Source organism: Dickeya chrysanthemi NCPPB 402 (genome assembly GCF_000406105.1).
Classification (GTDB): domain Bacteria; phylum Pseudomonadota; class Gammaproteobacteria; order Enterobacterales; family Enterobacteriaceae; genus Dickeya; species Dickeya chrysanthemi.
Genome location: NZ_CM001974.1, coordinates 2,430,850 through 2,487,704, shown reverse-complemented (window position 1 = coordinate 2,487,704; position 56,855 = coordinate 2,430,850). Strand labels below are relative to the sequence as shown.

General features: G+C 51.9%; 57 protein-coding genes, 2 pseudogenes, 1 riboswitch and 1 other annotated feature (1 of these 61 running past the window's edge). Of the genes and pseudogenes, 28 read left to right on the top strand and 31 right to left on the bottom strand.

The annotated features are described in order from the left end of the window. The 10 genes from kdgR to ihfA all read left to right on the top strand — a co-directional run. Window positions 1–747, top strand: the 3' portion of a protein-coding gene (gene kdgR / locus DCH402_RS11165; RefSeq protein ID WP_012769666.1) for a DNA-binding transcriptional regulator KdgR. The gene continues 45 nt to the left of window position 1, outside the view; 747 of the gene's 792 nt are visible here — the last part of the coding sequence; its start codon lies off the left edge, out of view; the stop codon is at window positions 745–747. Window positions 748–914: 167 nt separating this feature from the next. After that, window positions 915–1,205 carry a YebO family protein gene (locus DCH402_RS11160; protein ID WP_040001152.1) on the top strand — a complete coding sequence of 97 codons (291 nt, stop codon included), beginning with the start codon at window positions 915–917 and terminating at the stop codon, window positions 1,203–1,205. Window positions 1,206–1,525: 320 nt separating this feature from the next. Then, window positions 1,526–3,454: a threonine--tRNA ligase gene (gene thrS, locus DCH402_RS11155; RefSeq protein WP_040001151.1), complete on the top strand. Its 1,929-nt coding sequence runs from the start codon at window positions 1,526–1,528 to the stop codon at window positions 3,452–3,454. A gap of 3 nt (window positions 3,455–3,457) precedes the next feature. After that, window positions 3,458–4,000: a translation initiation factor IF-3 gene (gene infC / locus DCH402_RS21325; RefSeq protein ID WP_012884623.1), complete on the top strand. Its 543-nt coding sequence runs from the start codon at window positions 3,458–3,460 to the stop codon at window positions 3,998–4,000. Window positions 4,001–4,096: 96 nt separating this feature from the next. Then, entirely contained in the window at window positions 4,097–4,294 is a 198-nt protein-coding gene (gene rpmI / locus DCH402_RS11145; protein ID WP_012769670.1) for a 50S ribosomal protein L35, read from the top strand. Between the two features lie 43 nt (window positions 4,295–4,337). Further along, window positions 4,338–4,694 (top strand): 50S ribosomal protein L20, encoded by a 357-nt coding sequence (gene rplT, locus DCH402_RS11140; RefSeq protein WP_012769671.1) that lies wholly within the window; start codon window positions 4,338–4,340, stop codon window positions 4,692–4,694. A 161-nt stretch (window positions 4,695–4,855) separates the two neighbouring features. Then, window positions 4,856–4,979: a sequence feature (Phe leader region), on the top strand. Beyond that, a complete protein-coding gene (gene pheM, locus DCH402_RS22345) occupies window positions 4,861–4,905 on the top strand; it encodes a pheST operon leader peptide PheM (protein WP_133845469.1) in 45 nt (14 codons plus the stop codon). Its footprint overlaps the feature before it by 45 nt. A 105-nt stretch (window positions 4,980–5,084) precedes the next feature. Continuing rightward, window positions 5,085–6,068, top strand: a complete 984-nt coding sequence (gene pheS / locus DCH402_RS11135) for a phenylalanine--tRNA ligase subunit alpha (RefSeq protein ID WP_040001150.1) — start codon at window positions 5,085–5,087, stop codon at window positions 6,066–6,068. Between the two features lie 15 nt (window positions 6,069–6,083). Continuing rightward, window positions 6,084–8,471 (top strand): phenylalanine--tRNA ligase subunit beta, encoded by a 2,388-nt coding sequence (gene pheT / locus DCH402_RS11130; protein ID WP_040001149.1) that lies wholly within the window; start codon window positions 6,084–6,086, stop codon window positions 8,469–8,471. 3 nt (window positions 8,472–8,474) lie between these two features. Then, window positions 8,475–8,774: an integration host factor subunit alpha gene (gene ihfA / locus DCH402_RS11125; protein WP_012769674.1), complete on the top strand. Its 300-nt coding sequence runs from the start codon at window positions 8,475–8,477 to the stop codon at window positions 8,772–8,774. Window positions 8,775–8,793: 19 nt separating this feature from the next. On the opposite strand, the gene DCH402_RS11120 is transcribed toward ihfA, so the two are convergent. From DCH402_RS11120 to nadE, 3 genes and pseudogenes are all read right to left on the bottom strand, one after another. Beyond that, complete coding sequence (locus DCH402_RS11120; protein WP_226052937.1) at window positions 8,794–9,228, bottom strand: nitrous oxide-stimulated promoter family protein; 435 nt, start codon at window positions 9,226–9,228, stop codon at window positions 8,794–8,796. Between the two features lie 48 nt (window positions 9,229–9,276). Continuing rightward, window positions 9,277–9,462, bottom strand: a pseudogene (locus tag DCH402_RS21320) (EamA family transporter); the annotation flags it as partial. A 152-nt stretch (window positions 9,463–9,614) separates the two neighbouring features. Next, on the bottom strand, window positions 9,615–10,439 hold the full coding sequence (gene nadE, locus DCH402_RS11115) for an ammonia-dependent NAD(+) synthetase (protein WP_040001148.1): 825 nt from the start codon (window positions 10,437–10,439) through the stop codon (window positions 9,615–9,617). A 224-nt stretch (window positions 10,440–10,663) separates the two neighbouring features. Here nadE and osmE point away from each other — a divergent pair, with 224 nt between their 5' ends. Further along, on the top strand, window positions 10,664–10,993 hold the full coding sequence (osmE, locus tag DCH402_RS11110) for an osmotically-inducible lipoprotein OsmE (protein WP_040001147.1): 330 nt from the start codon (window positions 10,664–10,666) through the stop codon (window positions 10,991–10,993). Between the two features lie 61 nt (window positions 10,994–11,054). On the opposite strand, the gene DCH402_RS11105 is transcribed toward osmE, so the two are convergent. From DCH402_RS11105 to kduI, 11 genes are all read right to left on the bottom strand, one after another. Further along, window positions 11,055–12,446 carry an L-cystine transporter gene (locus DCH402_RS11105; protein ID WP_040001146.1) on the bottom strand — a complete coding sequence of 464 codons (1,392 nt, stop codon included), beginning with the start codon at window positions 12,444–12,446 and terminating at the stop codon, window positions 11,055–11,057. Between the two features lie 142 nt (window positions 12,447–12,588). Next, complete coding sequence (locus DCH402_RS11100; protein ID WP_040001145.1) at window positions 12,589–13,167, bottom strand: metal-dependent hydrolase; 579 nt, start codon at window positions 13,165–13,167, stop codon at window positions 12,589–12,591. An 84-nt stretch (window positions 13,168–13,251) separates the two neighbouring features. Further along, window positions 13,252–14,178 carry a pectin acetylesterase PaeX gene (gene paeX, locus DCH402_RS11095; RefSeq protein WP_411431447.1) on the bottom strand — a complete coding sequence of 309 codons (927 nt, stop codon included), beginning with the start codon at window positions 14,176–14,178 and terminating at the stop codon, window positions 13,252–13,254. A gap of 334 nt (window positions 14,179–14,512) precedes the next feature. Further along, entirely contained in the window at window positions 14,513–15,229 is a 717-nt protein-coding gene (gene kdgM / locus DCH402_RS11090; RefSeq protein ID WP_040001143.1) for an oligogalacturonate-specific porin KdgM, read from the bottom strand. 249 nt (window positions 15,230–15,478) lie between these two features. After that, window positions 15,479–16,771, bottom strand: coding sequence for an ABC transporter substrate-binding protein (locus tag DCH402_RS11085; RefSeq protein WP_040001142.1), 1,293 nt, complete (start codon window positions 16,769–16,771; stop codon window positions 15,479–15,481). A 14-nt stretch (window positions 16,772–16,785) separates the two neighbouring features. Beyond that, window positions 16,786–17,913: an ABC transporter ATP-binding protein gene (locus DCH402_RS11080; protein WP_040001141.1), complete on the bottom strand. Its 1,128-nt coding sequence runs from the start codon at window positions 17,911–17,913 to the stop codon at window positions 16,786–16,788. 13 nt (window positions 17,914–17,926) lie between these two features. Beyond that, window positions 17,927–18,829, bottom strand: coding sequence for a carbohydrate ABC transporter permease (locus DCH402_RS11075; RefSeq protein ID WP_040001140.1), 903 nt, complete (start codon window positions 18,827–18,829; stop codon window positions 17,927–17,929). Continuing rightward, the gene (locus DCH402_RS11070) at window positions 18,822–19,712 is read right to left on the bottom strand and encodes a carbohydrate ABC transporter permease (protein ID WP_012769686.1); all 891 of its coding nucleotides are present in this window, start codon (window positions 19,710–19,712) and stop codon (window positions 18,822–18,824) included. The genes DCH402_RS11075 and DCH402_RS11070 overlap by 8 nt, the downstream gene beginning before the upstream one ends. A 44-nt stretch (window positions 19,713–19,756) precedes the next feature. Next, window positions 19,757–21,388, bottom strand: coding sequence for a pectate disaccharide-lyase PelW (gene pelW / locus DCH402_RS11065; RefSeq protein ID WP_040001139.1), 1,632 nt, complete (start codon window positions 21,386–21,388; stop codon window positions 19,757–19,759). Window positions 21,389–21,649: 261 nt separating this feature from the next. Further along, window positions 21,650–22,411: a 2-dehydro-3-deoxy-D-gluconate 5-dehydrogenase KduD gene (gene kduD / locus DCH402_RS11060; protein WP_012769688.1), complete on the bottom strand. Its 762-nt coding sequence runs from the start codon at window positions 22,409–22,411 to the stop codon at window positions 21,650–21,652. 168 nt (window positions 22,412–22,579) lie between these two features. Further along, a complete protein-coding gene (gene kduI / locus DCH402_RS11055) occupies window positions 22,580–23,416 on the bottom strand; it encodes a 5-dehydro-4-deoxy-D-glucuronate isomerase (protein ID WP_040001138.1) in 837 nt (278 codons plus the stop codon). 321 nt (window positions 23,417–23,737) lie between these two features. Here kduI and DCH402_RS11050 point away from each other — a divergent pair, with 321 nt between their 5' ends. Then, a complete protein-coding gene (locus tag DCH402_RS11050; RefSeq protein WP_013318064.1) occupies window positions 23,738–24,070 on the top strand; it encodes a cupin domain-containing protein in 333 nt (110 codons plus the stop codon). 220 nt (window positions 24,071–24,290) lie between these two features. Then, on the top strand, window positions 24,291–24,839 hold the full coding sequence (locus tag DCH402_RS11045) for a YniB family protein (RefSeq protein WP_040001137.1): 549 nt from the start codon (window positions 24,291–24,293) through the stop codon (window positions 24,837–24,839). Window positions 24,840–24,887: 48 nt separating this feature from the next. Here DCH402_RS11045 and DCH402_RS11040 read toward each other — a convergent pair whose 3' ends face one another. After that, the gene (locus DCH402_RS11040; protein WP_040001136.1) at window positions 24,888–25,745 is read right to left on the bottom strand and encodes a fructosamine kinase family protein; all 858 of its coding nucleotides are present in this window, start codon (window positions 25,743–25,745) and stop codon (window positions 24,888–24,890) included. A 1,309-nt stretch (window positions 25,746–27,054) separates the two neighbouring features. Between DCH402_RS11040 and DCH402_RS21315 the strand changes: the two genes are divergently transcribed. From DCH402_RS21315 to rlmA, 3 genes are all read left to right on the top strand, one after another. Further along, a complete protein-coding gene (locus DCH402_RS21315) occupies window positions 27,055–27,171 on the top strand; it encodes a DUF2627 domain-containing protein (RefSeq protein ID WP_071604699.1) in 117 nt (38 codons plus the stop codon). A gap of 39 nt (window positions 27,172–27,210) precedes the next feature. Next, on the top strand, window positions 27,211–27,420 hold the full coding sequence (cspE, locus tag DCH402_RS11035; protein WP_012769694.1) for a transcription antiterminator/RNA stability regulator CspE: 210 nt from the start codon (window positions 27,211–27,213) through the stop codon (window positions 27,418–27,420). A gap of 81 nt (window positions 27,421–27,501) precedes the next feature. Then, a complete protein-coding gene (gene rlmA / locus DCH402_RS11030; RefSeq protein WP_040003544.1) occupies window positions 27,502–28,314 on the top strand; it encodes a 23S rRNA (guanine(745)-N(1))-methyltransferase in 813 nt (270 codons plus the stop codon). A gap of 50 nt (window positions 28,315–28,364) precedes the next feature. Here rlmA and mntP read toward each other — a convergent pair whose 3' ends face one another. The 5 genes and pseudogenes from mntP to manX all read right to left on the bottom strand — a co-directional run bounded on the left by mntP (window position 28,365) and on the right by manX (window position 32,565). Then, entirely contained in the window at window positions 28,365–28,937 is a 573-nt protein-coding gene (gene mntP / locus DCH402_RS11025; RefSeq protein WP_040003543.1) for a manganese efflux pump MntP, read from the bottom strand. A gap of 6 nt (window positions 28,938–28,943) precedes the next feature. Then, a riboswitch (yybP-ykoY riboswitch) is annotated at window positions 28,944–29,127 on the bottom strand. A gap of 196 nt (window positions 29,128–29,323) precedes the next feature. Then, window positions 29,324–29,782, bottom strand: a complete 459-nt coding sequence (locus DCH402_RS11020) for a DUF986 family protein (protein WP_040003542.1) — start codon at window positions 29,780–29,782, stop codon at window positions 29,324–29,326. Window positions 29,783–29,892: 110 nt separating this feature from the next. Beyond that, a pseudogene (locus DCH402_RS11015) lies at window positions 29,893–30,727 on the bottom strand (PTS mannose transporter subunit IID). A 14-nt stretch (window positions 30,728–30,741) separates the two neighbouring features. Next, entirely contained in the window at window positions 30,742–31,539 is a 798-nt protein-coding gene (locus DCH402_RS11010) for a PTS mannose/fructose/sorbose transporter subunit IIC (protein WP_040001135.1), read from the bottom strand. Between the two features lie 69 nt (window positions 31,540–31,608). Then, window positions 31,609–32,565, bottom strand: coding sequence for a PTS mannose transporter subunit IIAB (gene manX / locus DCH402_RS11005; RefSeq protein WP_040001134.1), 957 nt, complete (start codon window positions 32,563–32,565; stop codon window positions 31,609–31,611). A 628-nt stretch (window positions 32,566–33,193) separates the two neighbouring features. On the opposite strand from manX, the gene DCH402_RS11000 reads away from it, so the two are divergent. Next, window positions 33,194–34,747, top strand: coding sequence for a TerC family protein (locus DCH402_RS11000; protein WP_040001133.1), 1,554 nt, complete (start codon window positions 33,194–33,196; stop codon window positions 34,745–34,747). 183 nt (window positions 34,748–34,930) lie between these two features. On the opposite strand, the gene DCH402_RS10995 is transcribed toward DCH402_RS11000, so the two are convergent. From DCH402_RS10995 to pabB, 3 genes are all read right to left on the bottom strand, one after another. After that, entirely contained in the window at window positions 34,931–36,292 is a 1,362-nt protein-coding gene (locus DCH402_RS10995; protein WP_040001132.1) for an L-serine ammonia-lyase, read from the bottom strand. 206 nt (window positions 36,293–36,498) lie between these two features. After that, a complete protein-coding gene (locus tag DCH402_RS10990; protein WP_050583298.1) occupies window positions 36,499–37,152 on the bottom strand; it encodes a CoA pyrophosphatase in 654 nt (217 codons plus the stop codon). A 15-nt stretch (window positions 37,153–37,167) separates the two neighbouring features. Next, the gene (gene pabB / locus DCH402_RS10985; protein WP_040001131.1) at window positions 37,168–38,538 is read right to left on the bottom strand and encodes an aminodeoxychorismate synthase component 1; all 1,371 of its coding nucleotides are present in this window, start codon (window positions 38,536–38,538) and stop codon (window positions 37,168–37,170) included. 153 nt (window positions 38,539–38,691) lie between these two features. Between pabB and DCH402_RS10980 the strand changes: the two genes are divergently transcribed. Beyond that, entirely contained in the window at window positions 38,692–38,880 is a 189-nt protein-coding gene (locus tag DCH402_RS10980; RefSeq protein ID WP_040001130.1) for a YoaH family protein, read from the top strand. A gap of 39 nt (window positions 38,881–38,919) precedes the next feature. Here the strand turns inward: DCH402_RS10980 and DCH402_RS10975 are convergent, their stop codons facing one another. After that, a complete protein-coding gene (locus DCH402_RS10975; RefSeq protein WP_040001129.1) occupies window positions 38,920–39,267 on the bottom strand; it encodes a RidA family protein in 348 nt (115 codons plus the stop codon). A gap of 202 nt (window positions 39,268–39,469) precedes the next feature. On the opposite strand from DCH402_RS10975, the gene DCH402_RS10970 reads away from it, so the two are divergent. The 5 genes from DCH402_RS10970 to rnd all read left to right on the top strand — a co-directional run bounded on the left by DCH402_RS10970 (window position 39,470) and on the right by rnd (window position 46,188). After that, window positions 39,470–41,389 (top strand): ATP-dependent DNA helicase, encoded by a 1,920-nt coding sequence (locus DCH402_RS10970; protein WP_040001128.1) that lies wholly within the window; start codon window positions 39,470–39,472, stop codon window positions 41,387–41,389. Between the two features lie 65 nt (window positions 41,390–41,454). Further along, the gene (tsaB, locus tag DCH402_RS10965) at window positions 41,455–42,156 is read left to right on the top strand and encodes a tRNA (adenosine(37)-N6)-threonylcarbamoyltransferase complex dimerization subunit type 1 TsaB (protein ID WP_040001127.1); all 702 of its coding nucleotides are present in this window, start codon (window positions 41,455–41,457) and stop codon (window positions 42,154–42,156) included. A gap of 201 nt (window positions 42,157–42,357) precedes the next feature. Beyond that, a complete protein-coding gene (locus tag DCH402_RS10960) occupies window positions 42,358–42,987 on the top strand; it encodes a Slp family lipoprotein (RefSeq protein WP_040001126.1) in 630 nt (209 codons plus the stop codon). A 217-nt stretch (window positions 42,988–43,204) separates the two neighbouring features. After that, complete coding sequence (gene fadD, locus DCH402_RS10955; protein ID WP_152486917.1) at window positions 43,205–44,875, top strand: long-chain-fatty-acid--CoA ligase FadD; 1,671 nt, start codon at window positions 43,205–43,207, stop codon at window positions 44,873–44,875. 191 nt (window positions 44,876–45,066) lie between these two features. Beyond that, on the top strand, window positions 45,067–46,188 hold the full coding sequence (gene rnd / locus DCH402_RS10950) for a ribonuclease D (protein WP_040001124.1): 1,122 nt from the start codon (window positions 45,067–45,069) through the stop codon (window positions 46,186–46,188). Window positions 46,189–46,262: 74 nt separating this feature from the next. Here rnd and minE read toward each other — a convergent pair whose 3' ends face one another. The 3 genes from minE to minC are packed head-to-tail and all read right to left on the bottom strand — an operon-like array spanning window position 46,263 to window position 48,091. After that, window positions 46,263–46,556: a cell division topological specificity factor MinE gene (gene minE / locus DCH402_RS10945; RefSeq protein ID WP_027711979.1), complete on the bottom strand. Its 294-nt coding sequence runs from the start codon at window positions 46,554–46,556 to the stop codon at window positions 46,263–46,265. A 3-nt stretch (window positions 46,557–46,559) separates the two neighbouring features. Beyond that, a complete protein-coding gene (gene minD, locus DCH402_RS10940) occupies window positions 46,560–47,372 on the bottom strand; it encodes a septum site-determining protein MinD (RefSeq protein WP_040001123.1) in 813 nt (270 codons plus the stop codon). A 20-nt stretch (window positions 47,373–47,392) separates the two neighbouring features. Beyond that, window positions 47,393–48,091: a septum site-determining protein MinC gene (gene minC / locus DCH402_RS10935; RefSeq protein ID WP_040003540.1), complete on the bottom strand. Its 699-nt coding sequence runs from the start codon at window positions 48,089–48,091 to the stop codon at window positions 47,393–47,395. A gap of 136 nt (window positions 48,092–48,227) precedes the next feature. On the opposite strand from minC, the gene DCH402_RS10930 reads away from it, so the two are divergent. From DCH402_RS10930 to DCH402_RS10920, 3 genes are all read left to right on the top strand, one after another. After that, entirely contained in the window at window positions 48,228–48,500 is a 273-nt protein-coding gene (locus DCH402_RS10930; RefSeq protein ID WP_040001122.1) for a YcgL domain-containing protein, read from the top strand. A 381-nt stretch (window positions 48,501–48,881) separates the two neighbouring features. Next, the gene (locus DCH402_RS10925; protein ID WP_012769716.1) at window positions 48,882–49,538 is read left to right on the top strand and encodes a fumarylacetoacetate hydrolase family protein; all 657 of its coding nucleotides are present in this window, start codon (window positions 48,882–48,884) and stop codon (window positions 49,536–49,538) included. A 99-nt stretch (window positions 49,539–49,637) separates the two neighbouring features. Next, window positions 49,638–50,084, top strand: a complete 447-nt coding sequence (locus tag DCH402_RS10920) for a YcgN family cysteine cluster protein (protein ID WP_027711981.1) — start codon at window positions 49,638–49,640, stop codon at window positions 50,082–50,084. 68 nt (window positions 50,085–50,152) lie between these two features. Here DCH402_RS10920 and DCH402_RS10915 read toward each other — a convergent pair whose 3' ends face one another. Together DCH402_RS10915 and dsbB are read right to left on the bottom strand one after the other, a co-directional pair. Then, the gene (locus DCH402_RS10915; protein ID WP_040001121.1) at window positions 50,153–50,671 is read right to left on the bottom strand and encodes a thioredoxin family protein; all 519 of its coding nucleotides are present in this window, start codon (window positions 50,669–50,671) and stop codon (window positions 50,153–50,155) included. A 148-nt stretch (window positions 50,672–50,819) separates the two neighbouring features. Further along, a complete protein-coding gene (gene dsbB, locus DCH402_RS10910) occupies window positions 50,820–51,350 on the bottom strand; it encodes a disulfide bond formation protein DsbB (RefSeq protein WP_040001120.1) in 531 nt (176 codons plus the stop codon). Window positions 51,351–52,360: 1,010 nt separating this feature from the next. On the opposite strand from dsbB, the gene fadR reads away from it, so the two are divergent. Beyond that, complete coding sequence (gene fadR / locus DCH402_RS10905; protein WP_012769719.1) at window positions 52,361–53,080, top strand: fatty acid metabolism transcriptional regulator FadR; 720 nt, start codon at window positions 52,361–52,363, stop codon at window positions 53,078–53,080. Between the two features lie 75 nt (window positions 53,081–53,155). Here fadR and DCH402_RS10900 read toward each other — a convergent pair whose 3' ends face one another. Continuing rightward, a complete protein-coding gene (locus DCH402_RS10900; protein WP_040001119.1) occupies window positions 53,156–54,691 on the bottom strand; it encodes a SpoVR family protein in 1,536 nt (511 codons plus the stop codon). A gap of 323 nt (window positions 54,692–55,014) precedes the next feature. Here DCH402_RS10900 and DCH402_RS10895 point away from each other — a divergent pair, with 323 nt between their 5' ends. Further along, window positions 55,015–56,265, top strand: a complete 1,251-nt coding sequence (locus DCH402_RS10895) for a D-amino acid dehydrogenase (RefSeq protein WP_040001118.1) — start codon at window positions 55,015–55,017, stop codon at window positions 56,263–56,265. A 246-nt stretch (window positions 56,266–56,511) separates the two neighbouring features. Here the strand turns inward: DCH402_RS10895 and DCH402_RS10890 are convergent, their stop codons facing one another. Next, complete coding sequence (locus tag DCH402_RS10890; protein ID WP_152486915.1) at window positions 56,512–56,820, bottom strand: hypothetical protein; 309 nt, start codon at window positions 56,818–56,820, stop codon at window positions 56,512–56,514. Window positions 56,821–56,855 lie beyond the last annotated feature (35 nt).

Here is a 56,855-nt window from a genome sequence, read left to right as displayed (position 1 = left end):
GTCTTAAAGGTTTTTGGTATTTTGCAGGCATTAGGCGAAGAGCGTGAAATTGGCATTACTGAACTTTCACAGCGCGTAATGATGTCTAAAAGTACTGTTTATCGTTTCCTACAGACGATGAAATCTCTGGGATATGTTGCTCAGGAAGGTGAGTCAGAGAAATATTCGCTGACGTTGAAATTGTTTGAGCTGGGCGCTAAAGCGCTGCAGAACGTTGATCTGATCCGTAGTGCGGATATTCAGATGCGCGAGTTATCGGCGCTGACCCGCGAAACTATCCACCTTGGCGCACTGGATGAAGATAGCATCGTTTATATCCATAAAATTGATTCTATGTACAACCTGCGTATGTATTCGCGTATTGGGCGTCGGAATCCGTTGCACAGTACGGCGATAGGCAAGGTATTGCTGGCCTGGCGTGATCGTGATGAGGTCAGAGAAATTCTGTCCCATGTGGAATTCAAGCGCAGTACTGTGCACACCATCGCTGATACGGAAGAGCTGTTGCCTCAACTTGATCTGGTTCGTCAGCAAGGGTTCGGCGAAGACAACGAAGAGCAGGAAGAAGGCTTGCGTTGTATTGCCGTTCCGGTGTTTGACCGTTTTGGTGTGGTGATTGCCGGGTTAAGTATTTCTTTTCCGACGATTCGTTTTTCAGAAGACAATAAGCATGAATATGTTGCCATGTTGCATACGGCGGCGCGTAATATCTCTGATCAAATGGGATATCACGATTACCCGTTCTGATATGGGTGGCGGTAGAGGTATTCTGCAATGAGCCTGTCCTTGCGACAGGCTTTTTTATGCGCTAAACCCGGCTCAGGCGGGCAGAATTACGGTATTGAATGTCGAATTTTCTGGCGGCACAGTGCTAGAATGCGCGCCTGAGTCAGATTATGTAACAGGTTTTAGACATGAGTAGTTTTGCTTCAGACATGCTGGAAGTGGTTTTTGTCGCTCTGATTGTATTGCTGGTGATTCTGGTTTGGTTCTTTATTAATCGGGCCAGTGTACGGGCCAATGAGCAGATAAGACTGCTGCATGAGATTGTTGAACAACAGAAACAACAGATCGCATTATTACAATCTTTGGTGCCGATGACGGTACAAGACGCAGAGCCCTTGCCTGAGCAGCCTGCTACATTGCCGGAAACCAAAGAAAATGAGGTGGAAGCCTTATTCAAGGATATGATCCCTGAACGGTGACTGCATGTTCTGTGTCGATAGGCGTGAATGCGCTCGATACAAACTACAGGTTATTCTGTACGTTACATGTTAATTTGCCGCCTGTTTTGAGCTGATGGGTAGCATCCCCAGGTGCATGGTGCTACTCTACGCCGTCGGGTTAAGCATGGCCCATCTTGCTGAACTGTCGCACGGTGCTTTGCCATGCTGCCTGCCAACAGGGCGGAACTGATTTAACAATTGTGGGTTAAATCCTTTTCCTCCGACCATCTAAATCAAACGCAATTATCTTTTGCACGTGAGCTTTCGTGTGGCTCACCACTGCAGATAAGGGAATTTACATGCCTGTTATTACGCTTCCTGACGGCAGCCGGCGTCATTATGACCATGCCGTTTCTCCTCTTGATGTCGCGCTGGATATCGGCCCAGGTCTGGCAAAAGCTTGTATTGCCGGTCGGGTTAATGGCGAGCTGGTCGATGCCGTCGATGTGATTGAGTCTGATGCGCAACTGTCGATCATCACCGCCAAAGATGACGATGGGATGGAGATTATTCGTCATTCCTGTGCACACTTGCTGGGTCATGCCATCAAGCAATTGTGGCCTGATACAAAAATGGCGATTGGCCCGGTGATCGACAATGGTTTCTATTATGACATTGATCTTGATCGCACGCTGACACAGGAAGACCTGGAACTGCTTGAAAAGCGGATGCATGAGCTGGCAAGCAAAGACTACGACGTCGTCAAGAAAAAAGTCAGTTGGCAGGAAGCGCGTGATACGTTTACGGCGCGTGGCGAAAGCTACAAGGTGGCGATTCTTGATGAAAATATTAGCCGAGACGATCGTCCAGGGCTGTACCACCACGAAGAATATATCGATATGTGCCGTGGTCCGCACGTACCGAACATGCGCTTCTGTCATCATTTCAAACTGCAAAAAACATCAGGCGCTTATTGGCGCGGCGACAGCAAAAACAAAATGTTGCAGCGTATTTATGGCACCGCCTGGGCAGACAAGAAACAGTTAAGTGCCTACCTACAGCGTCTTGAGGAAGCCGCTAAACGTGACCACCGTAAAATCGGTAAGCAACTGGACCTGTATCATATGCAGGAAGAGGCGCCGGGTATGGTGTTCTGGCACAACGACGGCTGGACGATTTTCCGCGAGCTGGAAGCGTTTGTGCGCATGAAGCTCAAAGAGTACCAGTATCAGGAAGTAAAAGGTCCGTTCATGATGGACCGCGTGCTGTGGGAAAAAACAGGGCACTGGGAAAACTACAAAGAAGCGATGTTCACGACGTCATCAGAAAACCGTGAATATTGCATCAAACCGATGAACTGCCCAGGCCATGTGCAGATTTTCAATCAGGGGCTGAAATCCTACCGTGACCTGCCGTTGCGTATGGCGGAGTTCGGCAGTTGCCACCGTAATGAACCGTCAGGCTCCCTACATGGGTTGATGCGCGTACGCGGTTTTACGCAGGATGACGCTCATATCTTCTGTACCGAAGATCAGGTACGTGATGAAGTGAATAACTGCATCAAGATGGTCTACGACATGTATAGCACCTTCGGTTTTGAAAAAATCGTGGTGAAATTGTCAACACGTCCTGAAAAACGTATCGGCAGCGATGAAACGTGGGATCGGGCGGAAGAAGATCTGGCCGCTGCACTGACTGAAAACGGTCTCCCGTTTGAGTATCAACCGGGAGAGGGTGCATTTTACGGGCCGAAAATCGAATTTACGCTGCATGACTGCCTGGATCGCGCCTGGCAGTGTGGTACCGTACAGCTTGATTTTTCATTGCCGGGCCGTCTGAGCGCTTCTTATGTGGGCGAAAACAACGAACGTCAGGTTCCGGTGATGATTCACCGCGCGATTCTGGGGTCAATGGAGCGTTTCATCGGTATTTTGACCGAAGAGTTCGCCGGTTTCTTCCCGACCTGGCTGGCGCCTGTACAGGCTGTGGTAATGAATATCACGGATAGCCAGTCCGATTATGTCAGCGAATTGACAAGAAAATTGCAAGATGCGGGCATTCGCGTTAAAGCGGACTTGAGAAATGAGAAGATAGGCTTTAAAATCCGCGAGCACACTTTACGGCGTGTTCCCTATATGCTTGTTTGTGGCGATAAAGAGGTGGAAGCAGGAAAAGTAGCTGTTCGCACCCGCCGCGGCAAGGACTTGGGAAGTATGGACGTCAGTGAAGTAATCACGAAGCTGCAGAAAGAAATTCGCAGCCGTAGTCTTCATCAGTTGGAGGAATAAGGTATTAAAGGCGGAAAACGAGTTCAACCAGCGCGTCCTAATCGCATCAACAGAGAAATTCGCGCACAAGAGGTACGTCTGACGGGCGTTGATGGCGAACAGATCGGTATTGTTAGCCTGAATGAAGCGTTAGAGAAAGCTGAGGAAGCAGGTGTTGATTTAGTTGAAATCAGCCCGAACGCCGAACCGCCGGTTTGCCGAATCATGGATTACGGCAAGTTCCTCTATGAGAAGAGTAAGGCCACTAAAGAACAGAAGAAGAAGCAAAAAGTTATTCAGGTCAAGGAAATCAAATTCCGGCCTGGTACCGATGATGGCGACTATCAGGTCAAACTACGCAACCTGGTTCGCTTTCTGGAAGATGGTGACAAAGCCAAGATCACACTGCGTTTCCGTGGCCGTGAAATGGCGCACCAGCAGATCGGCATCGAAATGCTTAATCGCATTCGTGATGATCTGAATGAATTGTCTGTCGTCGAGTCGTTCCCAAGCAAGATCGAAGGACGTCAGATGATTATGGTGCTGGCACCGAAGAAGAAACAGTAAGGCATTCAAGTAACAATTTCCGCGCTGCCTTAGCGTAGCGCGGTTTTTGTTCGCCTTATCTGATTCATTGTTTAACAATGCGAAGTGGAAATAACAATGCCAAAGATTAAAACTGTACGTGGCGCCGCTAAACGCTTCAAAAAAACCGCCAGCGGTGGTTTCAAGCGTAAGCATGCTAACCTGCGTCATATTCTGACCAAAAAAGCGACTAAACGTAAGCGTCACCTGCGTCCGAAAGCCATGGTTTCCAAAGGCGATCTGGGCCTGGTTGCAGCATGTCTGCCTTACGCATAAGTAACTTTTTTTAAATTCAGAATAAGACCTTAGGAGAGAGCATATGGCTCGCGTAAAACGTGGTGTGGTTGCTCGCGCACGTCACAAAAAGATCCTGAAACAAGCGAAAGGTTACTACGGTGCCCGTTCGCGCGTTTATCGTGTTGCCTTCCAGGCAGTAATCAAAGCTGGTCAGTACGCTTACCGTGACCGTCGTCAGCGTAAGCGTCAGTTCCGTCAGCTGTGGATTGCACGTATCAATGCAGCAGCCCGCCAGAATGGCTTGTCTTACAGCAAATTCATCAATGGCCTGAAAAAAGCCTCTGTTGAAATCGACCGTAAGATTCTGGCTGACATCGCCGTGTTCGACAAAGTGGCCTTCAGCGCACTGGTTGAAAAAGCGAAATCAGCTCTGGCGTAAGTCAGATGTAAAGAGGGAGCTAGTCTCCCTCTTTTCGTCTTTGATACCCGTTAAATGCTTGCAATCTTTCGTTATCGTAGACGAAAGACTTTCAGAACAAGCGAAATTGGTATATTGTCAACAGGTTAGGCAACAGTTAGCCAGTCAACAATAAGGTAACGCAAGTATGAATACTGCTATTTTCCGTTTCTTTTTTTACTTTAGCGCCTGAATATCGGGGGCTTTGCGCGTAAGAAGAGAAACGAAAAGTAGCGCCTAAGCCTCCTCTGTGGAGGCTTTTTTATTGGTCCGGATGTCTGGAACTGTGGGTCATGTTAACGTCCGGCGCACTGAAAACCGTATCTTTCCAATCATGATTGTCGGCCATACAGGCAGAAGAAGAGGAATGCAATGCAACATCTCGCAGAACTGGTTGCCAAAGCCAGAACAGCCATAGAGCAGGCTGGAGACATCGCCGCACTGGAAAACGTGCGCGTCGAGTTTCTGGGCAAAAAAGGTCACTTAACCCTTCAGATGACCTCGCTGCGCGAGCTGCCTGCTGAAGACCGTCCTGCCGCGGGTGCGGTCATCAATCAGGCTAAGCAGGAGGTGCAGGAGGCGCTGAATGCGCGCAAGCAGACGCTGGAAAGTGCTGAGCTGAATGCCCGTCTGGCAGCAGAAACCATTGATGTCTCACTGCCGGGGCGGACTATGGAGAATGGCGGTCTGCATCCGATTACCCGCACTATCGAGCGCATTGAAACTTTCTTTGGTGAACTGGGATTTGCCGTGGCGTCAGGCCCGGAAATCGAAGACGACTACCACAATTTCGATGCATTGAATATTCCGGGGCACCACCCGGCTCGTGCCGATCATGACACTTTCTGGTTCGATGCCACCCGCCTGCTGCGTACGCAGACTTCGGGCGTGCAGATCCGCACCATGAAAAAACAGCAGCCGCCGATTCGCATCATCGCACCGGGGCGTGTTTACCGTAACGATTACGATCAGACGCATACTCCGATGTTCCACCAGATGGAAGGGCTGATCGTGGATAAAAACATCAGCTTCACCAACCTGAAGGGAACGCTGCATGATTTCCTGCGTAATTTCTTTGAGGAAGATTTGCAGGTGCGTTTTCGCCCGTCCTATTTCCCATTTACCGAACCGTCTGCCGAAGTGGATGTGATGGGCAAGAACGGCAAATGGCTTGAAGTGCTGGGATGCGGCATGGTGCATCCAAATGTGTTGCGTAATGTCGGCATCGACCCGGAAGTGTATTCCGGCTTTGCATTCGGTATGGGGATGGAACGTTTGACCATGCTGCGTTACGGCGTGACGGACCTGCGCGCCTTCTTCGAAAACGATTTACGCTTCCTCAAACAGTTTAAATAAGGCAGGAATATCAAGATGAAATTCAGTGAACTCTGGTTACGGGAATGGGTTAACCCAGCTATCAGCAGCGATGCCTTATCTGAACAAATCACCATGGCGGGCCTGGAAGTGGACGGCGTTGAGCCGGTTGCAGGCGCATTCCACGGCGTGGTTGTTGGGGAAGTGGTGGAATGCGGTCAGCATCCGAATGCAGACAAATTGCGCGTGACGAAAGTCAGCGTGGGCGGTGAACGTTTGCTGGATATCGTTTGCGGCGCGCCTAATTGCCGTCAGGGCCTCAAAGTGGCGGTGGCCACGGTGGGCGCTGTTTTACCGGGTGATTTCAAAATCAAGGCAGCCAAGCTGCGTGGCGAGCCGTCTGAAGGGATGCTGTGCTCTTTCTCCGAGCTGGGCATTTCCGAGGATCACAGCGGTATTATCGAACTGCCGTCTGATGCGCCGTTAGGTACTGACATCCGCGAATACCTGAAGCTGGATGACAATACGATTGAGATCAGCGTGACGCCCAACCGTGCTGATTGCCTGGGAATCCTGGGTGTGGCGCGCGATGTCGCTGTACTCAATGAGCTGGCGTTGACAACGCCTACGACGGAGCCGGTGACCGCTACTATTACCGAGCGTTTCCCGATTCAGGTGGATGCGACCGAAGCGTGCCCGCGTTATCTGGGGCGAGTGGTCAAGGGGATCAATGTGAAGGCCGCCACGCCGCTGTGGATGCGTGAAAAACTGCGTCGTTGCGGTATCCGCTCCATCGATCCGGTGGTGGATGTCACCAACTACGTATTGCTGGAGCTGGGGCAACCGATGCATGCGTTCGACCTCAACCGTCTGGAAGGCGGCATTGTCGTGCGTATGGCGAAAGAAGGGGAAACCCTGCGTCTGCTGGACGGCACCGATGCGACGCTGAGCGCCGACACACTGGTGATTGCCGATCATCAAAAAGCGCTGGCAATGGGCGGTATCTTCGGCGGCGAACATTCCGGCGTGAATGCCGAAACGCAGGATGTGCTGCTGGAGTGTGCTTATTTTAATCCGCTGTCGATCACCGGGCGTGCGCGTCGTTACGGTTTGCATACCGATGCCTCTCACCGCTATGAGCGTGGTGTTGATCCGGCATTGCAATATCAGGCGATTGAGCGTGCAACGCGCCTGCTGCTGGATATTTGCGGCGGTGACGCCGGCCCGGTGGTGGATGTGACCAGCGAGAAAGATTTGCCGGTACGAGCGACCATCACTCTGCGTCGTGACAAATTGGATCGATTAATCGGCCATGTAATTTCCGATGAGAAAGTCAGCGATATTCTTAACCGTCTGGGTTGCCAGGTGATTAAAACCGCTGATGGCTGGCAGGCGGTAGCACCGAGCTGGCGTTTCGATATGGAAATCGAGGAAGATTTGGTGGAAGAGGTGGCTCGTGTTTACGGCTACAACAACATTCCGAATATTCCTACTCAGGCACCGCTGAAGATGACGCAACATCGCGAAGCGGACCTGACGCTTAAACGTGTGAAAACGCTGCTGGTGGATCGCGGTTTTCAGGAAGCGATTACGTACAGTTTCGTCGATCCCAAGATTCAGTCGCTGATTCACCCTGATGAAGAAGCGCTGATGTTACCGAGCCCGATTTCGGTGGAAATGTCCGCTATGCGGCTGTCGCTGTGGAGCGGGTTGCTGGGCGCGGTAGTGTACAACCAAAATCGTCAACAAAGCCGTCTGCGTGTGTTTGAGAGTGGTCTGCGCTTTGTTCCGGACCAAAGCGCCGATCTGGGCGTCCGTCAGGAAACCATGTTGGCAGGAGTGATTACAGGCACTCGCTACGAAGAACATTGGGATCTGGCGCGTCAGGCGGTTGACTTCTATGATTTAAAAGGCGATTTGGAAGCCGTGTTGGCATTAACCGGGAAACTGTCCTCCGTTGAATTCCGTGCTGAGCATCATTGCGCATTGCATCCTGGGCAGACGGCGGCAATTTATCTGGCAGGCGAGCGTATCGGTTATGTCGGCGTGATTCATCCGGAACTGGAGCGCAAGCTGGATCTGAATGGCCGTACCGTGGTGTTTGAGGTGCTGTGGGATAAGCTGTCTGAGCGCGTGGTGCCTGAGGCGGCGGACATTTCACGTTTCCCGGCGAATCGTCGTGATATCGCGGTGGTTGTGGCTGAGAACGTGCCGGCAGGCGATGTTTTAGCCGAGTGCAAGAAAGTTGGCGCAAATCAGTTAGTTGGCGTAAACTTGTTTGACGTGTACCGGGGCAAGGGCGTAGCGGAAGGATATAAGAGTCTGGCTATCAGTCTGGTATTGCAGGATACCGCTCGTACACTAGCAGAAGAGGAAATTGCCGCTACCGTTGCGCAATGCGTAGCAGCACTAAAACAGCGATTCCAAGCATCCTTGAGGGATTAACCTATGGCGCTTACTAAAGCTGAAATGTCTGAATACCTGTTTGAAAAGCTTGGGCTCAGCAAACGGGATGCCAAAGAGCTCGTCGAGTTGTTCTTCGAAGAAGTGCGGCGTGCTCTGGAAAATGGTGAGCAGGTTAAGTTGTCGGGGTTTGGCAACTTTGATTTGCGGGACAAGAACCAGCGCCCGGGGCGTAACCCAAAAACCGGCGAAGATATTCCGATTACGGCGCGTCGGGTCGTTACGTTCCGTCCAGGGCAGAAATTGAAGAGTCGGGTGGAAAACGCATCACCCAAAGAGTCTTGATTTGACAAAAAAGGCCGCATTAGCGGCCTTTTTCTTTTGCAGAATCGTCTGAAAGTATCGGGGATTCCGGTTCTCTGGCTGTTCGCCCTCGTGGTGGTGCAGCAGGGACAGGTTTGCGATCATCCAGCAGGTGTCGAATTGCCAGTATGGGGTGGTGCAACAGCATTCTTGGTCCAGCCCAGCGCATGATAGCTTTGATGGCTTCCCGTTTCGCCGGTTGGTAGCAATGAATCGGACATTGTTTGCAGGCCGGCTTATTTTCCCCGTAATAGCACTTTCGCAGCCGTTTTAAGGCGTAATCCTGCAGCCTGGCATAATAATCCGCATCATCTGCAGGCGCTGGAAATGACCGCTCATACAGCGCGAGCATGGCCCGAATAGTACGAATTTCGCGTTGGATACGTTTGCCGGCGGAGGTCATTGTCGTGTTCCCGTGATGATTTTTAAATTGCATTGTAAATACCATTTAATCGGGAAACTTTGTTCTGGCTCAGCTTAACCCTTAACCGACTTCGCGTGTCGCCAACCAGGACAATAGCGACCCCTGCGTTACCATGATTACTCCCTGCCAAAAAGCGAATGTAGGAATAGTTTGTAACCACAGCGTCGTCATCAACGTCGTCAGTATTGGGGTAAAGTAAGAAGCCGTGGCCAGTAACGCCATGTTGCCGCGTTGAATGCCGGTGTGCTATGCAGCATAGGCCAGAGTCCTATCGCCAACAGACCGGCCAGCGTTGCACGCCGAGGAGTTATGAGCATCATTAATGGCTATCGACTATCACATGACGAGAAAACGGGCAGAGGCTACCTGGTAGCACCTGCCCGGAGAAATTAAGGCTATCAACGCCAGAAGTCATCAAAGACGGTAATCGGCGGGCGGCGTTTGTGCTCGGTTTTGCGATACCAACCCTCGATGATAGCGACATCAATCGGCCCAAGCTGTTTGCCTTCCAGATAGTCGTCGATTTTCTCGTAGGTGATGCCGAGTGCCATCTCATCCGGCAGTGACGGGCGATCGTCTTCCAGATCAGCCGTTGGTGCCTTGGTGTAAAGGTGGGACGGGCAACCCAGCAGCTTGAGCAAGGCTTTGCCCTGTCGTTTGTTGAGGCGGAAAATCGGGTTGATGTCAGTGCCGCCGTCACCGTATTTGGTGAAGAAGCCGGTGACGGCTTCCGCCGCGTGATCGGTACCGACAACCAGTCCGGCATTCATACCCGCGATACTGTACTGGGCTTTCATGCGCTCACGGGCTTTTTCGTTACCCTTAACAAAGTCAGACAGCTCAATACCGATGGCGCGCAGCGTCGCTTCACTGGCCTCTACCGCCGGTTTGATGTTGACGGTCAGTACCTGGTCCGGCTGGATAAACTGAATTGCATCCTGGCAGTCTTGCTCATCGGCTTGTACGCCATACGGCAGGCGCACCGCGATAAAGCGATAATCGGCTTTGCCTGTTTCCTGGCGCAATTCGGCAATCGCCGTCTGGCATAATTTGCCGGTCAGCGTTGAATCCTGCCCGCCGCTGATCCCCAAGACCAGGCTTTTGACGAATGGGTGAGCCTTCAGATAATTCTTTAAAAAATCAACGCTCACTCGAACTTCCTGCGCTGGATCGATGGTGCTTTTCACCCCGAGAGCCTGAATAATTTCTTTCTGTAATGACATGTCCACCCCCTCTTGAACCTATTGATGTGTCAAAACAATTACCCACATCACCAGAGAGTAACGTTAATTCCGACGGAACAAAAGAACAAGAAAAAGCAGGCGGATTTACATCGGATCGGGGGCTTTTTCGTCAACGTTCAGCTGGTTGAAATAGAATCGCTGATTTGAAAAAGCGGCATTGACTATCTAGTCTTAGCTGCACCGATAGCGAATGAGGTCATTCCATGAAGAAAAATAATTTATTCATGTGTATCGCGGCAAGTGCCCTGATGCTCTCTGGGTGTGTAGCTTACGATCGTGCCGAAAACTTCTTTACTAAACCGGTGGTGAAGGAGGTGAAAAAGGGCATGAGTCGCCAGGAAGTGAATCGAGTTGCCGGACCGGCATCGACGGAGGCCACCATGCTTCATGCCCGGGGCACCTGTAATACCTATGTGCTGGGCACCCACGACGGTAAGATTCAGTACTATTTCGTCAGCTTTGATGAGACGGGGCATGTATTGAACAAAGGGTTCCAGAGCTGTCAGGAATACGATACCAATCCCAAATTCTGATCGGGAAGAAATGCCGGAGGGGAAAACCACTCCGGCATTTTTTATGACGCCGAAACGGAGATTAACGGTGATTTAATGCCGTATCGTCATCCCGATTGAACACGTCTTTATCGGTTTGTTTTAGCCACTGGCTGGTCAGCGTGCCGGCTGTCATTGATCCACTGACATTGAGTGCAGTGCGTCCCATGTCGATTAATGGCTCAATCGAAATCAACAGGGCAACCAGTGTGATGGGTAATCCCATCGCCGGTAGGACGATCAACGCGGCGAAGGTAGCGCCGCCACCGACACCGGCTACCCCCGCGGAACTGAGGGTGACAATGCCAGCCAGGGTGGCGATCCACATCGGATCCCAGGGGTTGATGCCGACGGTCGGCGCGACCATGACGGCCAGCATGGCTGGATACAACCCGGCACAGCCGTTCTGACCGATAGTCGTGCCAAAAGAGGCGGCAAAACTGGCGATGGATTCCGGCACACCGATACGGCGCGTCTGGGCCTCAATATTCAGCGGAATAGTGGCGGCGCTGGAGCGACTGGTGAAGGCGAAACTTAGCACCGGCCACACTTTGCGATAAAAACGGGCCGGATTCACGCCGTTCATCGCCAACAATAGGGCATGTACGCCAAACATCAATCCCAGACCGAGGTAGGACGCCACAACGAAACTGCCCAGCTTGAGGATATCCTGCAGGTTAGAGCTGGCGACCATTTTCGTCATCAGTGCCATTACGCCATAAGGTGTGAGGCGCATCACCAGCCGAACCAGTTTCATTACCCAGGATTGCAAGGTATCAATCGCTGTCAGGACGCGTTCGCCTTTTGCCGCGTCGTCTTTTAACAAGTGCAATGCCGCAACGCCGAGAAACGCGGCGAAAATGACCACGCTGATGATAGACGTCGGGTTGGCGCCGGTCAGGTCGGCAAACGGATTTTTAGGGATAAACGACAGCAACAGCTGTGGTACGTTCAGGTCGGCGACCTTGCCGGCATAGCTATTCTGAATGGTCGACAGACGAGAACTTTCCTGCGCGCCTTGCACCAACCCGGAAGCGGTCAGGCCAAACAGATTGGTCACAAAAATACCAATTAAGGCGGCGATCAGCGTGGTAAATAGCAATGTGCCGAGTGCAAGCAGGCTGATTTTTCCCAGCGAGGAGGCGTTATGCAGCCGGGCAACGGAATTCAGTATTGACACGAACACCAGCGGCATCACAATCATTTGCAACAATTGTACATAGCCGTTGCCGACGATGTTGAACCAGGCAATAGACTGTTTGATGACAGGATTGTCATCGCCATAAATCAGGTGTAATACCAGCCCAAACAGGACGCCGGTTATCAGACCCAGCAACACCTTTTTCGACAGGCTCCAATTTTTATTACCGCTATACCCCAGTGCAAAAAGCAGCACAGCAAAAACAACCACATTTATTATCAGCGGAAAATTCATCCCACTACTCCTTTTTTAATGTTCATCACCGCTACGTCTGGAAAAACGTAGCCAGCGCAGTAGCATAGCAGGTCTTTTATATCGCGGTTATAGAGATAACCAACATGGATGGTTCGGAATGGAATAACGAAACCAGTGGTGACTAAGGTGCCAGTAACTGATGTAACTGCTGCCCGAGCTGTTGTAGCCGTCGTGCGGGTTCGCCGTAATGCCAGGATTCAAGTGGTTGCTGCGGTTGAAATAGCATAAACAAAATCAACCCGACGCACAGTAAGCGTTCCAGTTGATTGCCTTTGTCGCTATTCAGTAAAGGCAGACGAAAGCGCCAGCGGCAAGGCCACAAGAGCGGTACACCCGCTGTTGTCAGCATATCGGCGACGATATGGCTTAGATATCCAACGATCATCGCGTGATAGACATCGCCCGGTAAGGGCCAGTCTGCTGGCAGTTTAGTGCGGATGACATAGACACCAATCACGATGGCCAGCAAGCTATGCGTAAAACCACGATGCCCGCACAGCCTGGCAATGGGGACGGAAATCCATTTCAGGCGTTGGCCGAGAATAGACTTCGGGTGGTCTATATCGGGTAACAAGGATGTCAGTAAGGCGGCTGGGATAATATGCCACCAGTCGCCTGCTGCCAGGGCAGGCGATAATTCTGCTTTTTTTGCGAAGATTGCGCTGGCTACGGCAAACAGGAGGTGGCCTTCCGCGGTCATGAAACATCTCAAAAACTGTCATTTTATACAGTATAAGAGATTGTCATGAGCGGCGGAAGGTGCATTGTTGTAGGCAGCGATAATTTATCTGTTTGATTCCCACGCCTTTTTATCCAACTGCAGTGATTTTATCCAGTTATTCAATAGCTGCGGCCAGGCTGCGGCCGGCAACCCGACGGTACCACGGATACCGAAACCATGTTTTCCTTGTTCAAACAGATGGATTTCAGTCGGAATCTTGTTCTCCCGCAATGCCGATAGCATTACCAGACTGTTGTCTACGGATACTGATGGGTCGTCAATCGCATGGACTAAAAATGTCGGTGGAGTTTGGGCGCTGACTTGTTTTTCTGCGGAATAACGTTCGATTTGGGCTTCACTGGGATGTGAACCAATCAGCGCCTTGCGGGAGCCGGCGTGGGCAATATTTTCCTGCATAGAGATAACGGGATACATCAGCACCATAAAATCAGGGCGGGCGCTGACGTTGTCGATTTCATCCTGAGCGGGATAAACGGTTTGTGCAAAACGGGTACCCAAACTGGCGGCGACATGTCCGCCTGCGGAGAAGCCCATAATACCGATACGCTGTGGGTTAATATGCCACTGCGCGGCATGGGAACGCAGCGTACGTATCGCTCGTTGAGCATCGGCCAGCGGCGCATCGGCACCCTCCTGATGACCGTCAGCCGGCATACGGTAGGTCATGACGAACAAGGTGTAGCCTTGTTGGGTAAAGTATGGGGCTAAATCACTACCTTCCTTATCCAGTACGACGCGTTGGTAAGAACCGCCGGGGGTAATTAATAGTGCTGTGCCATTAGGGTTGTCCGGTACATAAACCGTGATTTCCGGGCTGCGAATGCCGGTTACGGCACGATCCGGCCAGGCAGGGTCTTTACTGCGTTCGACCACTTGCTGTTGTACCGATGACGTGATGGCGCCGGGCGCTTCACCTTGCGGCCATATCGGGAAGGTGGTCTCGGCGAGGCTGAATCCACTGACAGACATAATAAGTGTTCCTGCAATTATCTTTGATAATGACATAACAGTTTACTCATATATTCAGGGTTGATGGTGAGATGAGGTGGTTAAATTAATAACACGAGTATGAGGGTGATGGCGATAAAAAAACAGGTAAACATTTCATCGAAGAGAAAAAATGTTTACCCAAAGTGGCGAATAATATGATTCCCGAAAAGGGACATCGACACAGAAATTTAAAAAGACGAGTTGATGGTTTGGTTAATTCCCACTGGATATTAACCTGGATAATAAAGATTCCATATTGCAGTCATTTTTATTATCCATTTTGACGCCTTGTTTAAGGCGTCACAGACAGCGATTAGAAGCTATATTGCACGCCTACACGGTAACGGGTCTGGCGTTCGTCAGTGGTTTTAGAACCAGAAACGTTGCCGAGTGCGACATATGGCTTCCAGTTTTTGTCCCACTTGTAAGACAATTTCACTTCATGAGTGATGTCATAATTATCGTTGTCAGAAAGGACAGTTTCGCCGGAGGTGCCTTTTTTGTATTCCAGCTCGTAACCGAGGGTATAAACATCCAGGAAGTTATAGTCGATATTACCGGTCAGGGTATAACCTTTGTCCATCGTTTCTTTACCCTGTTGCCTGATGTTCTCACTGTTACGTTTGAAATAAGGACGATAGCGTAAGGCGACAGACAAATCATCGGTCACATTAGCCCGGCCGCGAAGATAGGGGCGATAATTGTTATTGGATGAACTTGATTCTAAAGAAAATCCCGGTTCGATAGAAAAGACGTCGTTGAATTTATACACGTAGCTGGCGACAACTTCGGTGCCGTTGCTGACCTGTTCGCTAAACGGTCTGTTTGGGTTACCGTCCCTGCCGGATTGAGCCCATTTTACTTCGGACGATAATCCAAAACCATTCGCAAAACGGTGAGAGATTAACAGACGGTCTTTATGACCAACTTTAGTGTTATCCGTCATTTCATGACGATAATCGATGGATACAGCCAGAGCATTAACGCTAATCAGAGATGCAACAGCCAAAGTTAATAATTTAATCTTCATTGTACTTTCCCTATAGATATACAGATAAAGAAAAAGAATAAAAAAATAAAAACGATGCGTTCTCATGGAACGAGTTCTATTTTATGGATTATTTAATTTCGTTTTGTGATCGTGATCTTTTAGAATCACAATAACTTCAAAATGATTTCAAATTGTGACGATGATCGACAGTATGATTCATTTTGTTTCATTTTTAATAAAAAAGCCCCGGCACAGAGCACGGGGCTTAGAGAAATAACCAGTTGGCAGTTATTCTTTCATGGCGCGTTTCAGAATACGATCAGCCTGACGTTGGAAGTATTTGGCGGTTTCTTCCACGGATTTCTGACCATAATCGATATATTGAATGGCATCACCGAACAGGGCGACGATTTGCGGATCGTCGAAATAAGGCGATGTCTTGGTTTCATGCGGTAAGGACAATGCCAGGTTCAGGCCCGCTACCGACGGGTCGCTGTCTTTGATGACGCCATCGGCACGCAACTGAGCAACTGCCGCTTTGCTTAACGGCACGCCGCGTTCCAGTCCCAGCGCCTGAATGCCTTCTTTACTGTTCAACAGGTAGTTGATCAACATAGCGGCTTCTTTCGGGTGCTTACTGGACTTGCCGATAGACAACATCTGAGCCGGTTTAAAGAATAATCCCGCTTCTTTGGCGCCCGGCAGCATGGGGTAGGCACCCAGTTCCAGTTTGGCCGGCGGCTGCAGGTTATCGGAGTACTTGGTGATGGTGGAGTTCCACATGTACGTACCACCCCAGTCACCGGCAATCCACGGCTTCATTTCATACATGTTGCTCTTGCCGAACGAAGCGTAGTATTTCGCAGACGGCATGACGTGGCCATCAACCAGCTTCTTGTACATCTCGAAGAACTCTACCCATTGCGCGTCGGTATAAGAGAATTTCTTGTTTTTCTCGTCCACCGCCGGAATGTTGTACTTCTGTACCATGTAAGAATTCAGCAACGCCAACGAGTCCTGATGCTCCAGCACCAGCGGATAGAATTGGTCGCCCAGTTTTTCTTTGAAGACCTTGCCGGCATTCACCAGTTCATCCCAGTTTTTCGGGGCGGTCAGGCCGGATTTCTTCCAGGTTTCGGTGTTGTAATAGAAGACGCGCGCCGTTACGGAAATCGGAATCCCGTTCAGTTTGCCGTCAACCGTCGTCGCCTGCAGTTCTTTCGCATCAAACTGCGACAGGTCCAGCACATCTTTCACTTTGTTCAGGTCGTAGAAGCCATCACCGGTACGGGAGAAAATCGGCAGCCAGTTCCAGTTGGTCTGCATCACATCAGGCTCGGTATTACCCGCGATCTGCGTGGTCAAACGAGACAGATGTCCATCCCAACCGGTGTATTCCGCTTTAACCTTGATATCCGGATATTTTTTCTGGAATTCCTCAATGGCTTTCAGTGTCACCTGGTGGCGACCGTTGCCGCCCCACCATGACATACGCAAGTCAACCTGCTCAGCCGCAAAGGACTGATGCGCCATCAGTGCAAGAGAAGAGGCTATCAATGTGCGTAGGATCACTTTTTTCATCGGTTATACTCCTGTTAAAGAGAGATATTTTGTTCTGTTTTGGCATCAAAAATATGGCATTTATCCATATCGAACTTGAAATACACCTGACGATTCAATCCATTGTTGATAATCACCCGTGCTTCGTCTGACGGCATACGGCTGGTCAGTTCAAATCCATCAACCTTGATGTACATGAAGAACTCATGGCCCATGTTTTCGGCACGTACCAGTTCGCCCTGGAAATGACCGCCGTCGAACGGCGATTCAGATACCGTGACATACTCTGGGCGAACGCCGAAGCAGATATCTTTACCAATGTAACCGCGAACTTTGTCCTGCTTCGACTGGTTAAGACCCATGGTGTATTTGCCTACCTGCAGCGAGATCTGTCCATTATCTTCCAGCAACTTGCCGGGTTTGATATTCATTTCCGGCGCACCGATAAACCCGGCGACGAACATGTTTTTCGGGAAATGGTACAGATTATCCGGCGTATCGACCTGCATAATGTGGCCCAGCTTCATGACGCAAATACGGTCGCCCATCGTCATGGCCTCGGTCTGGTCATGGGTCACGTAGACGCTGGTTGCCGGATGGCCGCTCTTCTTCAACTGTTTGTGCAGATCCGAGATACGGATACGCATTGAGGCGCGCAATTTCGCGTCCAGGTTGGAAAGCGGTTCGTCAAACAGGAACACATCCGGTTTTTTGACGATGGCGCGGCCAACAGCAACGCGCTGTGCCTGACCGCCGGACAACTGGCGCGGCAAGCGATCCATCAATTCTTCCAGCTCCAGAATCTTAGCCGCTTCGTTAACCTGCGCTTCGATCTTGTCTTTCGGCATCTTGCTGAGTTTCAGGCCGAAGGCCAGGTTTTCGCGAACCGTCATGTGCGGGTAGAGCGCATAGTTCTGGAACACCATCGCGATGCCGCGATCTTTCGGCGCCAGATTGTTGACGATTTTGTCGCCGATGCGAACTTCGCCGCCGCTGATGGTTTCCAGTCCGGCCAGCATGCGCAGGGTGGTGGATTTCGCACAACCAGACGGCCCTACGATAACCATAAATTCGCCGTCTTTGATCGTCAGGTCGATACCGTGAACTGCTTTGAAACCGTTGGAGTAAACTTTTTCCAGTTTGTTGAAAATGACTTCAGCCATGATAAATCCTCAATTAACCTTTAATTCCGCTGCTGGTAACGCCCTGAACGAAGTAGCGCTGAGCCATGAAGAAAATAATGATGGACGGCAGAATGGAGATACTCGCCATTGCCAGAATTTCGTTCCACGGTGCGCCTTCTGTTACGTCGATAGACATTTTCAGAGCCAGCGCAATCGGGTATTTGTCCACGCTGTAAACGTAAATCAGCGGGCCGATAAAGTCGTTCATTGACCACATGAACTGGAACAGCGCAACCGAAATGATGGCCGGTTTCAGAATGGGTACGACGACGTACCACAATACCTGCCAGGAGTTACAGCCATCGATCTGTGCGGCTTCTTCCATATCACGCGGTACGCCGCGCAGGAACTGAATCAGCATGAATACAAAGAACCCATGCGTAGCGAATGCGACCGGGACATACAACGGCAGATAACTGTTCAGCATGCCCATTTCACGGAACATGATGTACTGCGGAATCAGTAAAACGGTACTTGGCAGCAACATGGTGGCGATCAAGGTCGCGAACCAAAAGTTTTTCCACGGAATTTCAAACCGGGCAAAACCATAAGCCACGATGGTGGAAGAGATCACCGTCAGCACCACTTTCGGAATCACATACTGAAAGGTATTGATCATGTAGTGACCGAAGTTGTACTCAGTGCCGGTTTTCCAGCCATTGATAAAGCCATCCCAGGTGGCATGTGCCGGCCACAGGCTGAGGGTCGTGAAAATCTCATGGTTCGGTTTGAACGATGCCGAGAACATCCACGCTAACGGATAGAGCATCAGAATGCCGACGAACAGCAAAATAATGTAACGCATGGCAGCACTGATTTTTTCACGGCGCAGCGTGCGGCGAACTTCTGCCGCGGCGATACTCTGCGCAGACAGTGGGGAATGAATATCAGCCATTTTTTCCTCCTTTATCGGCGGAATAGAACACCCAGTATTTAGACGATTTAAAGGAGATAGCGGCGAATACGGCTACCACCAGGAACAGCACCCATGCCAGGGCCGCGCCGTACCCCATATCGAAATACTTGAATGCCGTATCATAGATATAGAGCGAGAACAGATAGGTGTAGTGGGTTGGGCCACCACCGGTAATGACGTAGGGCGCGGTAAATTCCTGAAACGCTTGCGTCGTCTGCATAATAAAGTTGAAGAAAATAACCGGTGTAATCAGCGGTACGGTGACTTTCAGGAACATCTGCCATTTCGACGCGCCATCGATCATCGCCGCTTCATACTGCGATTGCGGTACGTTTTGCAAGGCAGCCAGGAAGATCACCATCGCGGAACCGAACTGCCAGACACGCAGTAAGGTAACCGACATCAGCGCCAGCGACGGTTCACCCAACCAGTTGACCGGATCTAAACCAAAGACGCCGATAAAGCTGTTCAGCAACCCGTCGATGGCGAACAAGGCGCGCCACAGTACGGCGATAGCCACGCTGCTGCCGAGAATCGACGGTACGTAATAAGCGGTACGGAAAAAACCGATTCCGCGTAACTTGAAATTCAGCACGAACGCAATAAGCAGTGCAAAAATCAGTTTCAGCGGGATAGTCAAAAAGACATAAGCAAATGTTACTCCCATGGATTTCCAGAAAAGATCGTCCTCCATAAACATCCGGTGGTAATTTTCCAGCCCGGTGAATGTGGGGGGACTCATTAAATCGTACTCAGTAAAACTGAGCACAAATGATGAAAGAAAGGGGAAAGCAGTGAAAACTATCAACCCTATTATATAGGGAGAGATATAAGCTAACCCCAGCATTCTGTTTTCATTCATAATGCCTACCTACTTTAGTAATGGTGAGTCTGTAAAAAATAAAATTATTGGATTGATTTTTCCGGGTAAATAAATTCCGTGTCATAAATAACTCGGCTTTCTCCATTAATACGGTAGTCGCCATGAATATATCCCCCCTGAGTTAAAATAGCGGGTATCTCTGACCATTTATTTCTGCAGGCGGCTATCAGCGTCAGCAGAATGACCGGGAAAGGATCGTCAAGCCGTACATAGCGATGATGTTCTGATCGTACGAATAAACCGTGATGGAAATAGCGTTTGAATAAAATTTCCGCCATCTGCCAGGCATATTCCGCCCACTGCGCCGATTGTTTGGCTTGCGCCAACTCGGTAATCGCCAACAGCAAGAACGGCGAGGCGGATTGATGAATACCTTGTTTCTCCAGCCGCGAGAGCATCGTGACAATCAGCGTGTACAGGTCGTCGTCATCGCTCAGGTACCAGGCGCGTACTAATGGCAGCAGGTAATCGCCTTCCAGAGGGAAAGGTTGCAGAATGGTACCTGCTTTGCCGTAGTAGCCATCGCGTTTGAAGCAGTAGCCGGTCATGTCCTGACCGTCGTTCCACATTGGCCGCAGGCTGTTACTGTCGACATCGTAAGCATACTGATAATAGTTTTTCAGGCCGCTGATCACCCAGGTCAGCATGTCCGTGTCGGGATGATGCTGTAAAATATCCAGCATAGCCAACGGGTTATCGATCAATAACGGGCGCATGTCGCGAAACAGTACATTGGCCTCACGGGCTATCGCGCCAAATTCCGGGCCGAACTGCCGCTGTGCGCGGTCGCCAAACCAGGATTGGGTTTGATTATCATCGGCGGGTACAGGCTGGCGCTGTAATGGCGAGCTGAATTGATAAACCGGCATACCGGTTTCCGGGTTGCGCGCCAACACATACTGGCGATAGAGATGCTTACCCCAGTTTGCCGCATGTACATCATCGCTGTGACGTGCATAAACGAATGCGGCGTAGATCAGATCGGTACCGGCATTAACAAAGGTTAAGCCCTTGGTTAACGGCAGTTCAGGCCATTTGGCAGGGTCTACCACATCATGGCGAGTATGCAGAAAGACATGCGGATCGCGCGATCTGGCGTAATCGCCATGGCGGCCCAGATCCAGGCAGTCCCAATTCTCTACATGCGCATTCCAGAAGCCCTGAATAAAATGATGGGTTTTTTCCGGATTAACCTGATACAAAAATTCGTAATAGGGCAAATGGTGTTTTAATTCATGCACCAATGATTTGGATTCTGGACCTTCGGTGGTCAGCGTATCAAGATTAATAAAACGATGACCGCCCCAATAAAAAAGCCCGCTGTTGTCATCGACAAAATGATCCAGAAAATACTCGCACTGAGAAAAAGCAGACTGGCGATATTTTTCCGTTTCTGTGACGACGCTCATAGATACTAATAATTTCAACCAGTTTTGCTGACTGGCGAAGTTGGATATCGGTGCGTCATGACCATCTGGAAACTGCCAGACAACTGGAGACTGTGTTTTTATCTCAAATCCGTCAACCAATAACGGCGTTGGATTGATCTGACTGTGGCCGTATTGTTGAATTTTTTCAATATGGCTGTTAATCGCCGACAACCATTGGTCGATTTGCCATTTTCTGCTGGTGTTCAAATCAGTAAAAATACTCATGGACTACCTTCTTGCAGAACTGGAGGAAACAGTTCCTTATAAATAGAAACATTGTTTTGATTGATTATATTGTGCAAATTATATTTTCGTCATGTGCTCATTATCGAAAGTGTGATCAAAGTCGGAACGTTGTTTTGAAAATTTTTTATGGAAGATTTGGAAACTATATGACGCGGGAGTGTTTGGGTAACTTACTGATAGATAAAAGAAAGGCACAACATGAAATTGTGCCTTTGTCCATAAGTGTTTTTTGTAGAAAAATTAACGAGCCAGCCAGCCGCCGTCAACAGCGATAGTGTAACCGTTCACATAATCGGATGCGCTGGATGCCAGGAACACGGCCGGGCCCTGCAAATCTTGCGGCAGACCCCAACGGCCAGCCGGGATACGGTCCAGAATTTCTTTGCTGCGATCCTGATCCGCACGCAACTGCTGGGTGTTGTTGGTCGCCATGTAACCAGGGGCGATGGCGTTGACATTGATATTGTGTTTCGCCCATTCGTTGGCCAGCAGGCGGGTGATCCCCATCACTGCGCTCTTAGACGCGGTGTAGGACGGTACGCGGATACCACCCTGGAAAGACAGCATGGAGGCGATATTGATGATTTTACCGCCATGACCCTGTTTGATGAACTGACGGGCAACAGTCTGAGACATGAAGAACACGCTTTTGATGTTCAGATTCATCACATCGTCCCAGTTCTTTTCGCTGAACTCGATGGCGTCTTCACGACGGATAATACCGGCATTGTTAACCAGAATGTCCACTTTACCGAACTCGGCAACGGCTTTTTCCACCAGTGCGGCATGGCCGGAGATATCGCTCATGTCCGCGGTCAGGCTGAGGAAACGACGGCCTGTGGCAGTGACTTTTTCGATGGTTTCTTTCGGTTCAACAATGTTGACGCCGACGATGTCACAGCCGGCTTCAGCCAGACCGACAGCCATACCCTGACCCAGACCGGTATCACAGCCGGTGATCAGTGCCACTTTGCCCTGTAAATTGAATGAATCTAGAATCATAGCTTTAATCTCTCTGTAAACGACATGTCTTGTCGTGAGCTTGTTACTGTAGGGAAATACCGGTTATACCCGTCATATCTCAGGTTGCTGGTTTTTCGCCCCCTACGATGGAGTAGGGGAGCGCTTATTTACCGCTGTCCTGCAACATGAAATCTGGTGGGTAATTCGTTAGCGCAACTCGCTAACTTTGACGTGATCCATGTCTGAGAAAACCTGATTCTCGCCAACCATACCCCAGATAAAGGTGTAACGCTTAGTGCCTACACCAGAATGAATTGACCAGCTCGGTGAAATCACCGCCTGCTCGTTGTGCACCAAAATATGACGGGTTTCTTGTGGTTGTCCCATCATATGAAACACCGCCGTTTCTTCATCCATATCAAAATAGAAATACACTTCCATGCGGCGCTCATGGGTATGGCACGGCATGGTATTCCAGAGGCTGCCTTCCGCCAGTTTGGTCAGGCCCATCGTGAGCTGGCAGGTTGGCAACACATCCGGAACGATATATTTATTAATGGTACGGCGATTGCTGGTCGCATCATCCCCGATGGTTTGGGGAGAGGCGTCGGCAGCAGTAATCTTGCGTGTCGGATAAGTGGTGTGCGCCGGCGTGCTGTTATAGTAAAAACGGGCTGGAGCGGAAGGATCTACGCTGGTGAAGCGGATGTCCCGCGCACCTTTGCCAATATAAATAGCCTCTTCGTGACCGATTTCATAACGCTCGCCATCGACGCTGACTACGCCGCCGCCGCCGATATTGATTGCACCCAGTTCACGACGCTCAAGAAAATAATCGACGCCCAGCTGTTTCCCCACATCTTCGCCGATAGTCACCGTTTGATGGACGGGCATGACGCCGCCTACGATGATTCGGTCAATGTGGCTATAAGTCATGGTGCAGGCGTCTGCATCAAAAATACGCTCGATCAGAAACTCGTGCCGCAGACCAGCGGTATCAAGCTGGCGGGCATGGTCACTGTGGATGCTCTGACGGACTTGCATGGTTGCTCCTCGCTTTCAGATAGACATCAGGCTATGGCCTGACAGGAAAGCGCCGGGCGGAACAGGTCACCTTGCGTGGCAGTGACAACGTCACCTGAACCTTTTTTGCCCGGTTCTTTCGTGTTATGGCGCGATGATAGTGTGGTTGAGATGTGAATTCAATAAAAATGAAATAATGTTTTATTTATTTCTTGAGAGGCGTCATGGTTTTGCTTATTTTATGTTTCATCTGATGCCGATGTTACTAGAATATCGCCATTAACCTTTTGTGTTACCCTGTTCACATAGGGGTGACGCGCAGTACTACTTTAAGGAGAAACCATGAGAAGGTACTTTATTGACGACGAAACGCCGTGGGAAGAGCTGGGCGATGGTATTAAACGTAAAATCATCACCTGGAGCGATGACCTGATGATGGTGTGCGTCCATTTCGCCAAAGGCGCCATCGGTACGCCGCACAAGCATGATATCCATGATCAGATAGCCTATGTCGCGGCTGGTAGCTTCGAGGTGGTGATCGAAGGTGAAAAACGTATTCTGAAAACCGGCGATGCTTATATGGCCGTGAAGAATGAAATGCATGGCGTGGTGTCGCTGGAAGAAGGTAGTGTGTTGATCGATACCTTCTCGCCAAAACGCGCCGACTTCCTCTGAATCCTTCTATTTAACAAGGCGTCGGCCATGCTGCCGACCCTTGCTTCTATACCTGCCTGTGTTCTGATGTTTATTGGTTTGGCGCTGAGTGCCGCCGATTGCCGATAGTGGCCGACGCGGGAAAGAAAACGTTGACTCTGTTAAAACCTGAAGTACCCTGCTAACGGGTTTTATCGGTCTACATTTTTGCTCACCGTGGCGTCACGCAAAAGGGGAACACATGACGTATCAACAGGCTGGCCTTTTTGCCGTCGTTAAGCGTATTACGGGGTGGGTTGTCTTTCTTCCTGCTTTGCTCTCGACTATGATTTCGCTGGCTAATCTTATTCACGCGTTTACCGAGAAGAAGCAGGGGATCAATGGCGTGATGCAGGACTTTTTGCATCTGGTCGTGGAAGTGTTGCGTTTCAATACGCCGTTTTTGAACATGTTTTGGTACAACTCACCGGTGCCTGATTTTGGTCGGCTGTCGTCGCCGGCTACCGTTATGTTCTGGTTTATCTATATGTTGATGTTTGTCGGTTTGGCGCTACAGGTGTCGGGGGCCCGTTTGTCCCGCCAGGTGAAACATATTCGTGAAGGACTGGAAGACCAACTGATTCTGGAGAGAGTCAAAGGTGATGAAGGCAAAACCCGCGAAGAGCTGGAGTCACGTCTGGAACTGCCTCGTCACTCTATTCTGTTACAGTTTTTTCCGCTCTATATCCTGCCGGTTGTCGTGGCTGTGATTGGTTACCTGACGCTGAAAGTTGTCGGTATTCTGGGCTGAGCCTGCCGGGGCCGTGTATTGCCCCGGTCTCTGAGCGCCGTTCAGCATTCATAGCAACTGATTTTCTATGGCGTGTTGCGCCGTAACCACGTGTTTGCCGCCAAACAAATTAGCCCGGTTAAGCAGATAGTAAATCTGATAGATCGGCTGGCGTTCAACAAAATCCTTTTCCAGCGGCCAGACGCTCTGGTAACCATCATAAATTTGCGGCGGTAATTCGGCATGCAGCGGTAACATTGCCAAATCGCATTCCCGGTCGCCCCAGTAGCATGCTGGGTCAAACAGGTAATAACCCCGCTCGGTATTCAGGCAATTATTGGACCATAGATCACCATGCAGCAACGAGGGTTGGGGCTGATGGCCGGAAAGCCGTTTTTCTACCTGGGATATCAGGGTGTCGATATCACCAAAGTGTAGCCCTTTCTCGGCGGCCAGTTGCAGTTGCCAGCCAATACGCTGTTCTGCAAAAAAGCTGGACCAGCGACGTTGCCAGGCGTTGGGTTGCGGCGTTGTAGACAGGTCATTATCGAAATCGAGCCCAAACTGAGGTTGGTCGCTCCATTGATGCAATTGTGCCAGTTGTTGCCCAAGGCACCACGCATCGTGGGCGGAAACCGGTTTGACCGAGAGATATTCCAGCAACAGAAAACTGTAATCGCGATGACTGCCGACACCATAAACCGCTGGTACTTGTACCGTTTTACTACGCGTCAGTAACTCCAACTGCTCGGCTTCCGCACGAAATTTGGTGAGGAGTTCACGGGCATCGCATTTTACGAAGACATTATGCTGACCGTACCGCAGATACCAGGCGGAATGTACTTCGCCACCGGGCAATTCCCGACGATCCAGAATATCACCGGGGCCAAGATGTTCTTTCAGCAGTTGCTCAACCGTCTGCCACATAGGTCACCTCCCGTTGATGTTGCCGATATCTCATTACGTTAGCGATTTATGCAGTGTAAAAACTGAATCTGGTGCACAGCTGGCAGCGTTATCAATAGCTACCTGAAATGAAGGAAAAATGGGTTACCGTCATCATGACGGTCATCATTTGTTGGTGTCGCTCAAAAAACAGGAACCCGCCGATATGGCGTAATGAAATGTGGCGACAAGAATACAATAACGCGCTCGGCCAGGGTTGTCACGATAGAGATCAATAAATGGGGATGATTCCACAGGAACGACGGTCATGATGTTAAATTTGATATCGCCGGATGTTTGTTATTCCGAATAGGTATGTCAGCAGATTTCAGATTAATTTTTTGTTAGAACAAAAATGTGATCATGGCGGATGAATTCCGATGATATAGAACCGGCCGGGTATATACCCGTCATACTTCAAGTTGCAGGTGTGTTGGCTGCGTTCGTTCACCCGAATCACTTACCTGAGTAAGCTCATCGGGATTCTCTCTCTTGCCGCCTTCCTGCAACTCGAATTATTTTGGGTATAGCCATTTTTTTAACGGCTAAAAAAAGAAATAGCTCCGGAATAAAACGGTGGGGCGCCGTTCATAAATCATTTTTTTGTAAAAATAATGTCATTATCATACTAAATACTCGCAATGTAAGCGGTTATGGCGAGGCGTGATATCGCGGATAGGATGGTTTTATTGCAGCCTGGGTGATGTCGCTTGCCCTTTTGCCGCTGCATCAGGCGCAGCCCGGCATTGCAATTGTCGGCGATGTTATTCACTTCGGTGACGTACCTGTACCCGGTCCGCAGCATTAAGCTGCATACTGCTTCTTTGCTTATCAACTTATTTTCGATACATATTTACTATGTTTCATTATTATTGTGTTAGTGGATAGTCACGATTTGAAATAAACCATCTGTATCACCTTGTGCATAAAGGTTTTCTTTTTTAAAACGTAAAAAATAAAGCTTCAATCACATTTCTGGTAAACAGCGGCTGGACAGCCAAAGCATACTGTGATTGATGAGTAATATTATTTTGTTATGATAGCGAGGACTGCCAATAAGTCGATCATACCGGCTTGCGTAATTGAAATACCGTGCACATAATCAAATGGTTGGATGTGGCGTAGAGAATGCGCTGAGGCGTCAATATCCTGAGACAGGATTGAATGGATATTAAAGATACATTAGCGGCTCTAATTTGTGCGACATGTCCACCACTGGTAAAAAATGGCTTGCCAACGATTACATAGTATGTAATAACGCATCTGGGTAAAACGAGGTACAGTTCTGTATATGAATGGCATTTTCAGTAAAGAAGTCTTGAGTACAAACGTTAGCGTTGAATACCACTTCTCTGCCGATCCTTATTTTAGTGCCTCAAGCAGTAACGACTCTGGTTTTTTTGTATAACGCCTTAGTGCGGTTTAAATTATTAAAGGAAACTTTAAAATGGCAAAGATTAAAGGTCAGGTTAAGTGGTTCAACGAGTCTAAAGGCTTCGGTTTCATTACTCCGGCTGATGGCAGCAAAGATGTGTTCGTACACTTCTCTGCAATTCAGGGCAACGGCTTTAAAACATTGGCCGAAGGCCAGAATGTTGAGTTTGAAATTCAGGATGGCCAGAAGGGCCCTTCTGCAGTGAATGTTGTTGCGCTGTAATTTTCAGCTCATGCCATAAAACCCGCCTAGTGCGGGTTTTTTGCTTTTTTCATCGTCAAGAGTGCTATGCAAAAATCGTCAGTGCCTTATCAATGTCCCTTATGCCATCAGCCCCTGAATGCCGAGCCTGGCCGTTGGTCCTGTGGACGTCATCATTTTGACTGCGCGCGGGAAGGGTATGTCAATTTACTGCCGGTGCAGTTTAAACGCTCCAGACAACCAGGGGATAGCGCTGAAATGATGCAAGCCCGCCGGACGTTTCTGGATCATGGGCATTACCAGCCGCTACGGGATCGGGTATCGGAGCAATTGGCGCGGGTATTGCAAAAACAGCCGGGCGCATTGCTGGATATTGGCTGTGGCGAAGGTTATTACACCGCTGCGCTGGCAGATACACTCACCCCTGATGGGATGCCGGTTTATGGGCTGGATGTCTCCAAAGCGGCAATTCAGCGCGCGGCCAGGCGCTATACTCAAGTCATGTTTTGTGTGGCTTCCAGTCAACGACTCCCTTTCCAGGATCGTTCTCTGGCGGCAGTATTAAAAATCTATGCTCCCTGTAATGGTGAGGAACTGGCGCGGGTTATTCGGCCGGGAGGGGGCGTCATGACCGTGTCGCCGGGGCCTAATCATCTGTTGTCACTTAAAGCGCGGGTATACCAGGATGCCAGGCCCCATCCTGAGATAGACGAAGTCTTGCCAGGATTTGTGCTGGAAACCGCCGAGCGTTTACAGTATCGCATGTCGATGACGGGAACGGATGCCGCCAGTCTGTTACAGATGACGCCATTTGCGTGGCGAGCGACGCCGGATGTGCGTGATGGATTAATGGCAGAATCGCAGTTTGCGTGTGAAACCGATTTTCTGATTCGATTTCATCGGCGCGAAGGTTGAAGCGCGTGGATTAACCAACGGGCGGTGGAAGCTGCCCGTTGGTGTATTCATCAGGCAAGATCGAGCAGGTGTTCATAAAGAATATTGCAGCCGATACCGATCAGTACCACACCACCGAGAATTTCCGCCCGTTTGCCAAGAATCGGGCCAACATAGCGGCCAATCATCATGCCTATGGTTACCATAATCATGGTGGCGCAACCAATCACCATCGCCGTGTGGAAGATATTGACCTGCAGGAATGCCAACCCGACGCCAATCGCCATGGCATCCAGACTGGTGGCAACGGCGGTACAGATCAGAATGAACAGACTATGCCTGGATATTTTTTCACAATTGCAGCTATCTTCGCCTTTCACACCTTCGATAATCATCCGGCCACCTAAGATCAGCAACAGGGTGAAGGCTACCCAGTGGTCCCAGGCGAGAATGAAGCGGCTGGCATAAAATCCCAATGCCCAGCCGATTAATGGCGTTAATGCTTCGATTAGACCGAAAATCAAGCCGGTACGTATGGCTTCGCGAAAACGGGGATTATGCAGGGCGGCACCTTTACCAATAGACGCGGCGAACGCGTCCATGGACATGCCAAAAGCAAGAATAAGAGTAGCAGATAAATTCATATACATAGCCTCGGCTGGGCGGTTCTCCATATCCACGCAACCCACCCCCAACCAGATGGCAGATCACGTGTCTATGGTCTCGCTTGCCAGTCTGGCCGCTCGTACCACGTTCAGTGAAGAACGAGTATGTTGATACGAGCATTCCTGAATTTCAGATGTCAGGAATCAGCTACTCCCCAAGGACGGCGCAACAATACCATATTATTCCTGCAATAAACAACAAGAAAGAATATATGGGTTAAGGGTGATATTGATAATTATTTTCATCTTTAATAAATTCAAAATAATTGGCTGGAATTACATCATTAATTATACGGTTAAAATATCACCATATTTTGTCTGGGAAAGAGGTATGATATTTTTTCAGTATTCGTGGCAATTTCATATTATTGATTTTCAATCATAAATTGATATATTTTTTCCAGATCATCCAATTCATTGACTGTAATCAGTAGCCGTCTTTTTTCAAGCGCTATTACCAGAATACCGTCTTCCGATAAATTCATACTTCGAATGCGTGGATAAAGAATATACGTATTGGCATAAAAGAATCCCTGATCTTTAAAGAGTAATTTGGGGTAGCGAATCATGCTCAGATATATCGCCATCAGTATTAGCGAGAAAAGCAGCAGTGTGGTGAGGTGTGAGCCATGCGTGATGACATTTTTATAGATGAGTATCACGACCAGCACGATGAAAATCAGTGCGTCCAGGCGATGGCGGCGACGTAATAACACCTTAAGCCGGGTTTGACCGTGTTGTCGGTCCATGATGAATTCGTCGTAAACGGCATACAGCAGGGACAGGGCGATAGAGATCATCAGAACGACGTCGGTGAAAGTCATGAGCAACTCCGGTGGCGGCGTGAATACAAGAAATGAAAAATGGGTTAGGGTGGTGAAAACGGAGCCGGTATCCGGCATATGAAATGGCCGGGTCGCCCCGGCCAGACGCATTAGAGCCCCAACAGCCCAATCCAATAGCCGATGATGCCGATAACAAAAAAGCCGACAATCAGCCAGAGCGCATTCACCTTGCGACGCAGCAACCACATACAGCCAAATGTCAGCAACAGCGGCACCAGCCCAGGCATCAGTTGGTCAAGGATAGACTGCACCGTCGTGACTGTCGTATGTCCATCCTGCCCGGTTACGCGCGAAACGACCAGCGGGATATTAACGTGGGTCCATTTGTTGACCAACGCCCCCATGACGAATAACCCCAGAATTGAGGCGCCTTCGGTCATTTTTTGCAGCAAACCGCCGCCCATATCGCTTACGATATCCGCGCCTTTACGGTAACCGTAAGCCACGCCGTAATAACGCACCAGCAAACGCACCAGATTAAACAGCACGAAAAACAGGATGGGCCCAAGCAGGCTGCCGCTCATGGCGATGCCTGCACCGAGTGCGGCAAAGACCGGGCGAGCGGTTCCCCAAAAGATGGGTCGCAACGCCGGCCAGCGGCCCCATCAGCCCGACTTTCAGACCGTTGATCGCCCCGTCGTCGATCGGCGCGCCATTGGCCCGCTGTTCTTCCATGGCCATCGTTACGCCAAGTACCGGTGCGGCAACAAACGGCTGCGTATTAAAAAACTCCAGATGACGTTTGATCGCCTGTTTCCGCTCTTCCGAATTTTCCGGGTAGAGGCGACGGATTACCGGCACCATGGAAAAGCAGAATCCCAGCGCTTGCATCCGTTCAAAGTTCCACGATCCCTGGAACAGGTTTGAGCGTAGGAATACGGCGCGAATATCGCCGGGGGTCAGTTTCTTTGTGGTATCCACCATGGTTTGCTCTCCTGTTAATCCAGTTCATTATCAAGATCGTTATTTGACGATGCAGTCGCCATACCCTGGGCTTTGTTGTATTTAGGGCTGAGCTGGATATACAGCACGGCCATAACAACACCGATGACTCCCAGTGCGACCAGATTGAAATTGGTGAAGGCGGCGGTGACGAAACCCAAATAGAAAAACGGCATCAGGTAACCGGCACGCATCATGTTGATGACCATCGCGTAACCGACGACCACAATCATGCCGCCGGCGATGTTCAGACCGGTGGTGACCACCTCGGGGATAGAGGAAAGCAGGCTGTGTACCGCTTCGGTTCCGACCGAGACCGCAACAATCACCGCCGGAATGGCGATTCGCATGGCTTGCAGCAGCAGCGCGGAAACATGAATCCAACTGATGGCGGAAAGATTGCCGCGTTCAGCCGCACTATCCGCCGCATGCTGGAAAGCAACGGTGATGGTACGCACGATAATGGTCAATACCTGGCCGGCGGCGGCGAGTGGAATCGCCAGGGCGATCCCGGCACCGACGCTCTGCCCACCGGCGATAACCAGAATGGTGGAAATGATGGAAGCCAGCGCCGCATCGGGCGCTACGGCGGCACCGATGTTCATCCAGCCTAGCGCTATCATTTCCAGCGTACCGCCGATGATGATCCCGGTTTTGAGGTCGCCCAGTACCAACCCGATGAGGGTACACGCCACCAGAGGGCGGTGGAACTGGAACTCGTCGAGAATGGAACCCATACCTGAAATACAGGCCACGATAAATATCAGCACGATTTGAAACGTGGTGATCTCCATGGTACTTCTCCTGTGAGAATAGTAATCCGAGTAAATGACGTCGTGACATGGTCCGTTAGTTCGGGTGAACTAACGCGCCGCCTTGGTGATCAAATCCATCATATTGATTTTGCTATCGGTCGATACTTTGCGTACTTCCAGCTCAATGCCACGTGCGTGGAGCTTGTTGAACGCGTCGATATCCTTGTCGTCAATCGAAACGGCATTATTGACCTGGGTTTTGCCTTGCCGATACGCCATACCACCGATGTTGACCGAGGTAATCTTGACGCCGCTTTCTACCAGCCGCAGCACGTCCGCCGGATTGGTAAACAACAGCATGACGCGGTCAGACGCGTATTTCGGGTTGTCATACACCCTGACGGCTTTGGCGACATCGACCACATGTGCCGTAACGCCGGGCGGAGCCACCTGTGTCAGCAGCGTTTTTCGTACGTTATCCGCGGCGACTTCATCACTGACGACAATAATGCGACTGACGTTGGTTTCTTTGGTCCAACGGGTGGCGACCTGCCCATGGATCAGTCGGTCGTCGATGCGCGCCAACCCAATTTTCATGTGTCCGCCGGCCCCCGGCGGCGCAACCGGTTTGGCGCTGACTGGAGCCGTATGCGCGGTTTTTTCCGGCTCATGAGCTTTCAACGCCTTGACGCCAGCACGGCCGGCCTCCACGGCGATCGCGACCAGTTCGTCGAATTCAGGGTTGTCGTCGCGGGCCATAAACGTCTCAGCCAGCATGGGAATATTGACCCCGGCGATCACGTCGTGATTTTTCTTGTCATTCACCAGACGGCTGGCGGCATTGAATGGGCTGCCACCCCAGGTGTCTACCAGAAAAAGCACACCTGCAGATGTGTCCAGTTCGGCCAGTTTCGCCTGATATTTTTCCATCAGGATCTCGGCGTTTTCGCCGGGAACAAAATCGATCCAACCCACATTACTCTGTTCACCAAGAATCATTTCAGCTGTGTTTAACAGCGGACCGGCAGTAGCGCCGTGAGTGCATAGCATGATGGCAATACTCACTTGCTCCCTCCTTTCATGAATCACCGTTTTGTTGAGAGTGAAATCTGTCTGATAATCCGGATAAATTCGTCACATTTATCCGTGAGCGATATTCAGTATGGCTGCAATACTATTTCTTGCTTGGTTTCTCTTCTTGCCTGGTTTCTCTTCTTGCTTGGTTTCTCGCCTGATTTCCTGCCTGAGCATGAGAAAAAGCGCTAAAGGCACTCATCATGCCGACTTATGAATCGATTCAGGCTTGCCGGATAGCGGCAGGATTTATTTTAGGGGGCGAATAAATAAATTATGTGATACCGGTCGATAATCGGCGGCGGAATAACGCTGTAAACGTCCGTGACGCTGGCGAATGCGACCCACCTCGCGAAGTAACCGAAAATCGTTGTGGAAAATGACATTGACTCTGTTAAAGTTACATTCCCTTTAATTACAGAGGAGTTACGGGCAAACGCCCTTCCTATGGACTGTCACCGACGATTCATCTCTTTTACCCCGGCGCTAGCCGGTGGTGTTCTTTACCCAATAGGCCGTTCGGGCCACACTCAGCATTGTACTGACCTTTCACTTTTGCTTTCGCAGCGCAATGCCACGGCATTGATGTCGTTTGCTCGTTCATTTTCCGGAGTCTGACATGGAATTTTTGCTGGATCCCTCAATCTGGGCAGGCTTACTGACGTTGGTGGTACTCGAGATTGTTTTGGGTATCGACAACCTGGTGTTCATCGCCATTCTGGCGGATAAGCTGCCGGCCAAACAGCGAGATAAGGCGCGTATCATCGGCTTATCGCTGGCGCTGTTGATGCGCCTTGGCCTGCTGTCGCTGATTTCATGGATGGTCACACTGACGCGACCACTATTTTCCGTCGGGCAGTTTAATTTCTCCGGGCGGGATTTGATCCTGCTGGCCGGTGGCGTGTTCCTGTTGTTCAAAGCCACGATGGAACTGCATGAACGGCTGGAAAACCGCCCGCATGACCCGAATGGCAATCGCGCACACGCCAGTTTCTGGGCGGTGGTAGTACAGATTGTTATTCTGGATGCGGTGTTCTCGCTTGATGCCGTGATTACCGCCGTAGGGATGGTCAACCATCTGGGCGTGATGATGACCGCCGTGGTGATTGCGATGGCCGTAATGTTGCTGGCATCCAAGCCGTTAACCCGGTTTGTGAATGTGCATCCGACGGTGGTCGTACTTTGCCTTAGCTTCCTGCTGATGATTGGCTTAAGCCTGGTGGCGGAAGGGTTTGGTTTCCATATTCCGAAAGGTTATCTGTATGCGGCGATCGGTTTCTCGATTGTCATCGAACTGTTTAACCAGATAGCCCGGCACAACTTTATCAAACATCAGTCGCACCGGCCGATGCGCGAGCGTACCGCCGAAGCGATTTTGCGCCTGATGGGGTCGCGGAAAACCGCGCATGACGATCAGGAAGCGCAGCCGCAGCAGCAGCCGGAAGAAACCTTTGCCGAAGAGGAACGTTATATGATCAGCGGCGTGCTGACGCTGGCTTCCCGTTCTTTGCGCAGCGTGATGACGCCGCGGACCGACATTTCCTGGGTAGATTGCGAACGTTCAGTGGACGACATTCGTCTGCAATTGCTGGATACGCCGCACAGCCTGTTCCCGGTGTGCCGCGGTTCACTGGATGAGCTGGTCGGCGTGGTGCGAGCCAAAGATTTGCTGGTCGCGCTGGACGAGCACACTGATGTGGAGCAGTTCGCGTCCGCCAACCCGCCGATCGTGGTGCCGGAAACGCTGGATGTCATCAATCTGTTGCCGGTACTGCGCCGGGCGAAAGGCAGCCTGGTGATGATTACCAATGAATTCGGTGTAGTGCAGGGATTGGTGACGCCGTTGGATATTCTGGAAGCGATCGCCGGCGAATTTCCTGATGAGGACGAAACGCTGGATATCATCGAAGACGGTGACGGCTGGCTGGTCAGGGGCGGGACCGATCTGCATTCGTTGCAGCAGGTGCTCAATGTACAGGATTTGGTCGATCCGAAAGAGGATTATACGTCGCTGGCCGGGCTGCTGCTGGCTCACAGTGACGAATTCCCGAAAGTAGGGGACAAACTGGAATTACAGCGGTTACGTTTTCTGATCGTGGCTGCGACGGACTATCGCATTGAACTGGTTCGCGTGGTTCGGATTGCAGAACCGACTGTAGAAGACGACGTGTAACGTTATCTCTGGTGCCCGTCTTAGCCGGCGGGCACCAGAGCAAGAATTCGATGGGATGGCGAGTCAAACCATGCCGGCCCCATCACACCGACGCGAACCCGAGGCGCGTTTTTTATCTTTTCGTCGGACTGTTGGGTCAATAAGCACCTAATCGCGCTAAAGCTCAGCGCGGTGTCTACTGGTTCAGTCGCACTGTACCTTGATGGCCAGCCCACCGCGGGAGGTTTCGCGGTATTTCGCGTTCATGTCTTTCCCGGTTTCGTACATGGTTTCAATCACCTTATCGAGTGATACGCGGGCCTCCGTCGTACGTCTTACTGCCATGCGGGTGGCGTTGATGGCTTTGACGGCGGCGATGGCGTTACGCTCGATGCACGGCACCTGTACTTGCCCGGCAACCGGGTCGCAGGTCAGGCCCAGATTATGCTCCATGCCGATTTCAGCGGCCACGCAGACTTGCTCCGGGCTGGCGCCCAACAATTCAGCCAGACCGGCCGCCGCCATTGAACAGGCTACGCCGACTTCGCCCTGACAGCCAACCTCGGCGCCGGAGATGGAGGCGTTCATTTTATACAGTGAGCCGATAGCGCCAGCCGCCATGAAATAACGCAGATAAATGCCGGGGCCGACCGGCTCGATAAAGTGGTCATAGTAGGCCAGTACGGCAGGCACGATACCGCAGGCACCGTTGGTCGGCGCGGTGACCACGCGTCCACCGGCGGCGTTTTCCTCGTTGACCGCCAGCGCGAACATGTTAACCCAGTCCACCACGTTCATCGGGTCATTCGAGAGTTTATCCGAGGCGACCAACATGCGGCGAAGCGCGGCGGCGCGGCGCGGTACACGCAGCGGGCCCGGCAAAACGCCCTCGGTATTCATACCGCGATCCATACAGGCACGCATGGTTTGCCAGACGGCGGCGAAATACTCTTCAATCTCCTGACGGCTATGCAACGCTAACTCATTGCGCATCACCATGCCGGAAATCGACAGGCCGCTTTGTTTGCAGTGCTCCAGGATTTCCCGTGCGGAACGGTAAGGATGCGGCATGGTGAAGGTGGATTCCTGAGATTGGCCAAAATGCGCTTCATCGACGATAAACCCGCCGCCGATTGAATAATAAGTTTGGCGAAACAGCGGAACATCAGCGGCAAATGCCGTCAGCGTCATGCCGTTTTCGTGTAGCGGCAGATTTTCGCCGCGGAAGATCATGCCGCCTTCGCGGGGAAACGCAACGTCATGCGTGCCCGCCAACGGGAGCCGTTCGGTTTGCTCTACTTTTCGAATAAACGCCGGGATGGCGTCGATATCCACCGTGTCCGGTTTATTGCCCGCCAGCCCGAGCATGATCGCGATATCGGTATGGTGGCCTTTGCCGGTCAGGGCGAGAGAGCCGTAGACCTCCACCGTCACCCGCTCAGTGCGGGACAACAACTCCCGTTGTTGCAGTTCATCGACAAATTGCTTACCGGCTTTCATCGGTCCTACCGTATGAGAGCTGGAAGGGCCGATGCCGATTTTGAACATGTCGAATACGCTTATCACGCTGAAACTCCTTTGAGGGCGCTGCCTGTCACTGTGACCGGGAGCGGGGAACACCGTTTGCCCTATCACCGGTTATCCGGTGCGATGACGGAGGGTATGCCCACGCTCCAGAATAAAACTCGATAGATCGCGCTATTGTAGTGAAGAGTATGCTGTCATATTCGGCTTTTCACATGAAATAAAGTTATGTTATGCCGAAAAATAACTTATGGCAGAAACGATGTCCGGTGGGGTGGGTAAACCGGTTCCGGCATCGCCACATGCAACGCCAACTGGCGGATGATGGCGGCGGTCAACCCCCAGACCAGTTGCTGCTGATACCAGGAAAGATAGACGCGGTGGCGCTGATGGTGGTGTTTGATATCCAGTGAATGGTAACGCTGAAGGGTAAAAGCATCACGCAACGGCATTTCAAATAGCTCCGCGACTTCGTCCGCATTGGGGTGAAAAGGCGTATTTTCCGGCAGCAGGCCGACCACCGGGGTAACCTGATAACCGCTGGAACTATCGAAAGCGGGTAGTGTGCCTAAAATCTGAACCGATGCCGGCGGAATCGCGACCTCTTCCTGCGCTTCACGCAATGCAGTGGCGATAAGCGATAGGTCTTCCGGGTCCGCTGCTCCGCCGGGAAACGCTACCTGTCCGGCGTGTTTGCGCAGACGCGGCGAGCGGCGCGTCAGCAGCAGAGACGGGTCAGGGCGGCGAATAATCGGGATGAGTACGGCGGCCTGCCGCTGGTGGTGTGTGGCAGGCAGCGCCGGTGCCATTTGCAACTGAAAGCGGGTAATAAACGCGTCCAGATCATAAGGAGGGTAGGCGTCCGTGTGGAGCGGGAGAGGCAACAGCGTGGTATCGGTCATGTTGTTCAGCCCTGTTCAATTCGTGGTCGATACCGTTAATAACGGCAGAATGCGGCCAATCTTGTCGAATGTTTCCTGGTATTCCGCCTGTTCTTCGCTGTCGGCCACAATTCCGCCGCCGGCCCAGCAGGAAAGCTTACCCTCGGCGGCGATCAACGTACGGATAGTAATGTTGGTATCCATGGTGCCGCAGACGCTGAGATAGCCGATGCTGCCGCAATACGCGTTGCGACGATGCGGCTCCAGTTCTTCGATGATCTCCATCGCCCGCACTTTGGGGGCGCCGGTAATCGAACCGCCGGGGAAACAGGCGCGCAGCAGATCCGTGGCGTGCTGTTGCGCGGGTAATTGCGCTTCGATAGTACTGACCAGATGATGCACCGCCGGAAACGGCTCGACGACAAACAACTCAGGAACCGTGACGCTGCCCGGCACCGCCACCCGGCCGATATCGTTACGCAGCAGGTCGACGATCATCAGGTTCTCGGCGCGATCTTTCTCAGATGCAGCCAGTCGCTGCGCCTGCCGGGCATCGTCGTCGGCATCCGGCAGCCGCGGCAGCGTACCTTTTATCGGCCGGGTCTGAATCTGGTTATCGTGCAGCCACAGAAAACGCTCCGGAGAAATGCTGAGCACAGCACTGTGCGGTAAACGCAGGAAAGCGGAAAATGGTGCCCGGTTGCTGGCGGAGAGCGTCAGAAACGCCTGCCATTCGTCGCCGTGATACGTGGCCTGAAAACGTTGCGTCAGATTGACCTGATAACAGTCGCCTGCATGCAGATAATCCTGAATTCGGCGGAATTTCTCGCCATACTGCGCACGACTCATATTGGCCTGCCAGTCGCTGGTCAGGCAAAACGCACCCGGTTCGATGGGGGAGAGGCGGTTTAACCATGCCAGTCGGGTCGTGATATCGCCGTGGCACACGAGGGTCAGGCGCTGTTGGTGATGGTCGGCAATCAACGCCCAGTCGTAAATGCCGACCGCCATGTCGGGCAGGTCGATATCCCGATCGGCGATGGACGGCACCTGTTCCACACGGCGCCCCAGATCGTAACCAAACAGGCCCAGCGCCCCCCCCTGAAACGGGTAATCCGGGTGCGGATGTACATCCAGCGCCAGCGCATCGATCTGCTGTTGCAATAGCAGGAACGGGTCTGCTGTAGTGGCCTCGCTGCTCTCGCCGTGCTGGAGGGTGGTTAACGAACCGACGGTTTGCAAGGTCAGGCGCGGCTCCGCCACCAGAATATCAAACCGATTGTGAAGATGGTCGGCGAATCCGGAGTGAAGCAACATCGCCCAGGGCTGGTGCGATATCGCGCTAAAAAGACGTAACAGCACATCCGGTTGATACGGGAGAGCGTGGTAGACTATCGGTGTCGGCATAGCGGTATGGGTATGGTCTCTCGGTGTTGAGTGTTGGTCTTACCGGCAGCCGGGCGTTGAACCGGCGGCATGCATTACGGCGTTGCAAGCGTACCATAAACTGCGGCGGATAGTGGGCGCAGTCGGCATAAAAAGGTTTTCAGGAGAAGAATGATGTTTGCAGGTATCCCGGCGCTGAGCCATGAGCAGCAGCAACAGGCAGTGGAAAGAATACAACAGTTGATGGAGGACGGCATGAGCAGCGGCCAGGCCATTGCACAGGTAGCCGAAGAGCTGCGCCAAAATCATCAGGGGGCGCGGGTGGTGGCGCTTTTTGAGGACGACGATACCGCACAAGAGTAGTGGCTAACGGGCGGCAAATCTCACCACCGCCCGACTATATTACCCGACGGCGGCGATCGCCTTGATTTCTACCCTGAATTTCGGGTTCATCAGTTTGGCTTCCACGGTGCAACGCACCGGCGCGCTACCCGCCACCACCCAGGCATCCCAGGCGGCGTTCATGGCCGCGAAATCGGCTTTGTCGGCCAGAAAAATGGTCACGTCCAGCAGGCGACTTTTATCGGTCCCCGCTTGTTGCAGGATGGCATCCAGCGACGCGAGCGCGTTTTCGGTTTGGGCCTGGGCATCGGCATCCAGATTTTCCGGCACACTGGTGTAGTACAGCGTGTTGTTGTAAATCACGGCGTCGGACCAGCGTGCGTCGGGGTTGATGCGGGTAATGGACATGAATCGGGCTCCTCGTTGCAGTCTGCGCCCGTTCGGAACAGGCGTTAAAGACGCAGAGACTAGCACAGTTCCTCATAAATACGAGATTCGTGATCGGTGGGCGGCATCAGCCGAGGTGGTGTCGTGCGTGCAGGCTTGGCATAATCAGCCGCCTTAGTGAGGCCGAAGCGGGGTGACGGCATTGTCAGACAAGAGAGACAGCGTGACGGCAGACAGCGCAATCGACGATTTCGCAACGGATGGCGTATTGGCTCAGGCGATTGAGGGCTTTCAGCCGCGGGAACCACAACGCCAAATGGCCGCGGCGGTGCTGGCGGCGATTGATGCGCAAAAACCGTTGGTGGTAGAGGCGGGCACCGGCACCGGGAAAACCTATGCCTATCTGGCGCCGGCGCTACGCTGCGGCAAAAAAGTGATCATTTCCACCGGCTCGCGTGCATTGCAGGATCAACTGTATAGCCGCGATTTGCCGACTGTGGCCAATGCACTGAATTTTCAGGGTAAATTGGCCTTGTTGAAAGGACGCGCCAATTATCTGTGCATCGAGCGATTGGAACAGCAATCGCTGGCGGGTGGCGATCTTGGCCGCGACGTGCTGCGTGAACTGGTTCGCTTGCGTGGCTGGGCTGTTGAAACCGAAGACGGTGACATCAGCCAGTGTGGCGATGTGGCTGAAGACAGCGCAGTATGGCCGCTGGTGACCAGCACCAACGATAACTGTCTTGGCAGCGACTGTCCGCACTACAAAGCGTGTTTTGTCGTGAAGGCGCGCCGAAGAGCAATGGATGCCGACGTAGTGGTGGTGAACCATCATCTTTATCTGGCGGATATGGTGGTCAAGGAGAGTGGGTTCGCCGAGTTAATCCCCGACAGTGATGTCGTGGTGTTTGACGAAGCCCACCAGATTCCGGATATCGCCAGCCAGTACTTTGGTCAGCAGCTCTCCAGCCGCCAACTGCTTGATCTTGCTAAAGATATCGTGATTGCTTATCGCACCGAAGTGCGGGATGCCAGCCAACTGCAGAAAAGCGCCGATCGTCTGAGCCAGAGCACTCAGGATTTTCGACTGGCGCTGGGCGACCCTGGGTTTCGCGGTAATTTACGTGACATTGTCACTGATAACATGCTGCAACGCTCGCTGACGCTGCTGGATGACGCGCTGGAGCTGTGCTGTGATGTCGCTAAGTTGTCGCTGGGGCGCTCTGCGTTGCTGGATGCGGCGTTTGAACGCGCGACCCTCTACCGGGCGCGGTTGAAGCGGCTGCGGGATGTGCAGCAACCCGGCTACAGTTACTGGTATGAGTGCACCTCGCGTCATTTTGTGCTGGCGTTGACGCCGCTATCGGTCGCGGACCGTTTTCGTGAGGTGATAAAAGAGAAGCCGGCTTGCTGGGTTTTTACCTCGGCGACGCTGTCGGTCAACGATCGGCTCACGCATTTTATCGAACGGCTGGGGTTGGATCAGGCCCGGACATTGCTGCTGCCAAGCCCATTTGATTATGCACGTCAGGCGCTGCTGTGCGTGCCGCGCTATCTGCCCGAAACCAACCGGCCCGGTGCGGCCAGACAACTGGCACGTCTGTTGCGGCCGCTGATCGAAGCCAATCAGGGGCGCTGCTTCATGTTGTGTACGTCGCACCAGATGATGCGTGATTTGGCCGTCGAGTTTCGAGCCTCGTTGACGTTGCCGGTGTTGGTGCAGGGGGAAACCAGTAAGCCACAGTTGCTGGCGCAGTTTCTGGCGGCGGGGAACGCGCTGCTGGTGGCGACCGGCAGTTTCTGGGAAGGCGTCGATGTGCGCGGTGATGCGTTATCGTGCGTGATTATCGACAAGCTACCGTTTACCTCACCAGACGATCCGTTGCTGAAAGCGCGTATGGAAGATTGCCGGGTGCGCGGTGGCGATCCATTCGATGAGGTGCAATTGCCCGATGCGGTGATTACCCTGAAGCAGGGCGTCGGCCGCTTGATTCGCGATGTGACTGATCGCGGCGTACTGGTGATTTGCGACAATCGTCTGGTGACAAGACCCTATGGCGAGGTATTTCTCTCCAGCTTGCCGCCTGCGCCAAGAACGCGGGATTTGCAGCACGCCATTGATTTTCTGACGCGCAAACCGTGACGCTTACCGGCACCGGCTGTTATGATGCGCGCCGTTGAAATATTCTCTCCCTGCCTGAGGTTGGCATGTCTACGCGAATTTTAGCGCTTGATACCGCAACGGAAGCCTGTTCTGTTGCACTCTGGAATGATGGTGACGTTCATTCCTTGTTTGAGGTTTGCCCTCGCGAACATACCCAGCGGATATTGCCGATGGTGCAGCAGTTGCTGGCCGAGCACGGCATTACGCTCAATCAACTCGATGCGTTGGCATTCGGGCGTGGGCCGGGCAGTTTCACCGGTGTGCGCATCGGCATCGGCATCGCACAAGGGTTGGCGCTCGGCGCGGAGTTGCCGATGCTTGGCGTATCGACGCTGGCAACGCTGGCGCAAGGCGCCTGGCGTCAACGTGGTGTCGGCCGGGTGCTCACCGCCATTGATGCCCGTATGGGCGAAGTCTACTGGGCAAGCTATGAGCGCGACCCGCAGGGGAACTGGCAAGGCGAGATGAGCGAAGCCGTACTGGCGCCGGTTCAGGTGCAGTCACTGGCCGCATCGCTGAGCGGCGACTGGGTGACGGCGGGAACCGGCTGGCAAACCTACCCGGACCTGATCGACCAGCCCGGTCTCGTCCTGAATCACACCGATACGCTGTTGCCGCAGGCGCAGGATATGCTGCCGCTGGCCCGGCAGTTGTGGGCATCGGGCGGTGCGGTGAGCCCAGAGCAGGCTGAGCCCCGTTATCTGCGCAATACGGTGGCGTGGAAAAAATTACCCGGCCGCGAATAACAGCAACTTATCGCATCAGCTACAGTCTATACCCAAAATAATTCGAGTTGCAGGAAGACGGCAACCGAGTGAATCCCCAGGAGCTTACTCAAGTAAGTGACTGGGGTGAGCGAGGGCAGCCAACGCACCTGCAACTTGAAGTATGACGGGTATAATTCAGGTATCTGTCATACATTGACGACGGTAAGCAGGGTGTATGTGATGGCAATCCAATCTTTCGGAAATCAAACCTCGAAGCAGCAAACACCATGGCGGCGTCGATGGGGGTGGTGCGGTCTGTTATTGATCGGCCTGAGTCTGTTGTCCGGCTGCGTCACCGTGCCGGATGAAATCCGCGGCACCTCGGCAACACCGCAGATGGATCTCATTCGGGTGATGAATGCGCCCAATCTCTATACCGGACAAGAGTCACGTTTTGGCGGGCGGATTGCCGATATTCGCAACGAAGCCGATCGTACCCGGCTGGAGATTGTCGCATTACCACTGGATAGCGCAGGCCGCCCCCGGTTGGACGAGCCTTCCGAAGGGCGGCTGGTGGCCTATGTTAATCGCTTTCTGGAGCCGCTGGAGTTTAAAAATCAGCTGATTACGGTGGTCGGTCCGATTAACGGCAGCGAGAAAGGTAAAATTGGTGAACGGCCATACACGTTTGTGGTCGTGAATGTTCAAGGCTATAAACGTTGGCGTGTCGTACAGCAGGTCGTACTACCGCCGCGGGCTTATGATCCCTGGTGGGATCGCCGCTATCGTCACGTCTGGGGGCCTGGTTGGGGCCCCGGCTGGAATGATGGATATGCGCCTGTGCAGGTGGAGTCCGTGGTTACCGAGTAACCGACGTCATCCGTTTGACGATGCGTTGGCAGTGAACAGAGGCGGCGAGGGTCGCCTCATTTTTTTGCAGTAGATGGCAACAAATTGAAATAAGTGATCATCTTCTCAACCTGAGCATTGTGAATCTCACCGTTGTTAATATGCGTTAAAATGTTGTTAAAGATCACTCGGGTTGGGATCGATGATGCCACTTAAAAAATATCTCGGGAGTGACGTTTTGGAAAAAATCTGGTTAGCGCGTTATCCAGCGGATGTCCCCGCGGAAATTGACCCGGATCGCTACGCTTCGCTAATCGAGTTGTTTGAACACGCAGTGGAACGTTATGCCGACCAGCCGGCTTTCATCAATATGGGCGAGGTCATGACCTTCCGACGGTTGGAGGAACGCAGCCGCGCTTTTGCGGCGTACTTGCAGCATCAGTTGAAACTGAAAAAGGGTGAGCGCGTTGCGTTGATGATGCCGAACCTGTTGCAGTATCCGATAGCGTTGTTCGGCGTCTTGCGGGCCGGGCTGGTGGTGGTGAATGTTAATCCGCTGTATACGCCGCGCGAGCTGGAGCACCAGCTAAAAGATTGCGGTGCCTCGGCCATTGTCATCGTGTCTAATTTTGCCCATACGCTGGAAAAAGTGGTGTACAACACCCCGGTAAAACATGTGATCCTGACCCGTATGGGGGATCAACTGGCGCCGGCCAAGGCGACGCTGGTCAACTTCGTGGTGAAGTACATTAAGCGTTTGGTGCCGAAGTATCACCTGCCGGATGCCATTTCATTTCGCCATGTGTTGCAGCAAGGCAAGCGTATGCCGTATGTGAAGCCGGAGGTCAGCAATCAGGATCTGGCTTTTCTGCAATATACCGGCGGCACGACCGGTATCGCCAAGGGCGCCATGCTGACTCACCGGAACATGCAGGCCAATCTGATGCAGGCTAAAGCGGCCTATGGCCCGGTACTGCAAGAGGGCCAGGAACTGGTGGTCACCGCGCTGCCGCTCTATCACATTTTTGCGTTAACGGTGAACTGCCTGCTGTTTGTCGAGCTTGGCGGCAAAAACCTGCTGATTACCAACCCGCGTGATATTCCCGGTATGATCAAGGAGCTGTCGCACTACCCATTTACCGCGATTACCGGAGTAAATACGCTGTTTAATGCCTTGTTGAACAATGATGCGTTTAGCCGGCTGGATTTCTCCACACTGCGGTTGTCGGTGGGCGGCGGGGCATCGGTACAGCAGGTGGTGGCCGAACGGTGGGAAAAGCTGACGGGCATCCACTTGCTGGAAGGCTACGGCTTGACGGAAAGCGCGCCGCTGGTGGCCGGCAATCCGTATGATTTGCAGCATTACAGCGGTAGTATCGGCTTGCCGGTGCCATCCACGGATGTCCGTATCATCAATGATGACGGTAAGGATGCGGCGCCCGGTGAACCCGGTGAGTTATGGGTGCGCGGCCCGCAGGTGATGTCTGGTTACTGGCAGCAACCCGCCGCGACGTACGACGTGCTGAAAGAGGGCTGGCTGGCAACCGGTGACATTGTCACGGCCAATGAGCAGGGGTTCCTGAAAATCGTCGACCGCAAAAAAGACATGATTCTAGTGTCCGGTTTTAATGTGTATCCCAATGAGATCGAGGAAGTGGTCGTTCGGCATCCGAAAGTGTCTGAGGCGGCGGCGGTCGGTGTGCCCAGTGAAACCTCGGGGGAGGCGGTGAAAGTGTTCGTGGTATGCCGCGACCCGTCGCTGACGGAGGAGGAACTGATCAGCCATTGCCGACGCAATCTTACCGGATACAAGGTGCCGCGATTGTTTGAGTTTCGCCGTGAATTACCGAAATCTAACGTGGGGAAAATTCTCCGACGTGAGCTGCGCAATGAGCAGTCAGCCGCCTGATGGTTGCCTGTCGGGGGCATGACGGGTATGGTGGGGCCGCCGTGCTGAGCACGACAGGACAACACCACGCTTCGCGTAAGCTATTGCCTGCGCTGATGGACCGGTTAACCCACGTGGTGGTGATGGTCCGCCATGAATATGTTTTATGCCCCGCTTGAGATGATGCGGAGCACAACCAAGAGAATACCGTTTTGAATTATCAGTTGATTACTACCGATGAAGGATTATCAGCGGTGTGCGCGCAGGCGTGCGCGGTTTCCGAGGTAGCGCTGGACACCGAATTTGTCCGTACTCGTACCTATTACCCGCAACTGGGGCTGATTCAGTTGTATGACGGTGACAATCTGTCGTTGATAGACCCGCTGGCGATCCGCGATTGGGCACCGTTTCGCGCGTTGTTGCAGAATCCGCAAATCACCAAATTTCTGCATGCCGGCAGTGAAGATTTAGAAGTTTTTCTGAACGCGTTTGGTTGCCTGCCGTCGCCTTTCATCGATACCCAGATTCTGGCGGCATTTATGGGCAAGCCGCTGTCTTATGGTTTTGCGGCGCTGGTCGCGGACTACCGGCAAGTGGCGCTGGATAAAAGTGAATCCCGTACCGACTGGCTGGCGCGTCCGCTGAGCGAAAAGCAATGTCAGTACGCGGCCGCGGATGTGTTTTACCTGCTGCCGGTAGCCAGAACGTTGGTCGCAGAGACGCGCGCAGCGGGTTGGCTGGATGCGGCGTTGGATGAGTGCCGGTTACTGTGTCAGCGCCGTCAGGAGGTGTTGGCGCCGGAGATGGCGTATCGGGAGATCGGTAACGCCTGGCAATTGAGAGGACGCCATCTGGCCTGTTTGCAAAAACTGGCGGCATGGCGTTTGCGCAAAGCGCGTGAGCGCGATAGCGCCGTCAATTTTATTGTCCGTGAAGAGAACCTGTGGCAGGTCGCCCGTTGCCTGCCGGGTTCACTTGGGGAGCTTGATTCGCTAGGGCTGAGCGGGCCGGAAATTCGTTATCACGGTAAGACGTTGCTGGCGCTGGTGGCGGAAAGCGCGTCGTTAAGCGAGGCGGATTACCCGCCGGCGGTGGTCAATTTGATCGATTATCCCGGCTATAAGAAAGCGTTTCGCGATATCAAGGCGTTGGTGCAGCAGAGTGCGGAACAGAGCGGCTTGTCGGCCGAGCTGTTGGCATCCCGGCGGCAAATTAACCGCTTGCTGAACTGGCACTGGAAACTGGTCGTGGCGGAATGCGAACCCGAAATGATCTCCGGGTGGCGTGGGCGTTTGTTCGGGCCAGGCTTGAAAGCGATTCTGGCGGATTATTGACGTCGGCTTGCCGCCCTTGCAGACCTCTTGTAGACAAAGGCGGCAACTGAAACCGTTTCCTGAGAAAAACGTGATTATTTTTCGGCAGGCGTGGCGGGCGGCGGCGTAGGTTCGTCGGCTTCCGGTAGCGTCACGTTGAGCTCCAGCACGGAAATGTCGTCGCCTTTTTGTTCCAACTGCACCGTCACCATTTCCGGGTCAATCTGTACGTATTTACAGATGACTTCCAGAATATCGCGCTTGAGTTGCGGCAGGTAATGCGGTTCGCTATCCCCACGGCGTCGCTCCGCGACAATAATCTGTAGCCGCTCCTTGGCGATATTGGCTGTCGTTTTTTTGCGGGACAAAAAGAAATCGAGTAACGCCATGATTTACCCCCCAAAGAGTCGTTTCAGGAAGCTTTTCTTTTCTTCCTCAATAAAACGGAAAGCCCGTTCTTCTCCCAGCAGGCGATCGACGGTATCCGCATAGGCTTTACCCGCATCAGCCTCCGTGTCCAGAATGACGGGTTCACCCTGGTTGGACGCGCGTAATACCGACTGGTCTTCCGGAATGACGCCGATCAGCGGAATACGCAGGATTTCCAGCACGTCCTCCATGCTCAGCATGTCGCCGCGGCTGACGCGGCCCGGGTTGTAACGGGTTAGCAGCAAATGCTCTTTGATCGGCTCCTGGCCCTGTTCGGCGCGGCGCGACTTGGAGGACAATATCCCCAGGATACGGTCGGAGTCGCGTACTGACGACACTTCCGGGTTGGTGGTGATGATGGCTTCATCCGCGAAGTAAAGTGCCATCAGCGCACCGGTTTCAATACCGGCGGGGGAATCGCAGATAATGAAATCGAACTCCATGTCGGCCAGATCCTTGAGTACCTTGTCCACGCCTTCACGGGTCAGGGCTTCTTTATCGCGGGTCTGCGATGCTGGCAGGATATACAGATTTTCGGTACGCTTATCTTTTATCAGCGCCTGATTCAGGGTGGCGTCGTTCTGGATGACATTCACAAAGTCATACACGACCCGGCGCTCACATCCCATGATCAGGTCGAGGTTACGCAGACCGATGTCAAAGTCGATGACAACCGTCTTCTTGCCTTTTTGGGCTAAACCGGTAGCAATGGCCGCGCTTGAAGTGGTCTTGCCAACGCCCCCTTTACCTGAAGTAACAACAATGATGCGTGCCATAAATAATTCCTTTCAAGGGCCTAGTCTAGAGGTTGTATGGTCAGAACATGGTCAGGCGGACTCAGTTTCAGGCGCGCCGCCTTCCCGAAATAATTTTCCGGTATCTGATCGCTAAGCCAGTAACGTCCGGCGATCGACACCAACTCAGCGGCCAACTGGGTGCAGAAGATCTGGCTGTCGACATCACCAGAAACGCCTGCCAGCGCGCGGCCGCGCATCATGCCGTAAATATGGATATTGCCGTCGGCAATCACTTCGGCACCGGCACTGACATGGCTGGTGACGATAAGATCACAGTCGCGGGCATAAATTTGCTGTCCGGAACGGACGGGCGTGTTGATCACCCGGGTTTTAACCGGTGTGGCAACCGGTGCCGGAGGCTGAGTTGTCCGGCGGTCCTTGCCTTCGCGTAATTTACCTTCACGTAATAGCGGAAGCCCCGCCCTGGCGATGACGTGCCTGAGTTGCTCGTCATCACAACCACTTACCCCTACGACTATCAGGCCCGCATCGGTAATCGCCTGCTGAAGCTTAATCCAGTCAGCATCAGCGGACAGCGTCGAAACATTGACAACGACCGGCGCATTTTTGAGAAACGCGGGCGCTTGTTCGATCTTTTCCCGTAGGGCCTGGTGAATAATATCGGGCTGTGCATCATGCAGATGAACAACGGATAAGGTAAAGTTGCTGCCTTTCAACTCAATTGGCGTTTGTGACATCTGTCCTGACTCAGTTTCAGCATCTTTAAATCCCCAGAGTAACATTTAAGGCATGATATTCCAGAGCGCTCCAAGCATGTTATAGTCACATGAAAATACAGGCAAGACACCATTATCTTAGTTCAGAGTAAAAAACATGTATTGTGTGATCTACAGAAGTTCCAGACGCGAGCAAACATATCTTTATGTCGAAAAAAAAGACGACTTTTCCCGCGTTCCCGAGGAACTGATGAAAAGTTTTGGTCAGCCGCATCTGGTGATGATATTACCGCTTAATGGCAGTAAAAAACTGGCGTCGGCAGATATTGAAAAAGTGAAACAGATGCTTAGTGATCAGGGCTTTTATCTGCAGTTGCCGCCGCCGCCGGAAAGTCTATGGGATGAACTGCAGGCAAGTGTAAAAAAATAATACCCGAATTATTTTTCAGATAATGTTTGATGCTGCGACGGGAATTGGCCGCTGTTTTTTAATACAGGGGTGTCAGAAATAAACCGTGAAAAGGTTTAATCTTGTTGATGCTATTTTCTCGATACTGATTTATATACAGGTATATTCGCCGTCGCGATTAAATAAACGAATTTTTATCCGTCCCGCGCAATTCCTTTCTTCGCCCGGCGTATTGATGTCGGTCGCAAAAGATAGCGCGGGGGTTATGATAAATTTCGGATACTGTTGTTCATCAATCGTGCTTACTTTTTTGATGACGATGCCGGTATGATGGGCTGGCGATGTCCCGCCTGCTATGGCGGGCCGGCGCCATCCGTTAACAGAAAGGTCAGGAGAGGGTACATGTATCAACATAGAGACTGGCAGGGCGCGTTACTGGATTTTCCCGTCAATAAAGTGGTGTGCGTCGGTAGTAACTATTCCGAACATATCCGTGAAATGGGTAGCGCCAAGCCGGCGGAACCGGTTCTGTTCATTAAGCCTGAAACCGCGCTGTGCGATTTGCGTCAACCGGTGGCGATTCCTAAAGAACTGGGTTCGGTACATCACGAGGTTGAACTGGCGGTACTGATCGGCACGCCGCTCAAGCAGGCAAACGAAGAGCGTGTCGCCCGAGCGATTGCCGGCTATGGCGTGGCGCTGGATTTAACGCTGCGTGATTTGCAGGCCGGGTTCAAAAAAGCGGGCCAACCGTGGGAAAAGGCGAAGGGGTTTGATGGCTCCTGCCCGGTATCCGGGTTCATTCCGGTGGCTGAATTTGGCGACCCGCAGCAAGCGGAATTGGGTATTCACGTCAATGGCGACGTGCGTCAGCAAGGCAATACACGCGATATGATTACGCCGATTCTGCCCTTGATAGCCTATATGAGCCGCTTTTTTACCCTGCGTGCCGGCGACATTATCCTGACCGGCACGCCACAAGGTGTGGGGCCGTTGCAGCCTGGTGATGCATTAACCATCACGCTTAACGATCGTACATTGACGACCCACGTTATTTGACTCTGCCGCCGCCCGCGGCGCTGCTGCGGGTGGTATCCCACCTCATCCCCCTTTACAATACGCAGCCAGACTTCTCTGTTTATCATCGGAATAGCCGTTATGACTCAACAACCCTTTTGGGAAACTCAAACGCTGGAGCAAATGTCGGACGAGCAATGGGAGGCGCTCTGTGACGGCTGTGGTCGTTGCTGCCTGCATAAGCTGATCGATGAAGATACGGATGAACTCTATTTCACCAATGTAGCCTGTAATCAACTGAACATTAAAAGCTGCCAGTGCCGTAATTACGCGCGCCGGTTTGAGTATGAGCCGGATTGCATCAAGCTGACGCGAGAAAATCTGCTGTCATTTGACTGGTTACCGGAAACCTGCGCTTATCGCTTGATACATGAGGGAAAAGGGCTGCAACCCTGGCACCCGTTGCTGTCGGGCTCGAAATCGGCGATGCACCAGCAAAGAATCTCGGTACGCTATATCGCCGTGCGTGAAAGTGACGTGGTGGACTGGCAAGACCACATCTTAAACAAACCGGAATGGGCTAGGTAGCTATTGATATCAATGACTTTATATTAAATTGCTGAGGCAAGGCATACTGCGGTGGTCACGCCGAATTTCTAAGCACTGCTTCGGTCTCGCAGCGTATCATGATGATAAATGATCGCGAGGATGTCCGTGATCGTATCCTCCAGTAATAGCCCAGCGTTGTATTGCGTCATGACGGTTTCATCAAGGCGATGAACAACACTGCTGGGCTTTTTAAGAAAAGATCCGATCAGATTAAAATCTGAATCCAGAATGGCTACCATTGGAATGGAAATGTCATCCAACTGAAGGTCATCTTCAGCATACCCTTTGGTAATGATCGACATGCGAATGTTGGGCTGATATTGGCACATCACATGCATCGCTGCCATGTTCTTATGGCAATCTGAACACCACATTTCGCCGGCGACCAGCAGATGATACTGCTGTTTAATGGCATTGAGTCTGGTGAGTGTCATCTTCGACAATATGCCGTCATCTGCCAGTTTTTTCAGTGAGGCATTGACGGCAGCAATTTCGTGTTCAAGACCCCGTTTGACGAATTGCCCGAAACTTTCGCCAATATCGAATAACTGTTTATACGTAGCCATAATCGTATCCACTTACTATATCGTTATAGACACGTTTACTATATACGCACTCATAGCGTATCACTGGGCTTTTCTGTTTCCGGATGATTATTTAGGTAACAAGGAGCTAGCCGGGCCAGCGGTAATCTGACCCGGTATTGCGTGCGGTTTAACGGCCGAACAGGTCGCGGCGTTTGGGGCGGAAGGGCTGGGCAATCAGAACCAGCACGGCAACCAGCAGATAAGCGCCGAAAATCACGATCATCCACTGCGGCATTTCCATGCTCAGGAAACTCCACTGACGCTCGGAGCAATCGCCGGTGGCGGTAAAGACAGCCGGCAGCCACTTATCCAGCGGCAACCAAGAGGGGAAACTGACGAAAAAGTCGCAGGTAACGAACGGCGATGGGTTCAACTGGATATTGGTGTGTTTGATGGCCAGCGACAGCCCTTCCCAGGCACTGTAAATCCATAACCCGATTGCCGGATAGCGCAGTGCAGTGCCCGGCGCTATCGCGCCTACTAACCCGGCGGCCATGACGCCGTAGAGCGCCGTTCGCTGGTAAATACAGAGTACGCAAGGTTTCAGCATCATAACGTACTGGAAGTAAAGGGCTACCAGTTCAAAAACCAGCGCCGTGAACGCCATTAAAAGCCAGGCGCCCCGACCACGGGAGCAACGGTTTAAAAATCGCAACATAAAAATATTCCATGCTAAAAACGATAGTATGAGCAGTGATAACCGTGCTCACCGCCCTCATTGAATCTCTGGTCAGATCCACTGACGCTTCCCGCGACGGCGCGAGTGGCGCCGGTATCCGACGGAGCTTGCATCAGCGCCTAAGCGGAGATTCTGCTGTGCCAACAAATACCCTGCTGTTTTTAACGCTTTCTATGAGGGATAGCCAGTTTCGTGACAAAATCCGCCCTCTACTATACACGATTTATTCCAGAGCATGGGGGTATTGATCAATCATGCGGGTATTGATGAACGATGCGTTTTTGCCGGGGGGGCCGGCTTTTCCGCCCGTGTCGCGGATAGGCGGCAAAAAAGATGAAACTACGCGGATGAGTGGCATCAGCGTACCCGCCTGCTGGCAATGGATCGGCGGGGGAATACCATGATTGCGAATACGCGCAGAGATAATAACGGTTTGGTATCATTGGCTGCCATTAACATAAGAATCGGCAATAACAAAACTTCAATATGATTAACGGCGGCATGCCATACTTGATCTGGGCTGGTCATGCCAGTGAAAATAGCAGGCCGGTGCTGATAAGCCAGCGCGCTACAGCGCTAGCATTCAGGGCGATGCCCAGGGAAAAGTAAACCCCGCGTTTACGGCCAGCCATAAAAAATAGGGTGTCCGGTGAAAACAGCGGGGAGTGATAATTAAAAATAATCGTATGGCAGCACCGCACTCAGGGGCGGAGCCTGAAGAGTCGTGCAGAAGAAATACGATATAGGCGTGATGATGTGCTGGTGATGTCTTCTTTAACGTTAATTTAATTTAACAATGAGAGGGTATTTAAAGAAAATTATCGTAAATCGTGAGGGATATTCGCGTTTGTTTACGGGGAATTGTCTTTAAGTCACAGTTTTTATGTCGAATTGAGATTTTCAGGTCCTGCTATGCTATGTGATGTAGGGTTCGTTTGGTATGATGATGTTGACTTTCACTGGTAAACATCGCTACGGAATATAAACTTATGGTTATAAAGGCGCAAAGTCCGGCGGGATTCGCGGAAGAATATATTATTGAAAGTATATGGAATAATCGTTTCCCTCCGGGTTCAATTTTGCCCGCTGAGCGGGAGTTGTCTGAGTTGATCGGGGTGACGCGTACGACATTACGCGAGGTGTTACAACGCCTGTCCCGTGATGGATGGCTTACGATTCAGCACGGCAAACCGACCAAAATCAATAATTTTTGGGAAACCTCCGGATTAAATATCCTTGAAACGCTGGCGCGGCTTGATCACGACAGCGTTCCCCAACTGATCGATAATCTGCTGGCGGTGCGCACCAATATCGCCGGGATTTTCATCCGCACCGCGATTCGTCTGCATCCGGCTAAATCGGTAGAGATCCTTAAGCTGACTGAATCTGTTCAGGATACGTCGGATGCGTATGCTGAACTGGATTACAACGTGTTTCGCGGGTTGGCTTTTGCATCCGGCAACCCGATCTATGGCCTGATCATCAACGGGTTGAAAGGGTTGTACATTCGGGTGGGTCGTTATTACTTCTCCAACCCGGAGGCGCGGAAAACGGCGCTGGCGTTCTATCGTCGTCTGGAGTCGTTAGGCCGCGACGGCCTGTACGAACAAGTGCCCGACGCGATTCGTCAGTACGGCAAAGAGAGCGGGGCGCTGTGGCATAGTATGCAGAACGCCATTCCGCGTGACCTGGCCGAAGGCCGTCGTTGATTGATGTTACGAATCAGTTGGTAAAGAAACGGGTAGCCTGATGGCTACCCGTTTTTCTTGCGGTTAATTGACCGGTTACAGGGCAGGGTTGCGCGGTGGGCAACGATCGATAAGCTCAATGCTGCCGTCTTCATTCATTTGCTCCAGTGTGACATCGAACCCCCACAGACGATAAACATGTTTCATTACTTCATGGCTGCTTTTATCCAGTGGTGCACGGTTTTGCGGCACATAGCGCAACGTCAGCGAGCGGTTGCCGCGTAAATCCACATTCCAGATCTGAATATTGGGTTCGATATTGCTCAGGTTGTACTGCGAAGAGAGTTCCTGACGAATTTTTTGGTAGCCTTTTTCATCATGGATCGCGGCTATCTCCAGATAATTGTTGTGATCATCATCCAGTACGGTAAACAAACGAAAATCTCGCATTACCTTAGGCGACAGGAACTGGCTGATGAAACTTTCGTCTTTGAAGTTTTGCATGGCGAAATGTAACGTCGTCAGCCAGTCTTTACCGGCGATGTCCGGGAACCAATAACGGTCTTCTTCCGTCGGTTCCTGACAGATGCGCCTAATGTCCTGGAACATCGCAAAGCCAAGAGCATACGGATTGATGCCGCTGTAGTAAGGGCTGTTGTACGGTGGTTGATAAACCACATTAGTATGGCTATGGAGAAACTCCAGCATAAAGCGATCGGACAGTTTGCCCTCATCATAGAGATGATTAAGGATGGTGTAGTGCCAGAATGTGGCCCAGCCTTCATTCATGACCTGGGTCTGCTTTTGCGGATAAAAATACTGGCTGATTTTACGCACGATGCGCAGGATTTCACGCTGCCATGGCTCCAGCAACGGAGCATTTTTCTCCATGAAGTAGAGCAAGTTTTCCTGTGGCTCGTTGGGAAAACGACGGGCTTTCTCCGGCGAGGTTTCCTGCTCACGACGCGGCAGCGTTCGCCAGAGTTCATTGACCTGGCTTTGCAGGTAGGCTTCACGGCTTTTCTGGCGTAGTTTTTCCTCTTCCAGCGAGATTTTCTGCGGTCGTTTATAGCGGTCCACGCCGTAATTCATTAACGCATGGCAGGAGTCGAGCAGTTTCTCTACTTCATAGACGCCATGACGCTCTTCGCACTGGGCGATGTATTGGCGGGCAAACAGCAAATAATCGACAATCGAACTGGCATCGGTCCAACTGCGAAACAGATAATTACCTTTGAAAAAGGAGTTGTGGCCGTAACAGGCATGTGCCATGACCAGCGCCTGCATCGGCATGGTGTTCTCTTCCATCAGGTAAGCGATGCAGGGGTTGGAGTTGATGACGATTTCGTAGGCCAGCCCCTGTTGACCATGCTTATACCGCTGTTCGGTTTCGATAAATTTTTTACCGAATGACCAGTGGGCATAGTTGATGGGCATCCCGATGCTGGAATAAGCATCCATCATTTGTTCAGAGGTAATCACCTCGATTTGGTGGGGATAGGTATCCAGACGATAGAGTTTGGCTACCCGGTCAATTTCATCCAGATAGACCTGCAGCAAATCGAATGTCCAGTCTGGTCCGTCACTCAGACGTTGTGGGCTTGTCACCCGCTCATCAGTCGATATAGCCATCAGCGCACCCCTTACTATAACTGCCGCCACCTCATTGCGTCGGCATATTTAATCGTAGCTTATTTTGGGAAAAGTGATGTGAAATCGGTAGCTTGGATAAAACCTTTGTGTGGAAAACGGGTCACGTGCCGCATTGGGCGGCGACATGGTGTTATGACGTATCCTACGTTGTTGTGTTCACGCTCTCATAATAAATAAAAGCTATATCTGCAACAGATGACAATTGATACCTGCATGTTAAAGTAGCTTTTTATTTTGGTGTTTAACGTGTTATGCAGCATATTCCGCGGGATTGGCGGAGGGATCAGGGAGAACAGCAATAAATGAAGGTGGTGATTTTAGGGAGTGGCGTTATCGGCGTCAGTACTGCCTGGTATCTGGCGCAGGCAGGGCATGACGTCACCGTGATTGACCGGCAGGTGGAACCGGCATTAGAAACCAGCGCCGCCAATGCCGGCCAGATTTCTCCCGGTTATTCTGCGCCCTGGGCCGCGCCGGGCATTCCGCTGAAGGCGATTAAATGGTTATTCCAGCGGCATGCGCCTCTGGCGATTCGCCCGGATTTCACTGCTACGCAACTGCGCTGGATGTGGCAGATGTTGCTGAATTGCGATAACGCACATTATCGCGTCAATAAATCACGTATGGTTCGGTTGGCTGAATACAGCCGCGATTGCCTGCAGGCGCTGCGTGCCGCTACCGGTATTACCTATGAAGGGCGTCAGGGCGGTACGCTGCAACTGTTTCGTACCCCGCAGCAGTATGAAAATGCTTACCGTGATATCGCGGTGTTGAAAGACGCCGGCGTACCTTATGAATTGCTGGAAGCCGATCAACTGGCTGGCGCTGAGCCGGCGCTGGCGAGTGTGCGTCATAAACTGAGCGGTGGATTGCGGTTACCGCATGATGAGACCGGTGATTGCCAGCTATTTACCCGGCAACTGGCGGCGATGGCGGCTGCGGCGGGTGTCACCTTCCGTTTCAACAGTGTGATACAGCATCTTGATGTGGAAGGACAGCGAGTCGGCGCGGTGTATTGCAACGGCGAAAAGATCACGGCGGATGCTTACGTGATGGCGTGTGGCTCCTACTCCCGCGGCTTACTGGAAAAATGGTTCGATATTCCTGTCTATCCGCTCAAAGGCTATTCATTGACTATTCCGCTGTCCAGCGAGGCCGGGGCACCGGTATCCACTGTATTGGATGAAACCTATAAGATCGCTATCACCCGTTTTGAGCAGCGCATTCGCGTTGGCGGTATGGCGGAGATCGCCGGATTTGATCTTTCCCTGAACCAGAAACGCCGGGCAACACTGGAAATGGTGGTGCGTGACCTCTATCCGGATTGCGGCCCGGTCGAGCAGGCAACGTTCTGGACCGGGTTGCGGCCGATGACGCCGGACGGTACGCCGCTGGTAGGGCGCTCGCCGTTGCAGAATCTGTATCTGAATACCGGGCACGGCACATTGGGATGGACTATGGGATGCGGTTCCGGCCAATTACTGGCCGATATTATCTCCGGTAAAACACCGGCAATTGAATACGACGATCTCTCTTTTTCTCGCTACGCTTGACTCGGCGAACCATGCAACGGCTAACCGCTCCCCTCGGAGCGGTTAAGCTGAAAATCACCACACGCATTCGATGCTGTTCACCCGGTCGACGGGAAAAAATACATCCTGATGACATTGCCGCTATTGCGTTGTCAGTAATATTCCCGCTGGTTTTCATTCCCACTCAGTAGGTTGGATAAGCCCGCCACTGCTTTAATCCATGAAGCCGAAAAGAAAACGTCTGCCGGCTAAGAATAGTAAATAATATCAGAATGTTGATTTATTTCTTTCTGGTATATTGGTTGGAATTGTTTTGTAATCTTTTGTATTGTTTTTGAAAAGATAGCGAATTAACATGACGCCAATTATTACTGCATGGATGTGATCGGCGTAACAGGACGTACTCGCGGTTTCCGTAGTGATTCCTCTTTGCTCCATCCTTTCCTGCTTTTCCTCGCCGTCACTCAGACGGAAATACACAGCAGCCGATACCGCAATAGCGTGTTGGCGCATATATAAAGCACGGCAACTATCCCGTTCAGCTACGTTCTTTTCATCCGTTCTGAATGTCGGCATGTCGTCACTGATTCGCTTTATTCGTTATTTATTAA

Coding starts and splice junctions, on each gene's coding strand:
- DCH402_RS10990 (WP_050583298.1), bottom strand. CDS start 37,152: ATGACCGATACCACGCTGTTGCCTCTCCCGCTCCACACGGACGCCTAC.
- minD (WP_040001123.1), bottom strand. CDS start 47,372: ATGGCACGCATCATTGTTGTTACTTCAGGTAAAGGGGGCGTTGGCAAG.
- DCH402_RS11085 (WP_040001142.1), bottom strand. CDS start 16,771: ATGAAAAAAGTGATCCTACGCACATTGATAGCCTCTTCTCTTGCACTG.
- DCH402_RS10960 (WP_040001126.1), top strand. CDS start 42,358: ATGGCAATCCAATCTTTCGGAAATCAAACCTCGAAGCAGCAAACACCA.
- DCH402_RS11000 (WP_040001133.1), top strand. CDS start 33,194: ATGGAATTTTTGCTGGATCCCTCAATCTGGGCAGGCTTACTGACGTTG.
- rplT (WP_012769671.1), top strand. CDS start 4,338: ATGGCTCGCGTAAAACGTGGTGTGGTTGCTCGCGCACGTCACAAAAAG.
- paeX (WP_411431447.1), bottom strand. CDS start 14,178: ATGTCTGTCAGTGGATTCAGCCTCGCCGAGACCACCTTCCCGATATGG.
- DCH402_RS10915 (WP_040001121.1), bottom strand. CDS start 50,671: ATGGCTACGTATAAACAGTTATTCGATATTGGCGAAAGTTTCGGGCAA.
- DCH402_RS11070 (WP_012769686.1), bottom strand. CDS start 19,712: ATGAATGAAAACAGAATGCTGGGGTTAGCTTATATCTCTCCCTATATA.
- pelW (WP_040001139.1), bottom strand. CDS start 21,388: ATGAGTATTTTTACTGATTTGAACACCAGCAGAAAATGGCAAATCGAC.
- DCH402_RS10925 (WP_012769716.1), top strand. CDS start 48,882: ATGTATCAACATAGAGACTGGCAGGGCGCGTTACTGGATTTTCCCGTC.
- DCH402_RS11080 (WP_040001141.1), bottom strand. CDS start 17,913: ATGGCTGAAGTCATTTTCAACAAACTGGAAAAAGTTTACTCCAACGGT.
- pheT (WP_040001149.1), top strand. CDS start 6,084: ATGAAATTCAGTGAACTCTGGTTACGGGAATGGGTTAACCCAGCTATC.
- DCH402_RS10980 (WP_040001130.1), top strand. CDS start 38,692: ATGTTTGCAGGTATCCCGGCGCTGAGCCATGAGCAGCAGCAACAGGCA.
- DCH402_RS11100 (WP_040001145.1), bottom strand. CDS start 13,167: ATGACCGCGGAAGGCCACCTCCTGTTTGCCGTAGCCAGCGCAATCTTC.
- osmE (WP_040001147.1), top strand. CDS start 10,664: ATGAAGAAAAATAATTTATTCATGTGTATCGCGGCAAGTGCCCTGATG.
- ihfA (WP_012769674.1), top strand. CDS start 8,475: ATGGCGCTTACTAAAGCTGAAATGTCTGAATACCTGTTTGAAAAGCTT.
- pabB (WP_040001131.1), bottom strand. CDS start 38,538: ATGCCGACACCGATAGTCTACCACGCTCTCCCGTATCAACCGGATGTG.
- pheS (WP_040001150.1), top strand. CDS start 5,085: ATGCAACATCTCGCAGAACTGGTTGCCAAAGCCAGAACAGCCATAGAG.
- DCH402_RS11120 (WP_226052937.1), bottom strand. CDS start 9,228: ATGCAATTTAAAAATCATCACGGGAACACGACAATGACCTCCGCCGGC.
- fadR (WP_012769719.1), top strand. CDS start 52,361: ATGGTTATAAAGGCGCAAAGTCCGGCGGGATTCGCGGAAGAATATATT.
- DCH402_RS11045 (WP_040001137.1), top strand. CDS start 24,291: ATGACGTATCAACAGGCTGGCCTTTTTGCCGTCGTTAAGCGTATTACG.
- cspE (WP_012769694.1), top strand. CDS start 27,211: ATGGCAAAGATTAAAGGTCAGGTTAAGTGGTTCAACGAGTCTAAAGGC.
- kdgM (WP_040001143.1), bottom strand. CDS start 15,229: ATGAAGATTAAATTATTAACTTTGGCTGTTGCATCTCTGATTAGCGTT.
- rpmI (WP_012769670.1), top strand. CDS start 4,097: ATGCCAAAGATTAAAACTGTACGTGGCGCCGCTAAACGCTTCAAAAAA.
- DCH402_RS11020 (WP_040003542.1), bottom strand. CDS start 29,782: ATGACTTTCACCGACGTCGTTCTGATGATCTCTATCGCCCTGTCCCTG.
- mntP (WP_040003543.1), bottom strand. CDS start 28,937: ATGAATTTATCTGCTACTCTTATTCTTGCTTTTGGCATGTCCATGGAC.
- kduD (WP_012769688.1), bottom strand. CDS start 22,411: ATGATTCTAGATTCATTCAATTTACAGGGCAAAGTGGCACTGATCACC.
- dsbB (WP_040001120.1), bottom strand. CDS start 51,350: ATGTTGCGATTTTTAAACCGTTGCTCCCGTGGTCGGGGCGCCTGGCTT.
- DCH402_RS11075 (WP_040001140.1), bottom strand. CDS start 18,829: ATGGCTGATATTCATTCCCCACTGTCTGCGCAGAGTATCGCCGCGGCA.
- minE (WP_027711979.1), bottom strand. CDS start 46,556: ATGGCGTTACTCGATTTCTTTTTGTCCCGCAAAAAAACGACAGCCAAT.
- DCH402_RS10930 (WP_040001122.1), top strand. CDS start 48,228: ATGTATTGTGTGATCTACAGAAGTTCCAGACGCGAGCAAACATATCTT.
- DCH402_RS10975 (WP_040001129.1), bottom strand. CDS start 39,267: ATGTCCATTACCCGCATCAACCCCGACGCACGCTGGTCCGACGCCGTG.
- DCH402_RS10895 (WP_040001118.1), top strand. CDS start 55,015: ATGAAGGTGGTGATTTTAGGGAGTGGCGTTATCGGCGTCAGTACTGCC.
- DCH402_RS10900 (WP_040001119.1), bottom strand. CDS start 54,691: ATGGCTATATCGACTGATGAGCGGGTGACAAGCCCACAACGTCTGAGT.
- DCH402_RS11040 (WP_040001136.1), bottom strand. CDS start 25,745: ATGTGGCAGACGGTTGAGCAACTGCTGAAAGAACATCTTGGCCCCGGT.
- DCH402_RS10920 (WP_027711981.1), top strand. CDS start 49,638: ATGACTCAACAACCCTTTTGGGAAACTCAAACGCTGGAGCAAATGTCG.
- thrS (WP_040001151.1), top strand. CDS start 1,526: ATGCCTGTTATTACGCTTCCTGACGGCAGCCGGCGTCATTATGACCAT.
- DCH402_RS11050 (WP_013318064.1), top strand. CDS start 23,738: ATGAGAAGGTACTTTATTGACGACGAAACGCCGTGGGAAGAGCTGGGC.
- tsaB (WP_040001127.1), top strand. CDS start 41,455: ATGTCTACGCGAATTTTAGCGCTTGATACCGCAACGGAAGCCTGTTCT.
- DCH402_RS21315 (WP_071604699.1), top strand. CDS start 27,055: ATGAATGGCATTTTCAGTAAAGAAGTCTTGAGTACAAACGTTAGCGTT.
- DCH402_RS10890 (WP_152486915.1), bottom strand. CDS start 56,820: ATGCCGACATTCAGAACGGATGAAAAGAACGTAGCTGAACGGGATAGT.
- DCH402_RS11105 (WP_040001146.1), bottom strand. CDS start 12,446: ATGAATTTTCCGCTGATAATAAATGTGGTTGTTTTTGCTGTGCTGCTT.
- kduI (WP_040001138.1), bottom strand. CDS start 23,416: ATGCAAGTCCGTCAGAGCATCCACAGTGACCATGCCCGCCAGCTTGAT.
- minC (WP_040003540.1), bottom strand. CDS start 48,091: ATGTCACAAACGCCAATTGAGTTGAAAGGCAGCAACTTTACCTTATCC.
- DCH402_RS11160 (WP_040001152.1), top strand. CDS start 915: ATGAGTAGTTTTGCTTCAGACATGCTGGAAGTGGTTTTTGTCGCTCTG.
- nadE (WP_040001148.1), bottom strand. CDS start 10,439: ATGTCATTACAGAAAGAAATTATTCAGGCTCTCGGGGTGAAAAGCACC.
- DCH402_RS11010 (WP_040001135.1), bottom strand. CDS start 31,539: ATGGAGATCACCACGTTTCAAATCGTGCTGATATTTATCGTGGCCTGT.